The organism is Aquimarina pacifica (genome assembly GCF_000520955.1).
GTDB classification, from domain to species: domain Bacteria; phylum Bacteroidota; class Bacteroidia; order Flavobacteriales; family Flavobacteriaceae; genus Aquimarina; species Aquimarina pacifica.
This window is the reverse complement of sequence record NZ_JACC01000044.1, coordinates 1-55051: the sequence shown is the minus strand read 5'-3', so window position 1 is coordinate 55051 and position 55051 is coordinate 1. Positions and strand designations below refer to the sequence as shown.

The 55051-nt window shown below is 33.9% G+C and carries 44 protein-coding genes and 1 tRNA gene; 25 read left to right on the top strand and 20 right to left on the bottom strand.

Annotation, left to right across the window (positions count from 1 at the left end; all coding sequences use genetic code 11):
- Window positions 1-167: 167 nt before the first annotated feature.
- The 6 genes from DZ60_RS0118930 to DZ60_RS0118905 form a co-directional block, all read right to left on the bottom strand.
- Window positions 168-839 (bottom strand): hypothetical protein, encoded by a 672-nt coding sequence (locus tag DZ60_RS0118930; protein WP_025743591.1) that lies wholly within the window; start codon window positions 837-839, stop codon window positions 168-170.
- Window positions 829-1590 carry an AHH domain-containing protein gene (locus tag DZ60_RS0118925; RefSeq protein WP_025743590.1) on the bottom strand — a complete coding sequence of 254 codons (762 nt, stop codon included), beginning with the start codon at window positions 1588-1590 and terminating at the stop codon, window positions 829-831. Before DZ60_RS0118925 ends, DZ60_RS0118930 begins: the two co-directional genes overlap by 11 nt.
- A gap of 135 nt (window positions 1591-1725) precedes the next feature.
- Window positions 1726-1962: a hypothetical protein gene (locus DZ60_RS23455; RefSeq protein WP_034230165.1), complete on the bottom strand. Its 237-nt coding sequence runs from the start codon at window positions 1960-1962 to the stop codon at window positions 1726-1728.
- A gap of 198 nt (window positions 1963-2160) precedes the next feature.
- Window positions 2161-2511, bottom strand: coding sequence for a hypothetical protein (locus DZ60_RS0118915; RefSeq protein ID WP_025743588.1), 351 nt, complete (start codon window positions 2509-2511; stop codon window positions 2161-2163).
- Between the two features lie 24 nt (window positions 2512-2535).
- Window positions 2536-5205, bottom strand: a complete 2670-nt coding sequence (locus DZ60_RS0118910) for a hypothetical protein (RefSeq protein WP_152537473.1) — start codon at window positions 5203-5205, stop codon at window positions 2536-2538.
- A 25-nt stretch (window positions 5206-5230) separates the two neighbouring features.
- Window positions 5231-6970, bottom strand: a complete 1740-nt coding sequence (locus DZ60_RS0118905; protein WP_081740536.1) for a T9SS type A sorting domain-containing protein — start codon at window positions 6968-6970, stop codon at window positions 5231-5233.
- 301 nt (window positions 6971-7271) lie between these two features.
- Here DZ60_RS0118905 and DZ60_RS0118900 point away from each other — a divergent pair, with 301 nt between their 5' ends.
- Window positions 7272-7763, top strand: a complete 492-nt coding sequence (locus DZ60_RS0118900; protein WP_025743585.1) for a hypothetical protein — start codon at window positions 7272-7274, stop codon at window positions 7761-7763.
- A 710-nt stretch (window positions 7764-8473) separates the two neighbouring features.
- Here DZ60_RS0118900 and DZ60_RS0118895 read toward each other — a convergent pair.
- Complete coding sequence (locus tag DZ60_RS0118895) at window positions 8474-13996, bottom strand: alpha-2-macroglobulin family protein (RefSeq protein WP_025743584.1); 5523 nt, start codon at window positions 13994-13996, stop codon at window positions 8474-8476.
- Window positions 13997-14781: 785 nt separating this feature from the next.
- Here DZ60_RS0118895 and DZ60_RS0118890 point away from each other — a divergent pair.
- The 17 genes from DZ60_RS0118890 to DZ60_RS0118810 all read left to right on the top strand — a co-directional run bounded on the left by DZ60_RS0118890 (window position 14782) and on the right by DZ60_RS0118810 (window position 34905).
- On the top strand, window positions 14782-15363 hold the full coding sequence (locus DZ60_RS0118890; RefSeq protein WP_025743583.1) for a hypothetical protein: 582 nt from the start codon (window positions 14782-14784) through the stop codon (window positions 15361-15363).
- A gap of 12 nt (window positions 15364-15375) precedes the next feature.
- Entirely contained in the window at window positions 15376-15963 is a 588-nt protein-coding gene (locus tag DZ60_RS0118885) for an acyltransferase (RefSeq protein ID WP_025743582.1), read from the top strand.
- A gap of 88 nt (window positions 15964-16051) precedes the next feature.
- On the top strand, window positions 16052-17017 hold the full coding sequence (locus tag DZ60_RS0118880; RefSeq protein ID WP_025743581.1) for a Gfo/Idh/MocA family oxidoreductase: 966 nt from the start codon (window positions 16052-16054) through the stop codon (window positions 17015-17017).
- Between the two features lie 52 nt (window positions 17018-17069).
- A complete protein-coding gene (locus DZ60_RS0118875) occupies window positions 17070-18512 on the top strand; it encodes a lipopolysaccharide biosynthesis protein (RefSeq protein ID WP_025743580.1) in 1443 nt (480 codons plus the stop codon).
- 23 nt (window positions 18513-18535) lie between these two features.
- Entirely contained in the window at window positions 18536-19369 is an 834-nt protein-coding gene (locus tag DZ60_RS0118870; protein WP_025743579.1) for an FkbM family methyltransferase, read from the top strand.
- The gene (locus DZ60_RS0118865; protein ID WP_025743578.1) at window positions 19366-20463 is read left to right on the top strand and encodes a glycosyltransferase family 4 protein; all 1098 of its coding nucleotides are present in this window, start codon (window positions 19366-19368) and stop codon (window positions 20461-20463) included. Before DZ60_RS0118870 ends, DZ60_RS0118865 begins: the two co-directional genes overlap by 4 nt.
- Window positions 20463-21872 (top strand): glycosyltransferase family 39 protein, encoded by a 1410-nt coding sequence (locus DZ60_RS0118860; protein WP_025743577.1) that lies wholly within the window; start codon window positions 20463-20465, stop codon window positions 21870-21872. Before DZ60_RS0118865 ends, DZ60_RS0118860 begins: the two co-directional genes overlap by 1 nt.
- Window positions 21873-21888: 16 nt before the next feature.
- Window positions 21889-23658, top strand: a complete 1770-nt coding sequence (locus DZ60_RS0118855; protein ID WP_025743576.1) for an asparagine synthase-related protein — start codon at window positions 21889-21891, stop codon at window positions 23656-23658.
- 55 nt (window positions 23659-23713) lie between these two features.
- Complete coding sequence (locus DZ60_RS0118850; protein ID WP_025743575.1) at window positions 23714-24772, top strand: ATP-grasp domain-containing protein; 1059 nt, start codon at window positions 23714-23716, stop codon at window positions 24770-24772.
- A 14-nt stretch (window positions 24773-24786) separates the two neighbouring features.
- On the top strand, window positions 24787-25707 hold the full coding sequence (locus DZ60_RS0118845; protein ID WP_025743574.1) for a glycosyltransferase family 4 protein: 921 nt from the start codon (window positions 24787-24789) through the stop codon (window positions 25705-25707).
- The gene (locus DZ60_RS0118840) at window positions 25704-26705 is read left to right on the top strand and encodes a lipid II:glycine glycyltransferase FemX (RefSeq protein ID WP_025743573.1); all 1002 of its coding nucleotides are present in this window, start codon (window positions 25704-25706) and stop codon (window positions 26703-26705) included. Before DZ60_RS0118845 ends, DZ60_RS0118840 begins: the two co-directional genes overlap by 4 nt.
- Before the next feature lie 21 nt (window positions 26706-26726).
- Window positions 26727-27797: a DUF354 domain-containing protein gene (locus DZ60_RS0118835; RefSeq protein WP_025743572.1), complete on the top strand. Its 1071-nt coding sequence runs from the start codon at window positions 26727-26729 to the stop codon at window positions 27795-27797.
- Window positions 27790-28554, top strand: a complete 765-nt coding sequence (locus tag DZ60_RS0118830; protein WP_034230162.1) for a polysaccharide deacetylase family protein — start codon at window positions 27790-27792, stop codon at window positions 28552-28554. Before DZ60_RS0118835 ends, DZ60_RS0118830 begins: the two co-directional genes overlap by 8 nt.
- Entirely contained in the window at window positions 28551-29987 is a 1437-nt protein-coding gene (locus DZ60_RS0118825; protein ID WP_025743570.1) for an MBOAT family O-acyltransferase, read from the top strand. Before DZ60_RS0118830 ends, DZ60_RS0118825 begins: the two co-directional genes overlap by 4 nt.
- Before the next feature lies 1 nt (window position 29988).
- Window positions 29989-30981, top strand: a complete 993-nt coding sequence (locus tag DZ60_RS0118820) for a hypothetical protein (protein WP_034230161.1) — start codon at window positions 29989-29991, stop codon at window positions 30979-30981.
- Between the two features lie 311 nt (window positions 30982-31292).
- On the top strand, window positions 31293-32390 hold the full coding sequence (locus tag DZ60_RS0118815) for a sugar transferase (RefSeq protein ID WP_025743568.1): 1098 nt from the start codon (window positions 31293-31295) through the stop codon (window positions 32388-32390).
- Between the two features lie 178 nt (window positions 32391-32568).
- A complete protein-coding gene (locus tag DZ60_RS0118810) occupies window positions 32569-34905 on the top strand; it encodes a GumC family protein (protein WP_025743567.1) in 2337 nt (778 codons plus the stop codon).
- A 66-nt stretch (window positions 34906-34971) separates the two neighbouring features.
- On the opposite strand, the gene DZ60_RS0118805 is transcribed toward DZ60_RS0118810, so the two are convergent.
- Both DZ60_RS0118805 and DZ60_RS0118800 read right to left on the bottom strand, forming a co-directional pair.
- Window positions 34972-36039: an isoaspartyl peptidase/L-asparaginase family protein gene (locus DZ60_RS0118805; RefSeq protein WP_025743566.1), complete on the bottom strand. Its 1068-nt coding sequence runs from the start codon at window positions 36037-36039 to the stop codon at window positions 34972-34974.
- Window positions 36040-36076: 37 nt separating this feature from the next.
- Window positions 36077-37051, bottom strand: coding sequence for a TIR domain-containing protein (locus DZ60_RS0118800; protein WP_025743565.1), 975 nt, complete (start codon window positions 37049-37051; stop codon window positions 36077-36079).
- Between the two features lie 282 nt (window positions 37052-37333).
- Between DZ60_RS0118800 and DZ60_RS0118795 the strand changes: the two genes are divergently transcribed.
- The gene (locus tag DZ60_RS0118795) at window positions 37334-38407 is read left to right on the top strand and encodes a PA0069 family radical SAM protein (protein ID WP_025743564.1); all 1074 of its coding nucleotides are present in this window, start codon (window positions 37334-37336) and stop codon (window positions 38405-38407) included.
- Window positions 38408-38440: 33 nt separating this feature from the next.
- Here DZ60_RS0118795 and DZ60_RS0118790 read toward each other — a convergent pair whose 3' ends face one another.
- The 4 genes from DZ60_RS0118790 to DZ60_RS0118775 form a co-directional block, all read right to left on the bottom strand.
- Window positions 38441-39094 carry an HD domain-containing protein gene (locus DZ60_RS0118790; RefSeq protein WP_025743563.1) on the bottom strand — a complete coding sequence of 218 codons (654 nt, stop codon included), beginning with the start codon at window positions 39092-39094 and terminating at the stop codon, window positions 38441-38443.
- An 11-nt stretch (window positions 39095-39105) separates the two neighbouring features.
- On the bottom strand, window positions 39106-40107 hold the full coding sequence (locus tag DZ60_RS0118785; protein ID WP_025743562.1) for an acyl-ACP desaturase: 1002 nt from the start codon (window positions 40105-40107) through the stop codon (window positions 39106-39108).
- Between the two features lie 11 nt (window positions 40108-40118).
- Window positions 40119-40859, bottom strand: coding sequence for a lysophospholipid acyltransferase family protein (locus tag DZ60_RS0118780; protein ID WP_025743561.1), 741 nt, complete (start codon window positions 40857-40859; stop codon window positions 40119-40121).
- A 158-nt stretch (window positions 40860-41017) separates the two neighbouring features.
- A complete protein-coding gene (locus DZ60_RS0118775) occupies window positions 41018-41428 on the bottom strand; it encodes a BrxA/BrxB family bacilliredoxin (RefSeq protein ID WP_025743560.1) in 411 nt (136 codons plus the stop codon).
- Between the two features lie 363 nt (window positions 41429-41791).
- Here DZ60_RS0118775 and DZ60_RS0118770 point away from each other — a divergent pair, with 363 nt between their 5' ends.
- Complete coding sequence (locus DZ60_RS0118770; protein ID WP_025743559.1) at window positions 41792-42526, top strand: tellurite resistance TerB family protein; 735 nt, start codon at window positions 41792-41794, stop codon at window positions 42524-42526.
- Here the strand turns inward: DZ60_RS0118770 and DZ60_RS0118765 are convergent.
- The 3 genes from DZ60_RS0118765 to crtD are packed head-to-tail and all read right to left on the bottom strand — an operon-like array spanning window position 42523 to window position 45782.
- A complete protein-coding gene (locus DZ60_RS0118765) occupies window positions 42523-43668 on the bottom strand; it encodes a lycopene cyclase family protein (RefSeq protein ID WP_025743558.1) in 1146 nt (381 codons plus the stop codon). The two genes, DZ60_RS0118770 and DZ60_RS0118765, sit on opposite strands and share 4 nt — an antisense overlap.
- A complete protein-coding gene (locus DZ60_RS0118760; protein ID WP_025743557.1) occupies window positions 43669-44304 on the bottom strand; it encodes a carotenoid biosynthesis protein in 636 nt (211 codons plus the stop codon).
- Complete coding sequence (gene crtD, locus DZ60_RS0118755; protein WP_025743556.1) at window positions 44301-45782, bottom strand: 1-hydroxycarotenoid 3,4-desaturase CrtD; 1482 nt, start codon at window positions 45780-45782, stop codon at window positions 44301-44303. The genes DZ60_RS0118760 and crtD overlap by 4 nt, the downstream gene beginning before the upstream one ends.
- A gap of 373 nt (window positions 45783-46155) precedes the next feature.
- Between crtD and DZ60_RS0118750 the strand changes: the two genes are divergently transcribed.
- On the top strand, window positions 46156-46422 hold the full coding sequence (locus DZ60_RS0118750; protein WP_025743555.1) for a hypothetical protein: 267 nt from the start codon (window positions 46156-46158) through the stop codon (window positions 46420-46422).
- 194 nt (window positions 46423-46616) lie between these two features.
- The gene (locus DZ60_RS0118745; RefSeq protein ID WP_034230159.1) at window positions 46617-47534 is read left to right on the top strand and encodes a DMT family transporter; all 918 of its coding nucleotides are present in this window, start codon (window positions 46617-46619) and stop codon (window positions 47532-47534) included.
- A 215-nt stretch (window positions 47535-47749) separates the two neighbouring features.
- On the opposite strand, the gene DZ60_RS24980 is transcribed toward DZ60_RS0118745, so the two are convergent.
- The 3 genes from DZ60_RS24980 to DZ60_RS0118730 are packed head-to-tail and all read right to left on the bottom strand — an operon-like array spanning window position 47750 to window position 50284.
- Complete coding sequence (locus tag DZ60_RS24980) at window positions 47750-47920, bottom strand: FeoB-associated Cys-rich membrane protein (protein WP_152537472.1); 171 nt, start codon at window positions 47918-47920, stop codon at window positions 47750-47752.
- A 25-nt stretch (window positions 47921-47945) separates the two neighbouring features.
- Window positions 47946-50042, bottom strand: a complete 2097-nt coding sequence (gene feoB / locus DZ60_RS0118735; protein WP_025743552.1) for a ferrous iron transport protein B — start codon at window positions 50040-50042, stop codon at window positions 47946-47948.
- 14 nt (window positions 50043-50056) lie between these two features.
- Window positions 50057-50284, bottom strand: a complete 228-nt coding sequence (locus tag DZ60_RS0118730) for a FeoA family protein (protein ID WP_025743551.1) — start codon at window positions 50282-50284, stop codon at window positions 50057-50059.
- Window positions 50285-50615: 331 nt separating this feature from the next.
- Between DZ60_RS0118730 and DZ60_RS0118725 the strand changes: the two genes are divergently transcribed.
- On the top strand, window positions 50616-52274 hold the full coding sequence (locus DZ60_RS0118725) for a hypothetical protein (RefSeq protein ID WP_025743550.1): 1659 nt from the start codon (window positions 50616-50618) through the stop codon (window positions 52272-52274).
- Between the two features lie 88 nt (window positions 52275-52362).
- On the opposite strand, the gene DZ60_RS0118720 is transcribed toward DZ60_RS0118725, so the two are convergent.
- A complete protein-coding gene (locus DZ60_RS0118720) occupies window positions 52363-53031 on the bottom strand; it encodes an SCO family protein (protein ID WP_025743549.1) in 669 nt (222 codons plus the stop codon).
- 157 nt (window positions 53032-53188) lie between these two features.
- Between DZ60_RS0118720 and rseP the strand changes: the two genes are divergently transcribed.
- Both rseP and DZ60_RS0118705 read left to right on the top strand, forming a co-directional pair.
- Window positions 53189-54508, top strand: a complete 1320-nt coding sequence (rseP, locus tag DZ60_RS0118715) for an RIP metalloprotease RseP (protein WP_025743548.1) — start codon at window positions 53189-53191, stop codon at window positions 54506-54508.
- 320 nt (window positions 54509-54828) lie between these two features.
- Window positions 54829-54902: transfer RNA gene (locus tag DZ60_RS0118705), tRNA-Asn, on the top strand.
- The last annotated feature ends 149 nt before the right edge of the window (window positions 54903-55051 follow it).

Genomic DNA, 55051 nt, shown 5'->3' with positions numbered 1-55051 from the left:
TAAAGAACAGGGTTGTATCCTTTTGCAATGGATGTTTGTGGATAATATCCTATTTCCTTCAAATTATGACTTCTACTTATTGTATAGTACATTTTTATAAAATCCTTTATCTTAAACAAAAACAAAGAAAACTACCTTACAGAAAAGCAGTTTTCTAGTATTCATATTTACTCTTCTACCCTAAACTTAGGAAAAGGTTTTAACTCAAATCCAGTTAAGCCTTCTTCTAGCAAAGCATTTTTTAGGTTTTCACTGATTATAGTATTATAACTGATCGTTTGCAGTTGATATAAATCATACTTTACAAAGTTCTGTTTCATAATTATTTTTCCTAAACTTAAAACTTTAGGAACTCGATACTTCTTACCTTCAAAAATAATTTGTTCTCTTGATTGGATAGGTACTTTTTTTTCTACAGTAAGCTCTGTAATGTTTAAAGAAATTACTTCTCCGTAAGACTTTTCTTTATCTAAATATTCCCAAAAATCATCAACAATAAAATGTAACCAATAATACTCATAGATATTATTTCTGTGATACACCTTTGTTTTATAGAAATGATGCTTGGGCAATATATGCTTATCCAATACCACTTTCATTTTTTTGCTTACAACCATTCCAAAAGGAAGTACCAAAAAGTTTATGTAGTCTGTAAGAAACGCTTTATCATGTATTTGCAATTCTAGATTAGGTACAAAATCAGGAAACTCATGCCCCCTAAAACTAAAACTTCCGTTTCTTCTAGGGTTATACCCCTTTTTGTATTCTGCTTGTGGATAAAATCCTATCGTCTTTAATTCACTACTCCCTGCTATAGAATAAAACTTATTATAGTCCATATATTGGTTTTACAAATTGTTTAAAATACTCGTTTAAGGTCAAACCTGAAACTTTTGCCGCCTCAATATAATAATCCAAATCTGGAATCAATTCAACTTCTAGAAAATCCTTCGCCATTTCTGAGGAGAAATTAGGAGTTTCTAATCTAAATTTTTGCGTTAAGAATTCTACTACTTCCGTGTACGCCGGATGATTAGCATGGATCCCATCAGGGGTCAGAGATGAATATTTGGTCAGTACCTTGCCATTAATCACATCATTCATATGGAATCCTGCATAGGCAGCTTCCTGAACTACAGGGTTTTCTCTTAATGCCCATGGGATCATATGATGGGCTTCTTCTCCGGTGTTTTTGATCAGCAGTTGCCCTAATTTGCTACGACTCCCAAAATCCACTACATCATTAACGATCTTATATGCTAGGTGCACCGTTTTATCTCCTACCTTAATCACCTTACCCCAAGCTGCTGTACCTTTGACAATTTTGGAGATAGGTTTTACAAATTTACCTCCAGGAATCAAACCAATCACAAGCATACCGCCTGCAAAATATTCATTAGCAGCCACATTATCAAAATCTCTACCACCAACAAGAATAATAGCATCTTCTAATGGTATTAGATACCTTCCTACAAACCTAGCTCCATCCCAAAATTTGTCTATCACAAAATCAAAGGGTTGAGCATCAGTAGAAATTCTTGCTGGTACAATAATATCAAACCATTCCATAGAGGTAGAAGGTCTATACATAGTTCTTAATGCAGATTCAGAGCAATATGTACAGTTGGCATAATCTCCTCTGGCAATAAAATCCCCATTATCAAGCCTAAACTCAGTTACTTGTCGTCCGTCTAAATTGGTATGTGTTCTGGAGGCATTATAAACTTATTCAAAAAGTGCTCTGTAGATATCAATTCCATTCATTATCAATAAAATAAAGACAAATAAAGGAATTGTAATATTTAATAAGAGTGAAAAAAGACCTTTAATAATTTTATTGCTTTTGAATTCCTTAAAACTAAAAATTAAACCAAAAATTGAAACAATAACTCCGCAAATCAAAAACAATCCAGACACCAAAGTAATAATATCATTATATGCAGTATTAAGTGTTGAAATCATTACAAATATTAAAATAAAAAGAATCGAAAAACCCCCTAAATATATGGATTTGTTGTTGTTATAATTCAAGTTCATTACAATTTAATTTTCTTTAGTTTCATTGGTTACTTCTTAATATCATTTTGTTTCTTTAACTTAAATTTTTCCGTGAGGTTTGATAAACTCACGGAAAAATTCATAAAACATCTAATATTCACACTACAAAAAGGTAATAGGTTGCTTTGTCCATTCACAGTACATAATTCTGGCATTAGAGGAACAATGAGCAACACCTTTTTTACTAATGTCATCTAATACTTTTAATGCTATATCTTCATAAATCGGAAGTAATAATTTAGCAGTCCAAATTTGTACTTTAGGATGATTATAGTCTAGTAAATCTTTTAAATCCTTTAAATCAAAATTATTTTTTATGTAATCATTAATTTTAAAAGCTCTTAAAATATTTTTTTCTTGAAGTTTATCATCTCCATTAATAGTCGCTTCATACTCTGCTAAAACAGATTTAACCAATTCTTTTTTAGCATCTTCTATATTTTCAAATTTCATAATATAATTATTTTGTACCTACTTTCAATCAATTACTCCTGTAATTCCGTCCCATCCATATTGCCTTAATACATCTAAACCAATTTCATATTGTTCTTTAAATGTTTTATCCTTTATCCATTCTCTAAACCTTTTGCCGTCTGTAAAATCATGTATTCGACCATAATATCTAGTAACGTTATCATGTAAAGTACCATTTCCAGTAGGTATATCCAAAATATTTTTAGTATTATGAATATTTACTTTTCCAAATTTTTGCGGATTAAGCCCTTGAAAACCGTTTTGCTCAACTATATGATGTAAGGCATTTCCAGACGACGCATTTCCTTCTGCTTTCTTAAAAGCATCAAATGTTCTATAACCTCTACCGCCAGCTAAGGTAGTTTCTGCGATATTTTTTAATCGTAGTAAATAATTCCTCAGCGCTATTGCTGTTATTCTATTACCTCCATTTACAGCTAAATATGCACCTGCACCCCTAGATGGTGAAAGTATGGTTACTACATCTAAAGTTGAAAAACCTAAGTCAATAAGGTTAGTCACAAAACCTGTTTCATACTCTACCACAATATTACGGTCTCTTTTTTTGATTTGGTATAGTTCTCCAAGAGTTTGATCATCTACATCCGCTTCTATTTCTACTCCCATTTTCTCTATGAGTTTTCTGATAATCTCCCCCTCCAATGTATCACTGATACCATAAGTAAAAAAAGCAATCATTAAATTACCAAATCCATCTACTGCATTATTAATCATATCTATCCCTAATTCGCTGCCATACAAAGGATCAGCCATTATAAACTCATCACTTAAGCAACATGAACCATCTATTATATATCCAGTTTCGATAAAATTTTCATTTTTTATGTATTGGCTAATGTCAAAAGATGTATTGTTGTTTAAAGTCGTAAGAATATCATTTGTTATATTATTCGCTAAATCATTAGAAGTGTTTGCCAAACCAAACTCGATAATTTCTCCTGCAAGCGTTTTTACATCCTCTGGTATCTGATTGTTGGTTGTCTGATTCTGGATAAAAGTATTAAGCATTCTCCCCTGCTCCTCATGCGCAATCAACCAATTCTCTTGAGTACCATCGAGGTCTAGCGTGTTCACCAAATCATACACCATCCCTCTAAACTCAAAATCAAACTCCTCTTCGTTACTTAATGCTATGGCGCCTTCTACAGCATAGGGAATAGCTAACCAGTCTGGAAATGTTAGACCATGTCCCCATAATGTTTGACCAATATCTCCTGCAAAATGTACTCTTATTACCTCATCAGATACCCATGTATAGGGTGCTACATATTGCAGTTCAAATAATGCATTGATCTGATCAATGGTAAAATAATCATAGAGATCAAACTCATCTGTACTATCTCTAAGCATATTACGAATATGAACTGCCGTTACCTCTGGGGCTGCATCATCTAGATGAGACAATTGGTACAATAGATTACCGATTCCCTGTTGTCTATTTTCTATATCTTCTCCTGATCCATAACGCATCTGAAAAGCCCTATCTTGATTCGTAGCAACCTGGTATCTCATATAAGAATTGGGAGTATCACTTAGATGAAACGTAACTCGCTCCCATTCTTGATCTAATCCTCCTGCGTATGAATCTAATGCCCCCTCTATCATATCAAAAGCAGGAGCACTATAGTTTTGTCGTTCTAAGACATTACGCAACTCTGTTTCTACCTCTGCGATTGCAGTAAATGATTGAGATGTTGCTTTTACCATATCAAGTCCTGCATCAAACATTGCATCCTCTACACTCGCATTATAAGGTGTGATCTCTGAAATAGCACTAGTAGGAATAGATGTGATTCTATCCGTAAATGTCTCTGTAAAATCATAGGCTCCCGGATCATATGCCTCAGGGAGACCCGATAATGCGGCATGATCTATAACCGAAGATCCACCATTTTCGATAATCAAATATTTAGTCATTAACTTGATTTCGTCTTTATAACCATGTGCATAATAATGATCCAGAAGATGATCGGTAATGATGTTTTCAAAAATTTCATTCTCTTCTGCGTATGCTATCTTTCCTAAATAGGTAAATAAGGCTTTTCTGTTCTGAAATTGATTAGATACAATAGTAGACAATTCATCTATATTGTGATCTAAATCCGAATTTAGAGATTCTCCGTTGAGTCTAAGAGTCCCAAAATCATACAATGCTTCTTCTCCATTTCCCAAACGTTCTTTATCTTCTTTGTATGCTTCGAGAAGCGTTAGGTCTTTTACGTTTTCTTTATACCCATCATCATCATGTGGTATTTCATTTTCCCAATAGTTTTCCAAGTTGTTATAATAACCATTGGCAGGGCCTCGAACTAATACATTAATAGTGTTAAAAAAGGATTCTTGTGCCTCTCTATAGTTACTAAACTCTTCATTGAGTCGACTCTCGATTTCTTCTGTAAAAATGTCTCTTTTAGTATCTAAGTACTCTCTTTCTGCTATTTCTGATAAACTTAGCTGTTGTTCAAAAACAAGAAACTCGACAGGAGACCAACAATCACATGTGATTTCGAAACCTCCTCCTTCTACTTCTGTACTCTTACCATCCATAAAGGTCTGGGTACCATCATCAGAATATTGTACAATCTGGGCATGGGTTTGATTTGATAGTAGGCAGAACATACCTATCATCATGATTTTATATATAAATTTCATTTGTTTTTGATTTTGATATGATGAATTATTCTTTAACAATGATAGTAGCATAAGGTTCGTCCATGGTATTGATCCGAACTATATACATTCCACTAGGCCAGCCGTCAGTCTCAATGGTTATTCTATCATCAACCGCATACATAAACAAATCTGGGGTATAGTAGTATTCATTGCCATAAAAATCATACACTCCGAGGTCTGAATGGGGTATATCATAGATTCCTGATCTTAAACGAACGTAAAAATGACTGCTAAAAGGGTTGGGAGAAATCCTGATATATGCTTCTGTTGTTTCAGAATCTTCTAATGTTTCTTTGACAATAGTTTTGGTATATGCCGCTCCATGAATCTGAGTACGCACCATATAAGTACCGTTTGGCCAGTCTTCGGTATTTATTCGCAGCTCATCTTCATTCTCTATATAATACATGTGCAAATCTGAGGTATAAAAGTATTCACTGCCATTGGCATCATAGACTCCAATATCTGCATCGAGATCCAAATCAACCCCAAATAGCACAAAGAAATAACTATCAAAAGGGTTGGGAGTGATCGTAAAATATTCCTCGGGTATTTCGGGATCTTCTTCATCCCAAGTATCATCGGCAGTTTTGTCGAATACCATTTTTAGATTTCTTACAGGTTCGCCCCATTCCTCGGCTATACAATTCTCTGTTTTGGCAATAAACATAGATTCTCCCTCTATCATTGCCTCTTTAAAACGGAATTCGTCTATAGTATATGTTATCGTAGGTGTATCGGGATGATCCTGATACAATCTTGGTAGCGCAATAGACAGATTATCAAAGCGCAGAGTATTTAAGGCAACCTCACCTATACCCGTATAGCTATTACCATCAATGATCAACTCATAATTCATAGGCTTTATTACAGGGGTTACATCTTCTAATGCGACAATCAGGGTGAAAGGGATATCTCTTCTCACCCCTGTCAATGCCCAATCATATTCAATCAAATGGCCTTGATAGGTTCCTGTTAATTTATCATAATCGGGAGTGTATGATGGGGTATCACTGGTATAGGCACGTAGTGCCTGATCTACACCATCGGATATTGAGATCCAATCTGTGGGTTGATTGGGTAGAAATTCTAATAAGCTTTGGCTATTAAAAATAGCATTCTCCTCTAGTAGTGTCAATGCTTGCTCTTGATCTTTTTCGCCACCAATCCCATAATAATAAAGAATCGCTAACCAATGCTTTGCCATGGGGTGGCTACTGGCAGAAAAATAGCTTCTTGCTACCTCATCATTATTATCATAGTCTACATACCAAAGATTCTTGAGCTTGATATACCCCATGGCATAATTGGCAATAGCATTATCGGCATCAGTATATAAGGCTCTACTAAAATAAAGTTGTGCCTTGTACCAGTTTGTGTATTGATCATACAACCCAGTAGCATATATGGTCCCAAGTAGTAAATTAGTCTCTAGGTGGTAGTCACTAGAGGATAGTTCTAGGTACTGAATCCCAGTATATACCCCTGCATTGTTATCTAACTCTAGATATAAAAGCCCCAGTACATATCGAACTAAGCTTCTATCCGTCGAATCTGTTATACAAGATTCTATAGATTCGATAATAGCCTCTAATACATCATCGGGATAGTGCTTAAAATCTGCTTGATACTTAAGTATTGCTGATGCCTCATTATAGCAGGTAGGTGGTGTGCTTTGTGCATGACCTATATACATACACAAAAAAATGGGTAGTAGTACGCCCCATAAAGTGGATTGTTTCATTTGTTTTCTTTTTAAAAGGTTAAAATATGTGTGTGATTACTCTGCTTTACTTCAATTTATTTTTTTATGTGTAGCCAAGAATACCCTTTTCTTCACAGCATAGTAAACAACATGATACGACATAGAATATCTTTTGATGCTACAAACATACAAGCGAGACCTCTGATCCCCATACAGATATCTGTATAGGAGCGTCTTTTTTTTAGAAAATTATCTTTTTTATAATTCGGTGGTAACAATTAAACTGCTCAAGACACTTACGTATTAGAAAAGAATGTATAATCCATAAAAACAAAGACATATGGCATTAGAAAACCTAATTAGTGTAACCTTTACAAAAGAAGAATTAGACAAACTAACCCAAGGAATGCAACTGATCAAAGAAGTATTATCGGGTAAAACGGTAAATCTTACACCAGACCAACGCGGACAATATGGTCGTATCGCCAATCAAAATAAACTGATCGTAGATAAAGCAAAAAATTATATGGAGCAACATCCTGATTGGATTCCACGATTTTTGGATAAAGAGGAGTTTGATCGTGATTATACCACCAGACAGCAAATAGAAACACATGTACAATTATTAGAAAACCTGGCGCAACAACTTGTTGATACCAAAACCTTGCTGGATTATGATAATTATACTAATTCTTTGAGCTTTTATAGAATGATGCGATACCTAGCTGGGGAAAACGAACCCGGTGCAAAAACAGTATACAACGACATGAAAGTGCTTTTTAAGAAAAGTGGTGCCTCACCTGAGCCGATAACAGAGGATACGTCGGCATAAATATATCCTAAGTATATTGATGACCCCTTCTCTATAGTACAACATGATACACAGAGATAAAACCACTTCTGTCTTGAAGTGGTTTTTTTGATACTAAGACATTTTGAAGCGTTCATATCCCCTTTCGAATCACCAAAAGCATCCTACAAAGGATCGCAAAAGTACTTCGAGCTGATCCCGAAAGGGTTCGAGCTGATCCCAAGGTCCTTCGAAGTGATCGTAAGGTGGTTCGAAGGGATATATTTAGGGTCATGACCCCAAAACGGATCGGTTTGTTGGGTCTTTGTATCGGATCTAAGCGATATATTATCAATTATTAAGGTCTTATGATCTTCTCGAAGTGATACAGGATCACTTCGAGGTTATATAATATCAACTCGAACCATGATCGTATAGGCTACCCCCCTTATCGGTATGGGGGTACCCCTTACCAATGATGGGTTTCTGGTTTTCTACGGGGTGTACTTATTATCCAGATTATGCCCTTTCTGTCTCAAAAAAAATCAAACATGTGGTAGAGAAAATTTTTGTTGATAGGCTCAACCCTTAGCGTTAGGGATAGTAATGAAAATCCCACAGCCCGAGGCACGAGGTGCGAGGAATTGTAATGTATAGCCCGCTCGAACGCCCAAATTAAATTAACTTTATGCAATAGAACTTCGTAATGAGACTCAGGACTACTGTATAAAGTGGATTAAACTAATACCCAACTACTTTACTACCTCAACCCATTTCCCTTTGCTGCGAACTACATAATCATTATCGTACATTGCTTCACATTGTATCCCTGGTAGATAATATTTACCTAAATAGGATGCATTAAGTAAGATCGTCATGGTTTTACTTTCATTTGGTTTTAAATCAAAATAAAAATGCACTCGATCATCTCGAATATCGGTATGGGTAACCGAATTGGCTCTAAAAGATCCAAAATCAGTAAAACGGGTATTTACTACCTCCCATCCCGATGGAAAAATTTCGGTTAATGCAATGTCCTTGACTTTTGATCCTGTACTATTGGTAATGGTTACTTCTGCAACAAAATCTGTGCCTTGAGTAAGCAATATTGGATTAATAATCGCTCCATCTCGACTCTTGTAATCGATAATAGCCTTAAAATTATTCTGTAGTACTTTTTCTGACCCTACGGGTAAAACTCCGCTGGTAGCTAGTTGTACAAAAATGGTATTGTCTTTATTATTTTTGAGAACTAATGTGTTATTTTTCTGTATACTGATTTCTCCGGATGTAGCTAATGTCTTGCTCGAATTAGCATTCATTGATTTGCCATTGATTGCATAGTCTACCTGTACCCCTTTGCCTCCTACGTACTTAGCGTACTTGGCCATCGCCATCAGTGAATATGCGGTTGTTTGAGTACTCATCCATGTTTTTGATGATAACCCTTTGGCCAAATCTACTGCTACTTTTTGTGCCTTAATCTTTTGATCTAATGACACTAATGTTTCTAATGCCATTGCTCGATTACGTGCTACAGAACCATATGTATATTTGTTATTCTTATTTGATTGAACCTCTATATTTGCTGTAGCAAGCAACTGATTCGCTGCAGTTTTCTGACCAATTAATCCATAGGCCGCTGCCAATCTTATTTTGGCATTATTAGAGAGGTTTGAGGTTTCTCTTAATCGATTCATAGAAGACACATCGGGGCTTCCTGCTAGTGCTAATGTATACAATCTGTATGCTTGTGCCAAATCATTATTACCACTACGCCAACGCTTGGATTGTTGTCGTTGATAGCTTATCCAATTACTTTTAAAACCAATTGGCAGTACATATCCTTGAGCATTTGCTTCTAACAAAAAATGACCTGCATAGGTGGTTCCCCAATCATTGGGACTGCCGCCAGGCCAATAAGACATAGCACCACTTGGTTGTATAAAACGTTTTAACCTAGATACAGCAGCTTCTATATTTTTTTGAATTTTCTGCTTTTTCTGCGATGATAGATTACATATTTCTCCCAAGTATAATTGCGGAAATGCAGCAGAAGTGGTTTGCTCTACACATCCATGCGGATAGCGAATCAAGTAACTCAATCTGCTCTCAAAATTCATTGGTGGTAATGATGACAGCTCTATTGTCGCTGTATTACTACCATCAATCCCGAATGCTTCAAAACTCAGCTCTTGTTGACTATTAGGCTCTAAAACAATAGCTGTTATTTCTGTTGTTAAAGGATTTGGATTCACAATATTTATGGGAACATTATAGGAAGCTTTTTCTCCTCCTCCACTGGCAACTACTTCTATATTCGTTAATGAAGCACCTTCTAGCACCTCGATATCAAAATATGCCATTTTCTCGTCTGGCTGAGCAAAATATAGTTTTTGTTCTGTCGCACCAATAACTCTAAACCCTTTATTAGGTTTGAGTGTAACTGCTACATTTTTTACTTTATTTTCCATCGCAAAAATAGTAACCGGAATAGTGACTTTTTCTCCTGGAGTAATTTTGCGAGGCACAGATGTTAGCACCATCAATGGTTTACGAACTGGTGTTGTTTTATCTGCACTACCATAGGCTGCATTTTCTGCATCAGAAGCGATGATCATAGTACGTACAGATCCTACGTATTTTGGTATTTTTATCTGATGTGCACGCGTTTCTCCTTTTTTTAGTTCAAAAGGTCCTTCGTAAATCACCATGGGTTTAAACCTATTTGCCTTCTTTGATTTACTCCCACCAGCTTCGGCATCACCTCCGATACTAAATATCTGATTAATACTGCCGCCATAAGCACCAATAACATCATCATATACATCCCATGTTTTTACACCTAAGGCTTCTCTGGCATAAAAACTACTCCATGGATTAGGAGTTTTGAATCGGGTAAGGTCTAATAACCCCTCGTCGACAATCGCAATAGAATATGTCATCGGTTTCCCGTTGTTTTCGCCAACTTTTACTGTAATAGTTTCTTCTGGTTTCAATACATCTGGCATTGTCAATTTAGGCTGAACCTTAGTATTCGGATTTTCGACAGAAATTGGTAATACCCCATACAATCGTATAGGTAAATCATTCTTCATTGATGCATGCGGCTGTAATAATGTAATGTGTATATATACATTGGGGGTATGTAACTCTTCTATAGGTAATTCGAACTTAGTTTCTCCTTTTTGCGGGATTATCCATTGAGAAGACAGCACTTCTGTTCCATTTTCTACAGTTACCAATGCTCTTCCTCCTTCGCTTGAAGGAAAAGTTACGATGGCTTTTTCGCCAACAGTATACGTATTCTTATCAGTTGAAAATAATAACATCGTAGCTGCCGACGGATCATTTTTCTTTGATTTTCCTGCCCAACCAGGCCAATCGATATACATTATTTTTCCGGTAGCGTGACCGCCATTAGGGTCAACTACCCGCACGAGGTAACGCCCCCACTCCGGATACTTTAATTCGAATTGAAAATTCGCCTTACCTTTGCTATTAGTAGTTACTTTTGTCTTAAACACTTCATTGCGATAGGAACTTCTATTGTATGAAGACAAATTATCTTCTGAGGTATCCCACCACCATCTCCAACTTACTTTGTAAATAAATACTTCAAGGTCTTTTACCGATTTTGGGTTTCCTTTTTCGTCTACCGATACAACATCAAAAGTATGTTTGACATCGGTAAGTAACATCCCCCGAGCTTTATCTCCTTTGGGGGTACTTACTCCTACATAAGTGCTGTATGGAGAAAAGTCTTTGCTTATAACGTCTGTACTAAAGTCTCCCCCATTTTCGTATACTTTGGTTATAAAAGAAGCTTTTAGCATTCCTGCGGCCTTGGTATCAAGGGTTGGTTTTAGGTTAAAACTTGCTTTTCCTTCTCCTGAAATAGTGCCGTTAAAAACTTCTTTTTCTTCGGTACCAAAACGTCGCGTGGGATCATCAAAAATGTAACCAGGAAAGGTTTTGAATTTTGTTTTTCCGGGATTAAATCTTACATTAATATCTGCTTGTAGATTTTTGGCTACAGCACCATGAAGCCATAAAACCTCTAGATTCCCCTTGATATTCTGATCGGCACCTAATACCTCTGAATCAAAAGTTGTTTTTATTTTGAGGCGGTTGGGTTTAATCGTTTCTATTTTTATGGTTTTACTAAAACTGGCTCCACCCACATGAACTTTTGCCAGCCAGTTTCCTGTAGGAGCCTCTTCTTCTGTATTGACAATGAATTTATAGAAGTTATTGACTCCCTTTGTGGCTGTTTTTTGATAGGTTACTTTGCCATAAGGGTCTCGAAGTTCAAATTTTACGGGATGCCCTAGTGGTAATTTATTTACATTATCATTAAGCATAAAAGATAAAAATAATGTATCTCCGGGGCGCCACACGCCTCTTTCACCATAGATAAATCCCTTTATTCCTTTCTGTAATCGAACACCAGACACATCAAATTTACTTACTGACAATGCATTTCCGTCATTTAGTTTTACATAAGTCTGCTGTTTTCCGGATTGTACAACAGCAAAATATGCAGGTTTATCTGCATCAAAACCTGTGATCCCCTCGGCATCTGTGGTTGTTTTTCCAATTTCTTGTTGCTGATAATTGTAAAAAGTTACATTGGCACCAGAAACGGGATTGGTAGTTAAAATATCATTCACCGCTATCATATATGAATGATTCAACCCTTTTTTGACAACAACCCCCAAATTAGAGGCCAAAATATTTGCGCCTATTTTCTTTTCTCTATAGTAAGAAGTGCTACAAGGGTTTTCTCTTTCTTGCCAATTATAATCATAGTAATCATCATAATAATATTGTGAGCTATCCCAAAAGCTACTTTCCTCTTCTTCGTCATAGGTATCAACTAACTCATCAATAGTATTATCTTCGATAGTTTGTCCTTCGCATTTGTAGAGTGAATATGCTTTGCGATAATTGAGTTCTACTCTATAAATCGCCCCAGGATCCGGAGTAATTAAACTACCTAAATCAATAGCAAAAGCATTCCATTTGCTTAGGTTAAGAGATGCATTTTCTTGAAGATTAATTAATTTTTTGGCAACGGGTCTTGCCACACTTCTTAAATTACTCGAACCTGCCAGATTATTGTTCTGTAAAAACTGCAATACATTGTTTTCGAATACTTTTACCACTTGCACCTCAACGGCACGAAGATTAATAGCTTCAAAATTAAATTTGAGATGATCAGATGTTGGCAAAATAACACCACTTTGCAACAACCTTATTTCTGGATTAGGCTGTTGAAATGATACATTTTCTGTGTACGTATTCTTCAGTTTATAATTATCTATACTCCGCATGCCTTCAAAAATCGTAACTTCTAAGGTCCCTTTTAATTCTTTCTTTGGATAAACCTTTAGTACATTTCCGTTAACGGTATACTTTAAATTTTTAGCCCCAGAGATAGTAACTAAACCATCAAAATTCTGATTTTTCTTAAGGGGATCAGAAAAATTAATCTCTACAAATTGAGTATCCATGTTTGCAACAGATACACTTATTACCGAGAAATTATTTTTACCAGGTATTAGTACCGTAGCCGCTCCTTCTGTTTCTATATTAAAAGATTTTCCAGACCACATAATTTCAACTTCAGAATCGTTTTCGAAACGCTGAATACTATCAATTCTATAACTAAACTGACGATTCATATTCATCGATTCATCAAAGGTAACTGACACCTTCTTTCCTTTTTGCTTGGCAGTGATCAATTGTTTTGCTGTTTCAAAATTCATTAGATCACTAGTACTTAATGTACCATCTAGGTATTGCCAATCTTTACTGTAGGATTGTAAATTCTCGGTCAGTACAGAAAATTGCTGTTTGAGCGTCTTTATAGTAAAAACAAATTCATCATCAAGATCATCTCTTAGATCTTTGACCAGATCATCGAGTTCTAATGTAAATTTGTATACTGTATCTTCTTCAAAACTTTCTTCTGGCTGAAATGATATGGTGCGATTATTTATCGCAATTACTTTTCCCTTTACGCTTGGAGACACCGAAAGTATATTTTTAGATAACTCCTGATTATCACTCCACCCTTCTACCGGTGTTTGTAAAATCACATAGACAGGATCCATAACCGATATTACACCAGAGGAGACATCCGAAATATATTCTTGATATTTTTCTAATTCAGAAGCATTTGCCGCTGCAATTGATTGGGCATCTTTTTTTTTGCAAGAAAACACAAGAGTCACCAAAAACATCAAAGAGAAAATTCGTAATAATCGCATAGGAAGGTTGTTTTATACCCTTTATATATCAATTTACTTTAAGAAGTTTTTCTTGCTCCTAAGCGCTTATGAAGCGCAAAAAACACTTCAATTGATCAAAAAATCTACATTTTCGCCAGAATCAAAAAAGTTTAAACCACTTCTAATAAATCAAAATACAATTGGTATTGGTTGATGTTATAAATGTAGCATTTTTTTGAATGTACTCATCTATCGATATCGGTAATATAATTCAAGAACAAGTAAGTATGGCGTTATTTCTTAGAAAAGCAAACAAGATCAATGATATGTTTAAGAATTAGTTCTTTATAAAAACAGCAACTAATTAATACATTCTACTAGTAATTAATCTTGTTTTTTTGATGTGCAAGAAAGCATGACACCTATAATTCACATACATTTAACATATTGAACATGAAAGAAATACCCTTCAAAAACATCAAAAAAACGACCAAACAACATGATTCAACTCTATTTTTTGAGGGATTACCGTATTCGGATCACAGGAATTTCTTCTAACTTTATAACTGTCATTAATTACAAAACCCATGTGTTACATCTGTACTATGTATGTAACCTAAATTTCACTTGTCAAAATTGCTGTATACACTCAAACAAAGTGTTTAAAACCATTTTTATTTAAAAAAAATTGGTCCATACAGCCCTCTAATTACCCCTAATAATTTTATTACTATAGTTTATATCTATGGCAGTCATTTTACGACTGATTATATGGTATTATCAATCTATAGAGTGAACTTAAAAATAATGAAGGCACCCAAAATATGAAGTTGAGAAAATGGTTGGTTATAGTATTTTTTATCACCAAAATTTTCATGGTACATGCTCAAGAAAATAACCCATTAGTATTAGGCATAGGAGTAAATATAGTCGATAACTCAGGGAGTCGTTTTGATGAATTACTGGATATTGAAAATAACTGGAATCTCTCTAGACTTCTAAAAGTAACATTAGAAAAGAGGTTTGATTATGATTATGGTGCTGAACTTTCTCTGTCGATTAATCGATTTACAGAAGGGAAGGTTATTAACGGAATCGTTGTGGATCAGAAAACAAATTATTTTGCTATAGATATAATGGCAAAAAACTATACCTCAAACTATTGGCAAGATCCCAGACATGCTTGGTATAATGGATATGTCATTGGTGGTTGGGGAGGTAATTTTTTTGATACTAGAATAAATAACACACTTAATATTGGATTTGGTATTAATTTCCAATTAAAGAAAAATCAATATTTATGGATAAATTTTCAAACATTGGGTAAATTCTCAATTGATGCAAATACACCTGGAAATGCAAATCATTTACAGCATTCAATCTCCATAATTTTTTGGTTATTATAAGCATTTGACCCTATGAACAAAGACTTTTTTGCACATAAAACAGCAGTAATTGATGAGGGATGTAGTATCGGAAACGGAACTAAAATCTGGCACTTTTCTCACATTATGCCAAATAGCACTATAGGTAATCAATGTAATATTGGACAAAATGTAGTGATATCCCCCGAAGTCGTTTTGGGAAATAATGTTAAGATCCAAAATAACGTCTCTGTGTATACAGGTGTTATCTGTGATGATGATGTTTTTCTCGGTCCTTCTTGCGTATTTACTAATGTTACAAACCCAAGAAGCGGTGTTAATAGACGAGCAGAATACAGTAGAACACATGTAGGAAAAGGCGCAACAATAGGAGCCAATGCAACAATTGTATGTGGTCATGATATTGGCACCTTTGCTTTTATTGGCGCGGGAGCTGTCGTCACCAAAAATATACCGCCATATGCATTGGTAGTAGGTAATCCCGCCAAGCAGATCGGATGGATGAGCGAATATGGGCATCGATTAGAATTTGATCAGAAAGATATAGCCGTATGCCCCGAAAGTAATGAAACATATATATTAAAAGAGCAACAAGTTTATAAAACACATCTTGTCAAATGAGGGAATATTTATTCCCCAAGTACTACCCCTTTCTACACACGTGTAGATAAATACTTAGTAATGCTAATAACTATTAAAAAGAAAGATGATGAAAAAAAACTTTGCATTGATTGGCGCAGCAGGTTATGTGGCTCCAAAACACCTTAAAGCCATTAAGGAGACCGACAATAATCTCTTGGCAGCATTAGACAAATTCGACAGTGTAGGTGTCTTGGATAGTTATTTCCCGAATACCGATTTTTTTGTCGAATTTGAACGATTTGACAGACATCTAGAAAAATTAAAACGGAGAAAAGGAATATCCTTAGATTATGTTAGTATATGTACACCGAACTACCTTCACGATGCTCATATAAGAATGGCATTAAGAAGAGGTGCTAATGCAATCTGCGAAAAGCCTTTGGTCTTAAATCCTTGGAATATAAAACCACTAATAGAAATACAAAAAGAATCAAATCGAAACGTAAATACGATTTTACAATTGAGACTGCATAAAAGTATTGTTGCTCTCAAAAAAATGGTAGATGAGGGACCAAAAGACAAAATATACGATATTGACCTTACCTATCTAACCTCTCGAGGCAGTTGGTATAATAGTTCTTGGAAAGGAGAGATTAATAAATCCGGAGGAATTGCTACTAATATTGGTGTACATTTTTTTGATATGCTCCTGTGGATATTTGGTGGAGTTACAGAAAATATTGTACATAAACATGATATGTATAGTGCTGCAGGGTATCTAGAATTAGAAAAAGCCAGAGTGCGATGGTTTCTCTCTATTGATTATGACAACATCCCGATATCCGTCAAACTTAAAAACCAAAGAACCTACAGATCTATTCAGGTAGACGGAAGAGAAATTGAATTTAGTTCAGGGTTTACAGAATTGCATACAAAAAGCTATCAGGAAATTCTTAAAGGTAACGGTTTTGGACTTATTGATGCCCAGCCATCAATACAGCTTGTTCACGACATACGAAATGCAGAAATAAGCTCTCTTAGAGAGGATTACCACCCATTACTGCTAAAATCGAAAAAAGTGCAGTACATATAATAACCAAACAATCTCTGAATTTGATCAAATTAGATAATAAAAACAATGGTGAGTGAGTGTTTTAAAAAGAAAGACAACTACAGGATTAATTTGGAGTAGTATAGATAAATTTTCAACCTTACTGATGCAATTCATTTTCGGAATTGTATTAGCAAGAATTCTTATGCCAGAAGACTACGGACTCATTGGGATGATCGCTATTTTTATAGCGATCTCGCAATCCCTTGTAGATAGCGGATTCTACACTGCTCTGGTACAGAAAAAAAATGCTTCTATAAAAGACTATTCGACTATATTCTTTTTTAACCTATTTGTAAGCCTACTCTTGTACATAATTCTTTTTTTATGTGCCAACCCGATAGCTAATTTTTATGATGAGCCCATACTTACAGACCTCATCAAAGTAGTTGCAATTAATATTATTATTGTTTCTACCACCATTGTTCATAGAGCCATTCTGGCCACCAAACTTAACTTAAGAATTGTGGCCATTATTAATATAACCTCAACATTGATTAGTGGTTTTGTAGGAATCTATTTGGCCATGAATGGATATGGAGTTTGGTCACTTGTATACCAACAATTAACCCGAAGTGTCCTTTCTGCACTTCTTTTCTGGATTTTGCATCCTTGGCAATTAAAAGTTCTTTTTGATGTTGCAGCATTCAAAACCCTTTTTGGGTTTGGTTCTAATCTTATGATTTCTGAGTTGCTCAAGATTTTTTTTAAAAACCTGTATCTAATCGTGATAGGAAAAATATATAAAGCCGAAGAACTTGGGTTTTATACGCGAGCAACACTTTTTAAACAAGTACCAGGAGCCCTTGTGCACACCATACTGCAAAGTGTAACTTTTCCTGTCTTAATTAAAGTGATAGATGATGATAACAAGGTGAAACTATTATTAGTACGAAGCATAAAACTTACCGGATTTATTCTATGCCCCATTATTGTTACATTATTGTTTTTCTCTAAACCATTGATCCTATCACTATTGACCGAAAAATGGTTACCAACAGTAGTATTGCTTCAGATTCTTTCTATCGATATTATTTTCATACCCATTAATTATATAAATCTAAATTTTCTGAATGCAAAAGGCAGATCAGATTTATTTCTAAAACTCGAACTGGCAAAAAATATAATAACCATCATTGTTATACTGGCTACATTTAATTTTGGATTAGTCGCTATGACCATAGGATATGTAGTATCATCGATACTTGGTTTTCTTCTTAATACACACTATACAAAAAAATACATTTCTTATTCTGCTTACAGTCAATTAAGAGATTTAATCCCTTATATGATAACAAGCCTGCTCATTGGTTTGATCAGTTTTTACATAAGTAGTCATTTTGAAAATGTAAGCATACAGCTTGTACTCGGATCACTCTTAATTGGAGGTATGTATTTGGTGATTTCTGAAGTACTTAAATTCAAAGAATGGATAGAAATAAAAGGGATTCTTTCTAATCGTCTAAAATTCTTTTAACAACAAAATTAAAAAATATGATCATGAGGAATTTTATAAAAAAAGTTGCAATGGGGTTGATAAATACCCTAACGCTATTCATCCCAGGCAAGAAATACAAAGCAAAATTTCTTGGGCGCATCAGTACCTGGATTATGGGTGGAGAAAATGACATAGAGTACGATCCAAAATTAGACATGTATTGGCTAAAGAGTGAACAACAATATTTATATATGGTAGAAAAACCTTATTACAATTTTAGTAAAAAGAAATTATACAAATTCATAGAGCGAATGGCATGCAGGATGTATGTCCCAAAAAAAGGAGATGTTATCGTAGATATTGGAGCCGGAATTGGCACTGAAGCACTATTCTTTAACGAGAAAACCGAAAATGAAGGAAAAATATATGCCATCGAGGCTAGTAAGAATAGCTGTCAAAAACTAACCCAATTGTGCGAGAAAAACAATCTCAAAAACTTTAAAAATTTCAATCTGGCAATTACCAATAGTAATCAAAAAGTCTGGATAGAGGAGACCGAAGATTATCAAAAAGATTTTATTAATACTTCTAAAAAAGGACTCCCCGTAGATGGGGTTACCATAGATCATTTTGTTGAACAAAATGGCATCAATCATATTGATTTTATAAAAGTGAATATTGAGGGTGCCGAACTACAAATGATAGAAGGAATGAAAAACACAATAAAAATTACCAAAAATATTGCAATCTCTTGTCATGATTTTCTTTTTGATAACAAAACACAAATAAAAGAAAATGTGGTTCAGTTTTTAGAAGAACATAATTTTGATGTTTCTCTAAATAATACAGGGCGAGAGGTAGTTGATAGTTGGGTATACGGAAAAATGACACAATGAAAATTATTCACGTAATACCATCCCTTAATATTGGTGGAGCAGAAAATTTTGTGGTGCAACTAGCCAGTGAGCAAGTCAAACACAATTCTGTATCCATTATACTCTTAGGGTATACTGATCCAGAAAGAAATTTTAAGGGGTCTGTGCATCCGGCAGTCAAAATTTTTGATCTAAACTGGGAAAAAAAATATACGAGTAATCAATTCTGGGAACTGTATCGTCTAATTAGTCATATAGAGCCTGATGTACTTCATTTTCATCTTACCCAGGCCATGATTTATATGCACGGCATTGCTCTTATCAAAACCAAAGTAAAATACGTACACACGGTACATAATAGCTATAGTAACTGGAAACGTAGATTGACCTGGCTCAATAGACTACAACATTTCATGAGAACCAAAGTACTGCATGTTTGTATTTCTCCTTCTATTCACAGAGATGTGCAAAAAGGGTTTCCAAAACTAAGGAGTACGATGATTAGAAACGGAATCAAAAGTTATACAATACAACGGACTACACACAAAATTGAAGATATCTGGAATAAATATTCGGTTACACCAGAAAAGGGAAAGCGATTTGTCACCATTGGTAACATATCAAAATATAAAAACCATAAACTGTTGGCCTTAAGTTTTGCTGTTATTGCCAAAAAATATCCGAATGCCATGTGTATTCATTTTGGAAGACCTAGTCACACTGAATTGGTCAAGGAAGTAAAAAAAATTAATGCTCCCAACTTATTTTTTGCAGGACCCCATCAAAATGCTCCTGATTTTTTATCAAAAGCTGATGCCATGATTATTAGCTCTATTCAAGAAGGTATGCCTATTGTTGCTCTAGAAGCGCTATCTATGGGAATACCAATAATTACAACTCCTGCCGGCGGAATGGTTGATGTTGTAATTGACAATTACAATGGATTTATAACTCCGGATTTTGAGGTAAACTCCTTAATAAATACGATAACCAAATATATTGAGCTTAGCGACCATCAAAAAAAAGAATTATCCCGAAATGCCAAAGAAAGCTTTTCGCAATATTATGAGATTAATCAAATAGAACAAACCTATCAATATCATTATATGAGCTAATGTATTGGACACAAACAAATACAAATTTGGGCATCCTGTTTTCTACAGGTGTACTCCTGTTTCATATCATTATATTTCCTAATTATATAATGCCGTTACCTATACTTTTGATTGGGGTGGCTATTATATTATTCTTTTATACTACGTTACGAGGATATACGGTGCTCTGGAGAAATACAAACAACATCAAAACAAAGTTATTTTTTCATAGTCTTCTATATCGTATCCTTGGGATTCTGGGCATGTATTTTATAACTCTTAATTATGACCCAAACAGTCTTCCTTTTGAGTTATCCGCTGCAGATTCTTGGAACTATCATTATTCTGGGGTGATCGTTGCCGATGCCATTCGTGATAATAAAAATATATTCATGTCATTGTCTACCTTCTGGAAAAGTGAATCTGATTACGGGTTCTCGATTATTATAGGAGCTATATATAGCATATTCGGAAAAATACCCTACGTCATAAAGCTATTTAATGCTATTGTAGGGAGCTTTACTGTCCTTAGAATTTATCAAATAACTAAAATTATATATCAAGGGGAGCAAGCAAAAATAGCAGGGATTCTAGCAATGATTATGCCTCCTCTTTTATGGTTCGGAGGCATGTTTCTAAAAGAAACCATACTCATATTTCTTTTGGTCAATGCTACTTATTTTGCCATGAAAATAACGAAATCTCTTAATTATCGTCCCTATTACATAACATTGATCCTCTTACATTTTGGACTTATTTTTTACTTTAGGGTTGTACTAGCTCCTATTTTACTGATTGCTATCTTATTGCAAATGTCCCTGTTTAAGCTCAAAAAAAGAAGTGATTACTTGTTTTCCTTTTTGATCGTCGCAGGTATAATGATAGGATCTATCTACGTAATGAAAGCTTTGCATATGGATATCTATGTCGAGGAAGCGATCGCTGCTAGTTCTGATCAATTCGGAAACGAATTAGAAGGTGCATCAAAAAGTCGAGGAGTTAATTATGCAGCGGCATTAGTTGCTCCTTTATTAGTCGCAGGAGCAATTTTAACTCCCTTCCCATCGGTACTTGATTTTGAAGCTTCTCAATTAGCTATTTATGCGCATTTTCAGAATGAGGTGATCAGAAATGGGATGTATTTCTTTGTCTTTTTTGGGCTTATTAGAGCTATCAAATTAAAACAGAAGAAAACAATTCTGGTAGGCTCACTTGCCATTATTTATATACTAGTTCTTGCTGCTTCAGGAATATCCCATCAAGATCGATTTCAGATTATTTCTTTACCCTTTCTTATCATATTTATGTCTGATGGAATCGTATCAAAATATAAACAGCAACAAAGACACTGGACGCTATATCTCATATTAATTTTTGCAATCATTCTCATGTGGAATGTTTTTAAACTATCTATAAGACAATTGATTTAAAATAAAAAGACAACATATGATTGATGATTTTATAATACGTAACCAACTAGAAAAAACGGATGTTATTTTTGACAATTTCAAAAGTCGTATCGAGTTAAGTAAGGACCTCATTCTATATACAAATAGTGTATATTCTAAGTGCCAGAAAAACGATACCCAAATCATCATTATTGGAGACTATATTGGAGATCAAGAAACATTACTAAACTCGAAAAGCGAAGATATTCCTAAATTAAGAGGAAACTTTTATGCCATAGTAAGTCAAAATAAGTCCGTAACATTATATTCTAGTTTTTTTAGTATTCTACCTATTTATTATAAAGTTGACCAATCTATTGTTTCTTCTTCTATAAATTTAATTAGAAAGTATAGCCCTCAAAAATATAGACTAGACAAAAAATTCATTCTCGAAAATCTCTTATTTAATTATGGTTTTTTTGACCGGACCCTTTATCAAGAGATTAAACTTTTACCATGTCACTCTTCAATTCAATTTGCTAAAAATAAACAGCATGATGTCCTCATCAATAAACATTTGAGGATAGATGAACTTTTCTCCTCTTCCCCAAGAAAAGGAAAAACGGCAAATGAATTGAGTGACATGTTTATCGAGACTACACAACATTATTTCCCAGAGGAACCCTTTGATATTGCTTTTACTAGTGGATTTGATGGAAGAACCCTTGTGAGCTGCGCAATGTACCATGACAAAAAATTCGCTACATTTTCTTTTGGACGTGAAGAAATTGATGATGTTCGAGTTCCAAAAACAAATGCAAAACAGCTAAACATACCATATCAATCCTATGATATTAGTTCTGAAAAATATCTAGAAAACGAATACTACAACAATGCTCATGAATATAGTACCAATGGATATATGGGCAACGGCTTTTTACAGGCTCATTACATTTATAGCACCAAAAAAATAAGTGAGCGATCAAAATATATGCTCTCTGGTTATGTAGGAAGCGAATTGTTCAGAGCACTTCATGCAACAGGAACAGTAACTTCTGTCGCCCTCAAAAATCTATTTACTATCTCTGATGAAAACACCATACGAACAAAACTAAAAACATCTATAGCTCTAAATGTCCTCAATAAAAAAGAGTTTGTAAATGAGCTTAATGAATTAGTTGAAGAGATACTAGCATACAAAAGAAATTTGTCACAAAAGAATACGCTCAATCAGCAATTCTACACTTTTGTATTTGAAGAAACCGTCCGAAAATTCTTTGGTCAAAAAATTACCACACAACAACGATACATCAATGTTAGGACTCCTTTTCTTGATTACCAATTTGTCAAAACACTATTGCAGACAAAATACGCAGGGACAAACAATGACTTTTTTACGCAAAACCCGCTAAAAAGAACTAAGGGTCAGTATATCTATTCTGATATCATAAGAAAAACGAACGCAGTTATCTATCGCCAAATGACTGGTAAAGGATATCGCCCTATAGATGTACGAAACATGTTTTATATGATCAATATTGTGTATCCATTTTTTAAAAAACGATTTGTCAAGAAAGTCAAAAAAACATACATGGATAATTTTGGAATCGTTACCGGAGTCTTAAAACATAAAGAAAAACTTCGCCCTTACATTACTAAGAGTATCTATTTTGATCACAAAAAATTGAACCAAATGTTAGATGCGCTTACCGTTTATAGCCCAGAAAAAGAACGAGACACCTTATTATTGTCTTTATCTATTCTTAAAAACATAGACAGTACTCCAGAAAAAAAACAGCAAGTGAATAAAATGGTTGGCAGCACATAATTGTATGCTCAAATTAACATACTACAATGAATGTCTCCCAAGAAAACATAAACAAATGAAACGTATACTAGCATTAAAAGACTATAAATCCGTATTTGGATCTAAGAAATTTAATTTCCCATATCGAAGTGGTATGGACAAAGAGAAATTAGTTCATTATTTTAAAGAAGCTGGATATACACTTGAATACAAATTCTTTAATGAAATCGATTTCCGAAGTAAACAATACAAAGATTTGCACATCATCTATACTTCATCAGAAGATGTTGGATATCATTACAAATCATATATAGAGGATATTATATATGGGTTAGAGCAAATGGGAGCAAATGTTATGCCAGCTTACACTCACTTACGTGCAAATAACAATAAAGTATTTATGGAGTTTATGAGAGATTATTTGGGATACACCAACAATCTTAAATCAAATGCATTTGGCTGCCTAAAAGATCTGAAGATGCATTTGAACAACATACAATATCCCGTAGTTTTTAAAACATCTGAAGGAGCAGTGGGTAGAGGAGTAAAACTGGTGAATTCAGAAAAAGAATTAATAGCAACCGTAAAAAAAACTACACCTCGTAACTATTTTATGGATTTATGGGATCATGCCAGATCCATAAGACATAAAGGGTATATTAAAGAAAGTGTATATCGCAAAAAATTCATTATTCAGGAATTCATTCCGGATCTAAAAAATGATTGGAAAATACTCTTTTATGGACAAAAACTCTACATCTTCAAAAGGCCCATACAAAAGGGAAGAGATATTAGAGCAAGTGGTGGAGGTACTGTAAATTATAAGTATGGATTGCAGGCAGAAGCACCAGAAGGGATCCTTGATTTTGCATTAGATATTTATAGAAAAATGAATGTCCCTCATGCCTCAATTGATATTGCATATGATGGTAAAGCATTTTATTTAATAGAATACCAATCTCTATATTTCGGAACCTCAGCGCTCGTAAATTCTGAAGGATATTTTATAAAGAAATATCAAAAATGGGAATTTATAGAAGGTAAAGTAGCGCTAGAAAAAGCCTATGTAGATGGTGTTGTCGAGTATTTAGAAAAGAAGGAAGTAAAACGAAAAGAAGCTATTAGTTATTCATAAAAATATTGTAGCCCATGAAAGTTCTTTTTGTAAGTAGCGGAAACACTATAAACGGGATCTCTCCCCTGGTACTTAATCAGGGAAACTCTCTAAAGTCTATTGGGCATAACGTTTCTTTTTTTACTATTAAAGAAAAAGGAATTCGAGGGTATGTAAAACATATCTTTTTGCTTAAAAAATTTCTAAAAGAACAAACACATGATGTAGTACACGCACACTATTCTCTAAGTGCTATTGTAGCTGGACTTGCGGGAGCAAAGCCATTAGTAGTTTCTTTAATGGGAAGTGATGTAAAGGCTTCTCCTCTATTAAAATTCCTTATCAAATTTTGTAACCTTCTTTTTTGGGAAAAAATCATCGTAAAATCAAAAGACATGAAAAAATCATGTGGAATTGCGAATGTTGCCATTATTCCTAATGGCGTTGATTTTACAAAATTCCGGCAACTTTCTAAAACTACTGCATTAGACGTCACTAAATGGAGCCAAGATAAAAAGCATATTCTTTTTGCTGCCAACCCAAAAAGAAAAGAAAAAAACTATCAACTGGCACAAAAAGCAGTTTCATTACTTGATACAGCCGATACAGAACTGCACGTCTTAGTAGATATCCCTAATGAGCTTATGCCTTATTATTTTAACGCATCTGATGTAATTCTATTGACCAGTCTTTGGGAGGGTTCTCCTAATGTCATTAAAGAAGCAATGGCATGTAACTGTAAAATTGTAGCTGTAGATGTAGGGGACATAAAAAACACTATAGGAAAAACCTCAGGATGCTTTATTACAGATTTTGATGCACATGAAATCGCTAATAGCTTACAACATGCTTTGCATGATGACCCAAAGTACACTAGCGGCAGAAATCAAATAGCGCACTTAGATGCCAATATTATTGCAAAAAAATTAACCAACCTATATACCGAAGCACTATGATTCAAAATTTTACAATACACCCAAGTGTTAACCTAATTGCTTCAGAACAATGGGCATCACTTTTTGAGAATACGACAGCAAACTTTTTTCAAACCCCAAAAGCACTTCATTTTTTTAAGACTATTGGTTATGAAACCTTTTTTTTTGCTCTTGAAAGTGAAAAAAAAATAACCGCGTATGTATCGGGTATCATTCAGAAAGAAAGCGGAATCAAAGCGTCTTTTACAAGTCGCGCTATTATTTTTGGTGGCCCCGTAATATCTCCTGATGCTCAACCAGAACAAATAAGTCACTTATTTAAAAAGGTGATTAAACATTTAAAGAGTAAGGTAATCTATATCGAAACCCGCAACTTCAACTCTTATAACCAATATAAAAGTATTCTTGAAGAAACAGGTTTTGAATATCATCCTCATTTAAATTTTCAAGTGAACTGTGATACCGAAGAAAATGTTAAAAAAAGAATGAGCAACAGTAAGCTCAGACAAATTAAAAAAAGTCTTAAAGAGGGGGCAGAAGTACATGAAGCAAATCAACAGTCTGATATAGAAGCCTTCTATACAATCTTACATACGCTGTATAAGAAAAAAGTAAAAACACCACTCCCTGATCTTGCTTTTTTCTTAACGCTATGGAGCCAGAAAGTAGCTAAATTTTTATTGGTTTTTTACAAGGAAGAAGTCATTGGAGGCATTGTTTTTCCTGTTTTCGAGAACAAAGTAATTTATGAGTGGTATGTCTGTGGTAAAGATGGTGTTTTCAAAAACGTTTACCCAAGTATCCTTGCAACATGGTCTGCGATTCAATATGCATGTAATAATGATATTCAGCGATTTGATTTTATGGGAGCCGGGAGACCCGATGAAGACTATGGAGTAAGAGAATTCAAATCAAAATTCGGAGGAGAACAAGTAGAACACGGGCGCTTTATATATATAGCTAACCCCATATTATACAGCATAGGAAAAAGAGCCGTAAAAGCACTAAAAAAATGGTAGTAACCACAAAATCAAAAGACAATGAGAATCCTTATTGATATCGGCCATCCTGGTCATGTTCATTTATTCAAGAATTTTGCAAAAGAAATGCAAAAAAAGGGGCATGAATTCTTGTTTACATGTAGAGAAAAAGAATTCGAAATTGAATTACTCAAAGCAGAAAACCTTAACTACGTTTCTTTCGGCAAAAAATACAATACCACCTTCGGAAAGCTATTTGGCTTACTAAAATTTGATATTATGGCCTGTATTCAAGGACTCAAATTCAAGCCTGATATTTTCATGAGTCATGGTTCGCCCTATGCTGCACATGCATCTGCAATTCTCAATACCCCACACATCTCTATGGAAGATACTGGAAACATGGAGCAAGTTCGATTATACCTGCCTTTTACAGAAAGTGTATTAACCTCTAACTCATTTCACAAAAATCTGGGGAACAAACAAATTCAGTATAAAGGTTATCATGAATTAGCCTATTTACACCCGAATCGATTTACCCCGAACGCAAAGATTTATGATCTTCTAAAAATAACAAGAGAAACAAAATACGTGATACTACGATTTGTTTCATGGAACGCAAGTCATGACATCAATCAAACAGGATTATCTATATCCGAAAAAAGAGAAATAATCACCTATTTAGAAAAAAAGTACACCGTTTTTATCTCCTCAGAAGGGCAATTGCCTGAGGAGTTCAGTAGGTATCAAATCAAAATCCCTCCCGAAGAAATGCACAATGCACTTGCTTTTGCCAGTATGTTTATTGGCGAAGGAGCCACTATGGCATCAGAATCTGCTGTATTAGGAACACCTGCTATCTATATAAACAGTATAATGGCCGGAACTATTAATGACCAAGCTGCCCACGGACTCCTTTTTAACTTCGAAAATGGTACGGGTGTCTTATCTAAAATAAAGGAACTTGATAAAATCCCTGATCTAAAAGAGGTGTTCAGAAAAAAACGTGAACAATTATTAGAAGATAAAATTGACGTCACCTCCTTCATGATATGGTTTGTAGAAAACTACCCAAAAAGCAAAACAATGACCCCGAATCTAATAAACTATAATATCCCTTCTCATGATTGATTTCACTTTACAACAATACAGAGCACTGTTACATGCTTTGATTAATAACAAGTACGAATTTCAGACTTTTGATCAATTCATTAGACAACCTAAAAAAAAGGTCATCATATTAAGGCATGATGTTGACTTGCTGCCCTATAATTCTTTAGATTTTGCAAAAATTCAGTCAGAATACGGTATAAAAGGCACCTATTATTTTAGAGCAGTTCCCGAAAGCTGGGATACAAACGTTATTCTTGAGATTGCAGATTTGGGTCACGAAATAGGGTATCACTACGAATGCCTTACTACCACAAATGGTGATATGTCGGCTGGTATTTCTGATTTTGAATCTAATTTATCTGCTCTCAGAGCCCTTACACCTGTTTCTACCATATGCATGCATGGATCACCTTTATCAAAATATGATTCAAAAAAACTATGGAGTACCTATAAGTATCAGGACTATGACATTATTGGTGAGCCCTATTTTGATATCGATTTTAATGACGTGTTTTATCTAACCGATACTGGCAGAAAATGGGATGGTCAAGGAACTAGTGTACGCGACAAGGTTAAAACCAAATTCACAAGAAGATATCGTCATACCCCAGAGATTATTGAAGTAATTAATGCGGCTGTTTTTCCTGATCGCGTAATGTTTACCTTTCACCCTCAAAGATGGAATGACAATATTGTAAAATGGGGTAAAGAATTAGTGTTTCAAAATGTAAAAAACGTTGTTAAAAAACATTTTTTTGTAAAAGCTGATGTATGATTTTTAATTCAATAGATTTTGCAATTTTCATCCCAATTGTATTCTTGTTGTATTGGTTTGTGCTTCAAAAACATCTAAGACTACAAAACGTTCTGATTCTTGTTGCAAGTTATGTTTTTTATGGCTGGTGGGATTGGCGTTTTTTATCATTGATAATCTGTAGTAGTGTTGTTGATTATTCTATGGCATTACTTTTACAAAAACATGAAAACAAAAACATACGAAAGCTTGCTTTATGGAGCAGTATTTTTTTTAATTTAGGACTTTTAGGGTTTTTTAAATATTATAATTTCTTCATAGAAAATTTTAGTTCGGCATTCACTTTTTTTGGAGGTCAGATTACTACGCATACCTTACACATTATTCTTCCGGTAGGGATTAGCTTTTATACGTTTCAGACATTAAGTTATACCATTGATGTTTATAATAAAAAGCTAGAGCCTACAAAAGATTTTATTGCATTTTCTGCTTTCGTGGCATTCTTCCCGCAACTAGTGGCTGGCCCGATAGAGAGAGCTAAGAATCTCTTACCTCAATTCTACACCAAAAGGAACTTTGATTATACCCAAGCAACAGATGGTTTACGTCAAATTTTATGGGGGTTATTCAAAAAAGTAGTGATTGCAGATACTTGTGCCAAATATGCCAATTTGGTATTTAATAATTCAGATCAGTTTTCTGGAAGCACCTTAGTCATGGGAGCACTATTTTTTACTTTTCAGATCTATGGTGATTTTTCAGGTTATTCAGATATTGCGATAGGAACCTCTCGGTTATTTGGTTTTAACCTTCATAGAAACTTTGCCTTTCCCTATTTTTCTCGGGATATTTCAGAATTTTGGAGACGATGGCATATTTCATTATCCACGTGGTTCAGAGATTATTTATATATCCCCTTGGGAGGCAGTAGAGGTGGCACATGGATGAAGGTAAGAAACACCCTTATTATCTTTATAGTAAGTGGTTTTTGGCATGGCGCTAATTGGACTTTTATAATCTGGGGAGCATTAAATGCATTGTATTTTTTACCACTACTTCTTCTTGGTAAAAATCGAAAAAACATAACCATTGTAGCTCAAAACAACCTCTTTCCTTCGATTTCAGAATTTGTTCAAATAGTAAGCACTTTTGGACTAACGGTTTTTGCATGGATTTTTTTTAGAGCAAATGATCTACAGCATGCATTTCAGTATATAGGAGAAATATTCTCGCCATCCATATTTAGCATCCCCGAAAAATTTCCAAAAAAAACGGCATTGCTAATACTCTTGTTTGTAGGTATAGAATGGCTGGGGCGTAGAAATGAATTCGCCATTGAAGACATGAACCCAAGGTTTCCTATTATGATAAGATGGGTTAGCTATTTACTAATTATTGGTGCTATATTTTATTACTCTGGTAGTGAGCAACAATTTATTTATTTTCAATTTTAGTATGAAAAAATTTTTAGGTAAGTCCATACTGTTTTTTGTAATTGTGATAATGCTTTCATTATCCATTGTATTCTTAAAAGAAGATTTCGAAAATTCTCAGGAGTATTTGTTAGCAATGCAGGATAAACATAAAAGAGCTCAAAATATTAAAGGAACAAAAATAATATTAGCCGGTGGGTCCAACCTTGTTTTTGGGATTGATAGCGAACAGATCCAAAAGGAACTACACACCCCTGTAGTTAATTTTGGATTACATGCGCAATTAGGACTGTCCTTCATTCTTAATGAAGTACAGGATATCGCAAAACCAAATGATATCGTAATATTATCTATAGAACATTTGATGCCAACAGAGGGAGACCCCGAATTACAAAAAATAACCTCATATTATAATCCTAGTGCTTATAGCTATTCCTCTCAAAAAAAAACTGGTTGGTTAGAAAAGTTCAAGAAGATATCGGGTAACCACCAAATGCTTTTTAAGAAAACGATTTCTAATTTTATAGAAAAAAAGGAACCAGATCAAGTGTATCGTCGTGATGCTTTTAACAGATTTGGGGATGGTATAAACCATTTAGAGTTGCCTTCAAAAACACTAGGTAGCAGGTCAATACTAAAAGAAAGAAGCTATAAACAAATCGAATTATTTAATCGTTTCTACAAATTTGCTTTAGACAGAGGGATTAGAGTTGTTTTTACTTACGGGGCCTACGAGCAATCGGAGTATCAAAAAAATAAAAAAGTACTCCAAGAGAATCATAAAATACTAAAACAACACCTAAAAATAGAAATGATTATGGATATTGATGATTTTGTATATCCAACGCCATATTTCTATGATAGTGTGTATCATTTAAACAAAATAGGAAGAGTGGAACATACTAAGAATTTAATTCAAAAAATTCAAAACTGTGCTACATTGGCCCACCTTAACAATGAAAGAAAAAACACTCACAACAGAAATATCGAATCCACGTCCCAAAAAAACCAATAATCCTGATTTTATATTTCTTTATCGATACTTTTATTTCTTATGCAAAAAAATGTAAGTTTTTTTTTGTTAAATATCTAAAAAGTCGTGATTCATTGTATTTTTTAGGTTTTTATGCTTGTAAAAACCGACAAAAGAACCATTTAACCTAACTATTTTGCGGTAAAACCATCGATAAATAATAATGTAATGCACTATATTTAAGATAGTTAAAAAAAACATAAATGTTCTTAAACCTAAAGACCTATTTTGAGAAATATATACCCCTTACATCTTCTCAATATTCAACTACTAACCATTTTATCCTACTATAAATGATCGGTAAAAAATTAAATGTAAGAGTGCAACCTATAAAGGCGAAAAGCACAGTCTCTATTAGAAAAATAATTACTCGCAGATTAGGTAATAATGTTTGTGATTTTATAACCAATCATCTTCAGGGTTATAAATTATTCGATGTATTATTATCTGATACAAGAGAAAAAGAAGAAATCCTGCATAATCGCAAAAATTTCTACCAGGTTATTGTTAACCTAAAAACAGTAAACGATTACAGGCGTATTAATAAATTCTTCGAAGTAGTTAACGTAAAGTTACCTGTAGGCGGTTTATTTATTAATATCGCAGAAACCTACGAAAGTCGTAAAGAAAGAATTCTATCTAACTACCCTAAACCTATTAATCATATTATCCATGTGATTGATTTTATATGCCATAGGGTTTTTCCTAAATTAAGACTGACAAAAGGTTTATATTTTTCTATTACCAAAGGATATGGTAGAGTGCTAACAAAAGCAGAAACACTTGGCCGTTTATATTCTTGTGGTTTTGAGGTTATTGAAGAAAAAACAATTGACAATAAATTATTTTTTGTAGCTAGAAAAGTCAAGGACCCATCGTATGATATGAATCCTACATACGGTCCTCTAATAGGCTTAAAAAGAATGGGGAAAAACAAAAAACTTATCATGGTATATAAGCTTCGTACTATGTATCCATTTTCTGAATATTTACAACATTATGTTTTCGAAAAAAACAATCTTAAGAAAGGCGGAAAATTGAATAATGATTTTAGGATTTCTAATCTTGGTAAGTTGCTTAGAAAATATTGGATCGATGAACTCCCTATGTTTATTAACTTCATTAAAGGAGAAATGAAACTTATAGGTGTGCGTCCTCTAAGCAGTCACTATTTTAGCTTGTATACTGAGGAAGTACAAGAAAAAAGAAGTCAATTTAAGCCCGGACTGATTCCTCCGTTTTATGCAGACATGCCTGAAACCTTAGATGAAATAATGGAGTCAGAAATGAGATATCTCAAAAAATACGAAAAAAGACCGCTTCAAACTGATCTTTCGTATCTATTAAAGATTGCCAAAAATATTGTTTTTAGAGGGAAAAGAAGTTTCTAAAAATATTAATAGGATTTCATCTACAAAATACACTAGAAAACGAGAAATTATTTCTATTTTTAAGTATTATTTTTTCATACACCCTACGGCAATTACAATATAATTTACCCCTCTTGTTTATATTGTGCTAGGAATTAAACAATTCTTACATGCCTCTGAAACCGAAATAATTCCTTAAATGAATTACGAAATTGATGATGATCAAGAAAATCTATTTGTAAAAGAACTATTAGACAGGTATCTCGCCTACTGGAAACTTTTTGTAGTTGCTTTTTGCGCTTCTTTTACTATTGGTTTTTTTTATATGCGATATACTCCAAAACTCTATCGTGTTACCTCTACTATTCTTATAAAAGCAGAAAAAGATGGGTCTATGTCAGAGCTTTCTGCTTTTGAAGATCTTTCAATTTTTAAAAATGCAAATAGAGAAATCGAAAATGAAGTAGAAATACTGCATTCTCGTCCACTTATAGAAAATGTAATTAAAAAATTGCACCTTAATGTTCAGTACTTCAGCAAGACAAAATACTCTAAACGGCTTGTAGAACTTACGAATGAAATCCCAATTAGAGTACATTTTTTAGACAGTTCATACTATGATAATTCATTTAAATTTGTAATAAATGTTCTTCCTGACAGAACACTACTACTCAAAAATGGAGAAGAAAAAATACTGAAAAAATTTTCATTTGATCAATGTATTTCATCTCCGTTTGGTGATATCCTGATTACTCCTAATCATGCCGTTCTATCAAAATATATTGAAAAAGACATCTATATAAATTCTACATCGTTATTAGACGTAACCGAAAGATATAAGTCTGCTATAAAGGTAGGATTAACCAACCCTAACACAAGTGTTGTTACTCTTAGTATGACAACCATTGCCCAAGAAAAAGCAGCAAAAATTCTTAATCAGCTTATACAAGAGTACAACAGAGATGTTATTAATGATAAAAACCAAATCTCTACCAATACAGCCAAGTTTATAAAAGACCGTCTTAATATTATCAATGCAGAACTTGATAGCTTAGAAAAAAATGTAGAATCCTATAAATCTTCTAATAATTTAACCGATATAAGCTCTGAGGCATCGCTCATGTTATCGGACGCTGCAAACAATGATCGAAAAATAGTAGAAATAACTACACAGCTTGAATTATCTAATTTTCTGCTAGAGCATCTTAAAAATACTGAAAATGAGCTTTTGCCGGTTAATCTAGGGTTTGCAGATTTATCTGCAGGACAAGCAATAGATAATTATAATATGCTTGCTCTTGAAAGAAATCGATTACGCAAAAGTTCTGGTCAAGAAAACCCATTACTCCTTCTTCTCAATGAAAAACTGGCAGACATGCGTTTGAGTCTTCAAAAAAGCTTGGAGAATCTTAGAAAATCACTTCAACTAAAAAATAAAAATCTTCGGCAAAGAGATGATCTGGTTGACTCAAACATTGCGTCTTTACCCCAAAAAGAAAGAAAATTAAGAGATATACAACGCCAACAACAAATAAAAGAAACGCTTTTCTTGTACCTGCTCGAAAAAAGAGAAGAAACTGCTATTTCTCTTGCCACAACAGTATCCCAAGTCAAGGTAATAGAAAAAGCATATGCCACCAGAAGTCCTGTAAAACCAAAGAAAAACATGGTGCTTCTAACTTGCTTTTTGGGTGGACTTATAATTCCTGTGGTGTTTGTATTCTTTATTGATCTAATGGATACAAAAATTAGAAATGCAAAAGAACTAAAAAAGTATCTAAAACTGCCTCTAATAGGATCTATACCGGCATCAGAAGACAAAGAGCTTGTTACCCATAAAGCAGACAGATCTATACTGGCAGAAGCTTTTAGACTTATAGAAACCAATCTTGATTTTCTTTTGGCATACTCTAGAAAAAAGGGTAAAACCATTCTTATAACCTCGAGTATAAAAGGAGAAGGCAAATCATTTGTAGCAAGTAATCTGGGTGTTACCTTAGGAAGATCAGGAAAAAAAGTAGCACTCCTAGAGATGGATTTACGTTCTGCTCAGCTCAAAAAAAGAATGGCTATAAGGGGACAAAAAGGGATTACTGATTTTATTACTGATGAGCACGTAACTATTGGTGAAATTGCCTCAAATATGGATGGTTTCAAAAACCTAGATGTTTTTACCTCTGGACCAAAACCTCCTAATCCTGCAGAGCTTCTTAAGCATCCTAGAGTAGAAATATTATTTGAAACCCTAAAAAAAGAATATGACTTCATTATCATCGATACGCCACCAATAACAGTAGTTGCCGACACTTTATTATTAAGTTCATATTCAGATTTATGTATTTATGTAATTAGGCAAAAGTATACAGATAAAAGAATGTTAGACATCCCAAGAAGTCTGGTACAGGAGAAAAGATTTGCGGCATTTTCAATACTACTCAATGCGGTAAGTTTTAGTAAGGGATATGGGTATGGGTATGGTGAAAGTAAAAACAATACTAGCATTTTAAGAAAACTCTCTCATAAAATTACTATCTAGCAATGTATTTGTTGTATCCAGTGCTTACTATTGAAGATTTTTAGATAAAAAATACAGTTGGCATAATTACTCTTTATATATGCCAATTGTAAGTTCTTCTTGAGCGTTCATCGCTGCTCGGTACATGCCTGCTGTGTTAAATTCCATCACCATATTGCCCTGATTATCTATTCCTATTATGCCACCAGTACCTCCAAGATTTTTTAATTTATTCTGGATTACTTCATAAGCTGCTTCTTTAAGGGATTCTCCCTTATATTCTACCCTTGCAGAAATATCATGAGCCACCACCGCTCTAATAAAATATTCACCCCAACCAGTACTTGATATAGCGCAGGTTGCATTATTTGCATAGGTTCCTGCACCAATAATGGGAGAATCACCAACGCGGTTCCACTTTTTATTCGTCATCCCTCCTGTAGAAGTTCCTGCTGCCAAGTTCCCAGACTTATCAAGTGCCACACAACCTACTGTACCATACTTTGCTTCTCTTATAAATGGATCATAGAAAGCCGCAAGGGTATCCATTTGTGCGGTTTTTACGCTCTCTTTTACCTTTTCTAAGGATTTCATTCTCTTTTCGGTATAGAAATAGGATGGATCAACAATCTCGATATTTTTCTCTTTTGCAAAAAATTCTGCTCCTTTTCCTGATAATAGCACATGCGGAGATGCAACCATTACCTCACGAGCCAGACAAATAGGATTTTTGATGGTTGTTACACCTGCAACTGCTCCTGCATTTAATGTGGCACCATCCATTATAGAAGCATCTAATTCGTTTACCCCCTCACTTGTAAAAACAGCCCCTTTACCAGCATTAAATAATGGAGAATTTTCAAGAACATTTATTGTTTTTTCTACCGCCTCTAGGCTTGATCCTCCATGTTTCAGAATCTCATGCCCCACTCGAATCGCTTCTTCAAGTTTAGCTGTATATGCGGCTTCTAGCTCTGGAGTGCTATTTTTCTTTAAAATAGTACCAGCACCACCGTGTATTACAATTCCAAAAGCATCTTCAGGCTTTTTAATTTCTGCTTCGGGTGATGAATCCTCTAGATTCCTTTTTGTTTCCTGATACTTGTTACATGAAAAAAATAAAACAAAACTTAAGAAAAAGTATATGAATCTCATATCACTACAGTTTTAATAATTAGTAAGTAATAAAATACTAGGGCCGACTATAATCTATTAGTGCAATTCTTCCTTGAAAGAATATAAAAACTAAATTTATAATATTCCCTGCATTATCCTCTAAGCTAATAGATTTATTTAACTCAAAATTATAAGGTTGTGGTACACCTCCTTCGATAGCAACATTATCTGCGGATAGCCACAGGGCATCTCCTGATCTTGATACAGGTTCAATCTTTCCAGAAATTCCGGGGATTTCACCGGTCCCATTAATTATAATAGAACCGGATTCTCCCTTTTTTTCTATGGTAACCTGAATATCATCCTTTGGGTTTATATTCTTAAATAGTATCGCAGGGTATTCTGGGTGTGCAATCAAAATTGTATATAATTTGCGGGTCCGAATTACAAAATGCGCCAATCCATTTTCATCAGAAAAACCCTCTAAATACGTAGAATTATTGGCCATCAGTACAACCTTGGCATTATGTACAACTTCTTCTTTCTCATTTAATACCTTGATTGTAAAAATAAAAGGCTTGGGATTTACCAGAGTAGATATTTTGGACAATCTTCCTTTTAAGAAGTTCTGTTCTTTTTTTAACTTTTTTTCTATTAAACCTGCAAACTCTGACGGAGTTCTCTTATTAAGATCAATGTATCCCACCGTTCGCAATATCCCAGGTATTTCTGTATCATCAAATCTTGCAGGTAAAATATACTCACTACTCTCCTGAAATGCTCTTGCCTGCATTGACATTCTCTCATGATTTGTCCATACCTTCTGGTTATAAAAACCAGAGATAAATAATACGGTATATCTAGCTCTATTCTGATAAATTTCTGACAAGTATTCGTACAGGTTTTTACCCCATAAATTGGTTTCCTCAAAAAGATCATAAAACACCTTAACACCTCTAAGTCTTAGGCTATTCGCCACTTCCTCTACATATGCTCTATTCTCTCCTGCAAAAGAAAGCGCAACATCATATTCATAATTCTTATTTTGCATCACTGACTTCTTTATATTTTTTAACCTGATTTGTATTAAAACTTCTTCATAAAGATTTTGATCACTATATAAAGAAGGCCTTCATGAATTTAGCATAGTACCGTCTTTTCTAGTCCCCAAAAACCATAATAGATGTTTCATACATGCCTTGGTTTAATATCAATTTAACTTACATATTCTGACTATTACAAAATTACTCTCTTTTGTTGGAATAATTCCATTTTTTATAGGAATTATTCCAACAAAAGTTTTACTTTTAAACCATAAAAAAGAGTAAAAAACATGAAGGCAAATCAACATATTAAAGGTAGAGGAGCTCAGGAAAAAATAACTAGTAGATTTCTAGAAAACCATCACGAAACAAGAAATGATTTTCTAAATTATTGTCTTTCTAGTGGAGAAATAGTAGATAACACAGCAACTACTTTTATAGAAACATTTCCAAAAACTATCATAAACAAGGTTACCAGTCCAGATGTAGGAATGTTATATTCCCTTAATCCTTACCAAGGTTGTGAGCACGGATGCGTATATTGTTACGCCAGAAACTCCCATGAATATTGGGGATATGGTGCTGGGTTAGATTTTGAACGCAAAATTTTAGTCAAAAAAAATGCTCCGTACCTTCTTGAAAAAAAGTTGAAAAGCAAATCATGGAAAGCCTGCCCTATTTCTCTATCTGGTAATACAGATTGTTATCAACCTATTGAAAAAAAACTAAAAATCACAAGACAGCTTTTAGAAGTTTTCTTAAAATATAGACACCCCGTAGGTATCATCACCAAAAATGCATTGATACAAAGGGATATTGATATTCTTAGTGAATTATCTAAAAACAATCTAATATCTGTATTTTTATCTATTACCACATTACAAGAAGAAACACGAAGAGTTCTCGAACCGAGAACTGCCAGTATCAAAAAACGTCTTGAAACAATAGAAAAACTGACCTCAGCGGGTATTCCTACCAATGTAATGATGGCTCCCATAATACCTTCGATTAACAGTCATGAGATTTTACCGCTAGTAAATGAAGTTTCTAAACGTGGCGCAAAAAATATAGGCTATACAGTTGTTCGTCTAAACGGGGCTATTGGTCAAATATTTACAACTTGGCTAGAGCACGCCTTACCCAACCAGAAGGACAAAATTCTTAGTCAAATTAGAGATTGCCATGGCGGAAAAGTAAACGACACTGTTTATGGGAGAAGGATGAAAGGCTCAGGAAACATTGCCGATCAAATTCAACAACTATTTCGTATCGCAAAGAAAAAATATCTCCCTGAAATACAAAAAACGACACTAAATTGCGATATCCATCAGGATTTTAAAGATGATCAATTAAAACTTTTCTAACAGAAATAAATAAGAAAATGTACGATTAGTATCTTATAATTTCCCTTCCCATTCCTTATAAAATTGTTTTAAGAATGTTTCCATATAGCGATGACGTTCTAATGCTATTTTTTTTCCCGTTTTAGTATTCATTCGGTCTTTTAGCAACAATAACTTTTCATAGAAATGATTAATTGTAGGTGCTGTAGAAGATTTATATTCTTCTTTTGTCATCCTAAGATTTGGCTGAATATTAGGATCATACAATGGTCTATTTTTGAAACCTCCGTAATTAAAACATCTCGCAATCCCAACTGCTCCTATTGCATCGAGTCTATCTGCATCCTGCACAACATCTAGCTCCTTGGATTTAAATTTTTGCGTCTCATTCCCTCCTTTAAAAGAGATATTCTCAATAATATTAATTACATGTTTAATCGAAGATTTTTCTACAGAGACTTCTTCTAGAAATTTTTGCGCAACTTTGGGTCCTATTGTTTCATCTCCATTATGAAATTTTGAATCCGCAATATCGTGAAGCAATGCCCCTAATGAGACAATAAACAAATCTACCTCCTCGGTACTAGCAATTAATTTTGATGTGTTATACACTCTAAGAATATGAAACCAATCATGCCCTCCTTCTGCTTCGCTAAGCGTTTCTTTTACAAAATCAATAGTCTTAGCTATAATTTCTTTCTGGGTCACAATAAAACGTCTTACTTAATCAACGCTGGTTGTACCCACTTAAATTCGAAAATCTCTTCAGGAATTACCAAACGCTCACTTATTCGCTGCATTCTTGCCGGTAGCTTCATAACAAAATCTCTAGCCTTTTCTGCCTCTTCGGTTAAATCTACAAGCTTATCTATTTCCCATTTATCAATAAGACGCTGCATAATATTTATATAATCTTGAGATGTATAGACTCCTAAGCGCTGTGCCGCGTTAGAAAATTCTTCGAATGCACTACCTATCGTATCTCCTGATTCTCTCAAAAAATGAGCAGGCATTACAATTTTGTGCTTCATCATATGACTAAAAGCAAGCATCATCTGACTAGGATCTACTTCAAAAATATCTTTTACAAACTCACTGTAAGCATTAAAATGACGCATCTCATCTCCAGCAATAATTTTACACATTTTTGCTAACGATTTATTCGAATATTCTCGTGCCATTTTAGCGACGCGACTATGAGAAATATTTGTAGCTAATTCCTGAAAACTTGTATATACAAAATTCTTATACGGATCTCTATCGGTACCGATATCAAAACCATCATTAATCAAATGCTGAGTCGTTCTTTCTACCTCGATCATATTTACACGTCCAGATAGATATAAATATTTATTTAATGTATCCCCATGACGATTCTCTTCACTTGTCCAATAGCGTACCCACTTAGACCATCCATTACCGTTTCCATCAGCATGCTGATTCACCCCTTCTACATCCATCAACCAAGATTCATATGTTGGCAATGCTTCTTCTGTGACCGTATCTCCAACAAGGACCACCCAAAAATCATAAGGAAGTTCTTTTGCTAATTCTCTTAGCTCTTTTACCTCATCAAAAAAAGTATCTTCATTTTGAGAATCAGGCAAAAAATCTGTGGGCTGCCATACTTTATCAATCGGAATCAAAAATTTATCAATATAAGATTCAATCTTTTTTTCTAGTAATTGCATTACCTCTAATCGTATATTATCTAAGGCCATTATCGTGTGTGTTACGTTCTTACCGCTAAAGTAATCCTTTCTTGTATTTTTTCTATTAAAATATCTGGTTCTTTGTCAATTAAGATTGGTTCTAGGACTTCTAGACTCAAATGTATTCCTATCCCCATAGGAAAATTACCAAATCTTACTAATTTCCAACCATTATTAATTGCCACCGGAACTATTAAAGCATTCTCTGCATTTTTAAATAAAATTTTTAACCCTGTTGGTGCAAACTCCTTTGGCACGCCATTTTTACTTCTAGTTCCCTCAGGAAAAATAACTCCAGAAAAATTATTTTGAACAATAAATTTTCCGAATTTTGATAATGCAGGAATGGATTGTCTTGGATTTTTTCTATCAATCAAAACATGTCCCCCATGCCTAAGATTAAAAGAAATACTCGGTATTCCTTTTCCTAATTCAATTTTTGAAATAAACTTTGGTTTACACCTTCGCAAAAACCAAGATATAAGCGGGATATCAAACATACTCTGATGATTAGAAACAATAATCAAAGGTTGATTCTTCGGAAGGTTATAATTGTTTTTGAAACTAAATGTCACCCCCAAAACGTGCAAGCACCTCAGTATACATAGATTCATTATATCGACAACTCGACGATGTCCTCTGGATCCTCCCAATACCTTTCCCAACCATTGTAGCGGATGAAAAATGCATAATGTTAATCCAAAAAGCAAATAAAAAACTATAGAAAGCGGATAACTAAGTAGACTTTTTAATGTCTCCATTCTCTTATTTGATTAATAAGATGTCTATGTAAAAAACATCTAATAAGCTTATTTTCTTTGATTGTAAAACCCATTACTCATCTAATAAGTCAAAACAAAAACCGCCTGTAATAACAAACGGTTTAAACTCTTACGTATTATCGAGAACAGTTGTTTTCTTAACAATATTCGTTATAAGCATCTTTAAGGTTTTCAGCAATCATTTCTGCTGGTCTTCCTTCTATATGATGACGCTCTAACATATGAACCAATTCTCCGTTTCTAAATAAGGCCATCGAAGGTGAAGAGGGAGGAAATGGAATCATATAACCTCTGGCTTTATCTGTAGCCTCTTTATCAACCCCTGCAAAAACGGTAACCAAATTATCTGGTTTTTTATCATTATCCAAAGAAGCTTTTGCTCCCGGACGTGCATTTGCCGCAGCACAACCACATACCGAATTAACCACTACAAGCGTAGTCCCTTCTTTTGTCATCGCACTTTCTACAGCTGCTCCTGAATGTAATTCTTCAAAACCAATTGCAGTAAGATCTTCTCTCATTGGCTTTACTAAATCTGCTGGATACATATTACTTTTATTTTTCTTATTACAATTTCATACAAAGATACAAATTATGTACCATAATCTACTACCTGACAACTAGTCTTAAGAATATTAATATCACCTTAAAATCCAGTTAAAATTAGATTTTTCTTCTTATTTATAGTAACAAATCTAAAATCAGGAGTACTAACAAAAGTAAAGCGCATTAATTCCAAAAAATCAAAACTTAGGAGAAGTATAGTACTGTTAGCAAAAAAACCTGCTGTTAACCTATATAACCTTATCTAAGTAATTTCTGAAGAAAGGAATTAATTATACAATAGATTTTAATGCATAAAACGGGTTTAATTATTAGCGTATCTTTACCACCCAAAATAGTTATAAAGAATGATTAAATGGTTTCTTGCCATATTAGGATCTGTTTTTTTCAGAGTTCCTGGGGCAATTATAGGTTTTATTCTCGGAAGTATACTCGACTCTAAAATGAGTAACTCTAGCAGAGGTTTTAAAAATGTATTTTCTCAAGAACAACAGGTAACGCCTGCAGATTTTGAACTGAATCTACTATCACTCTCCTCTATTGTAATTAAAGCCGACGGAAAAGTAAATCAAACCGAACTCGACTACGTGCGACAGTATTTTGTTCGTGCTTATGGTAAAGAAAGAGCAAATGCTACTTTTAGGACATTTAATGAGATCATAAAAAATCGACAAGTATCAGCTCAACACATATGTGCATATATAAACAGACATACTAGATACCCTTCGCGATTACAGATTTTGCATTTTTTATTTGGTATTGCAAATGCTGATGGATTAGTAAGTCAATCTGAAGCAGATGAAATAAGGAAAATTGCCGAGTTTTTAAGAATCAACTTTAAGGATTTTGAAAGTATTAAAGCTATGTTTTTCAAAAATGGAGATCATGCTTATAAAATCCTTGAAATTGAAAAGACAGCTACAGAAGCCGAAATAAAAAAAGCATTTAGAACCATGGCAAAAAAATATCACCCAGACAAAATCCAACATATGGATGAGATTCATATCAAAGGTGCCGAAGAAAAGTTTAGAGAGGTCCAAAATGCTTATGACCAAATTAAAAAGGAAAGGGGAATTACTTAACTCCTATACAGTCTATGCCAAAGAGTCTTCAAAAATTTTGGAGAAGGAAGACTCGTTGTAATCTTTACTTCTTCTAAAAACGTAGTTTCTTCATCCAGAAATTTAAGTATCTGCTGGGGTTTATTTTTCTGAAATAATTTCGAAAACAATAAAGATCCAATGCGATTTTCTTTATATAACAGATCTATAAAAAGTAAATCATAGTACCAAAATCTAGTTCTTTTCTTGAACCCCGAAAGATCTTTGCCATTCTTGAGATACGTATATAATTTTTTTGCATTTTTTGATGACATAGCAAACGTATACCCTGTACTTGGTTTTGTCCACCCGCCCGCAGTACCAATATGAAGTATGTTTTTGGAATTGTACTTACCAAAATCATAACATGTCATTGGGATACAACCTTTTTCTTTTTCAGTAATCTCATACCCAATGATTTGTTTTTCTTCTAAATATTTCTGGATTTCACTTTCATATTCCTCTTCTTCTAACAGATGTTCAGAAAACAAGGTGTATTCTATCAAGGCTTCTGTATCAGAAATTGGCAACACATACATAAAACGTGTATTCCCTTTTTGGGCTACTGTAAAATCCATAAATGTTACTACCGAAGAATCAAAACACGGTTTTGGTGTCTTTACAAACCACCCAACAAAATGTTGATTAAGGATAGGATAGGTGTTCTGGCTTTCTAATTCTGGGGGACGCAAAGCACTATTAAAAACCTTTTGAGCTTTATACAATTGAAAGTCCGTTTGTACTTCTACACCACTTTCTTTCTCTGTAAAAGAAATTACAGATTCCTGTTTACTTTCAATATTGGTTTTTTTATGTAATACATCAAGAACAAAATCATAAAAATCTTTGCTCCTAATCATTTTATATTGATACGGGCTTATTGTCATTTTTTTCGAAAACACTGTACTTCCAAAAAAAATAGAACCCCACTTTTTAAGCACAACTTCGTCCCAAATCCCTTCGCCTTTTTCCCAAAAGCACCAAGTTCGATCATTATTGTTCTTTACTTCTTTATCAAGTAATAGAATTTTTTTTTGATCAAAAAAGGAGTCTTGGGCCAAATGATACGCAAGCATCAAACCTGACGCTCCTGAACCCAAAATTATGTAATCATATCTTTGCATCTAAATAAATAGAAATACGGTAAAAAAGACTAATATAGCGATAAAAATATGTAGAGAAATTGTCAAACAAAAAGCTTTTATTTTTTTTTGGAAAAATATTTGGGCAATATACCCAGTTCCTAACCATCCTATATAGTTTTGTAAAGGTGCGTTTCCGCCTTCAAACTCCCAAAAATCAAGTCTTGGTGCTGATATTTCGATTATAAAATCTAATCCTACCATTAAAAGAGCAGCTATACATGAAGAAATCCATATGTTGTCACAAAATTTTTGGGATATTGCAGCAGTACAATACACTAATAGCGCCCAGTTGACTCCAATAATCCAAGGAACTCCCCAAACTTTATAACCGAGATTTTCCCCGTAGTCATAACTTCCAAAAATCAAATTATATTGCACCCCCAAAAGTTCTGTAATCATACCAATACAAAAAGGAATCATTAAAAAAAACAGCAAACGTATCATATCCTGGCTATTCCAGATTATCAACACCAAGTATATCAAAAGATTCAGAGGAGTAAGGGGTAAAAACCAATCTTCGTAGCCCATCAATATCCCTACAATACCAGAGATATTAAACAACCAGATGATCGTTACTGAGATTATAAGTCTTACTTTTGATTTAATTGAATTCATAAGGGATTGCTTTTCTTAATTAGTTCTGAAACTATTTTCCCAGATAAAAGACACAACGGAATTCCGCCTCCGGGATGAACACTACCCCCGCAGAAATATAAATTCTGAATATTTCTAGAAAAATTAGGATGTCTTAAAAAAGCAGCATACTTATTATTACTGGATGCTCCGTATAATGACCCTTGATATGATTGTGTGGTATTTTCAATTCTAATAGGATCGAGTATATCCTCGGTTTCTATCAAACTTTCGATATTAGTTTTCAGAATACGAGATAATTTACCAAGTATTTTTTTTCGTGATTTTTCAATGATTAGTTCCCAATCTTGTCCTTGATTGGCAGGAACATTAATCATTACAAACCAGTTTTCACATCCATCAGGAGCATCATCAAACTTGTTTTTTGAGCTTATATTGATATAGACTGTGGGATCATCAGAAACATTTTTTTTCTTGAATATAAAATCAAACTCTTTTTGATAATCTTTTGCAAAAAAAATATTGTGTAAGTCTAATTGTGGAAATCTCTTTTTGATCCCCCAATAAAAAATCAATGCAGAGCTAGATCGAGGTTGTTTCAGTATTTTTTCTGGGGATTTTTGGTTAGGCATTAATTTACGATAAGTTGGTACGATATCCATATTAGAAATTACAATATCCGCCTCGACAAATTCTGTACTTGTCTTAATACCCGCTACTATTTTTTCTTTTACAACAATTTCATCAACAGTAGTATTAAAATTAAAATTGACTCCCAAATCTTTGGCCAAATGATACAAACTCTTGGCAATACTATACATCCCGCCTTTGGGAAAAAATGTCCCGAAGTATTGTTCTAAATGAGGAATCATTGACATAATTCCTGGAGTATTGTAAGGAGAAGACCCATTATAGGTAGCAAACCGATCAAAAAACTGAATAAGTTTTGGATCTTGATACATTCGACTATTAACTTTATGTAATGTATCATGAATATCTAGAGCATGCATATTCGCCAATGCCTTTAATGTATCCCCTGATAGGAATGTAGACAGTTTATGCAAAGATTGTTCTAAAAAAAGAGAAGATGTAAGATCATACTTCTTCTTACTACTTGCAAAATAATCCAAAATAGTGGTTGGTTTAACATCAAAAACTTTGGATGCTTCTATCGCAAACTTTTTCTGGTCACCATACGCGGTAAATTCTGTACCATCTTCATAAAAGTAATTACAAACTACCCCTTTTCTTTCATACTCAAAATAATCAGAAACTTCTTTCCCTGATATTTTGAATAACTCTGTGATGAACTGTGGCATTGTAAACAGAGAAGGTCCCCGATCAAAGCGATATCCTTTCTGATAAAACTCACTTATTTTTCCACCAGCATCACTACTAGACTCATATACATGAACATTAAAATTTTGATTTTGAAGACGTATAGCTGTTGCAAGAGCAGCAACTCCTGAACCTATCAAAATTACTTTTTTTTCAGCCATAAAACACTTTCTAGAATCGTAGTAAAATTCAACATTATAGTGATACATTGCATATTTTAGTCTTACTTTTTATATTTATTTAACACCTGTTAAACCATCACAGTACCAGTACCTACTCTATTCGTTAACTCTATAATTAGATTCAATTCTGTATTTAACGTCAAGACGTACGACAACTTAAAAACAAGGAACTATCTAATCAAAAATTAATCATACTTATTCTCTGCCAAATTTGTTTAAACAACAGATTACAGATCAAAAGAACATCAAAAAAGTGAAGACAAAACTGGAATGAAAATTCTTCAATATGATTATATTATACTATATTTAAAAGAACAATTTTATATACACCCCGCACAATCTCTTTACTGTAATGACAAAAAAAAACCCTAGCTTAATTTTTCGAATATTTAAGAGTCATACTTTTTCATTAATTGTTGGGATTCTTTTAATTCTTGTAGGAATCATAGAAATCTGCGAAACAGTTATCCCAGAATTCGAATCATTTTTAGAAGTACATCACGGCATACTTCTGATAGGAGTAACGCATGTCGTAAAAGCCCTTATTTATATTCTTGAAGGCACAGAAGGGGCTTTAATTACAGAAATTGCAGAAGAAATTGAAGAAATAATCGATTAAACATTTTTGTATACATTTTTTAAAACACACATAGCTTGACGCTGACTCTAATTCTACAATTTCAATAATAGTTAAATACTTAAACAGGCTTAAAAACTAGTACTGAGATAGCTTTGATTTATTGGCCGGATCACATTGACAAAGAACCCCTGATAGTAAAATTTTATCTCACTAATTTTATCGTTCTTTGTTTGATGATTTCAAGTACCTCTAAATCTCACCTAGCTTTATTAAGTGTCAATATTATTTATGGTGCAAATTACCTTATTGCCAAAGGCTTAATGCCGAACAAAATAGAAGCATCTGCATTGGTACTTGTAAGAATTACTGGAGCTTGTTTGTTATTTCTTTTTCTTAAAATGTTCGTCAATGAAAAAATAGAAAGAAAAGACATGCCAAGATTGGCTGTATGCGGCTTGCTGGGAGTAGCAATAAATCAAATCTTTTCGATGAATGGCCTTAGCCTTACCTCTCCTGTAGATGCATCTATCATTGTAACGGGAATGCCTATTTTTACTATCATTATTAGTTTTTTTATACTCAAAGAACCGTTAACGCTTCAACGAATTATTGGCATATGTATCGGTGGTTTAGGAGCAACATTACTTATCTACTTCGGTAATGCCGAGTTGGGAACAGGATCAATACTAGGAAACTTATTTATATTCATTAACTCTTTAGCATTTTCTTTTTACCTAGTCATTGTTAAACCTCTAATGCTAAAATACAAACCCATAACCGTAATAGTCTGGACATTCTTCTTTGGATTTATATGCGCATTTCCTTTTTGTCTAGGAAAGTTACTAACTACCAATTTTGATGCATTTACCACTTCTAATTGGTTTTCATTACTCTATGTTGTTGTAGGCCCTACTTTTCTGGCATATTTGCTTAATATGTTTGCTCTACAATATTTAAAACCAACAGTTACCAGCAGCTATGTATATGTTCAGCCTGCAGTCGCAATGATACTTGTTGCAATACTATCATACTATGTCCTAAATAGTCAATACAAAGGGGATATAACATTGATTAAACTTCTTTGTTGCGTACTGATTTTTATAGGAGTATACTTAATTAGCCACAAGCCATTAAACTGGATTAAAAAATAGTTGTTATTTTTTACCGAAGTGTCTAAGAAGTAAACTGAATGGAATAAAAATTCCAACCCCTAAAATAGCATAAAGACTATTGAAATTAAGAATATAAACAATAGTTAAAAAAATAATACTTAAAATAATTAAGAATAGAAACCCTCCTTTTAGGTCAGAAACAAATTGTTTTTTTTGATGTTTATAATCTAGATAGTAGGCTATCAAAATTACGATTAATGACATCCACAACCAGAATTACTGCATGAACCAGATGACTTCATAGACTGTACCGTTTTTTTAGAAGTCGCAGTTATTTTGCGTTTCCCAAAGAATTTTTTAAACAAAAACACTGCTGCTCCCGCAAAAATCAATAAAACTAGTATGTTTTGAATTAAAATGCTCATTGAATAAATATACTTATTTTATATATCATTTTAAAACCTGATAGACAACTAAGGCAATACTATAAGCCAGAATACTCATGAATACCAATTGAATAGTAGGCCATTTCCAACTATTGGTCTCTCTTTTTACGATGGCAAGCGTACTCATGCATTGCATAGCAAATGCATAAAACAATAATAATGATAATCCGCTCGCCAAATTAAACAATGGACCTCCAGTCTGAGGATTGATTTCTGCGGCCATTCTATTTTTTATAGTTTCTTCCTCATCACTTTCTACACTATAGATGGTTGCTAGAGTTCCTACAAATACTTCTCTTGCGGCAAAAGAGCATAAGATTCCAATTCCGACTTTCCAATCATACCCTAATGGTGCTACGATTGGTTCAATTCCTTTGCCCGCATATCCTATAAAGGAATATTCTAATTGGTGAGATGCTATTTTCTGGTCTAAATCATCTTGAGATAAATCGGTATATTCTTTTGTTACTATTTCTTTTGCGTTGCTAAATTTTTCATTAGGTCCAAAACTTGCTAATACCCATAGAATTATTGAAATAGCTAGAATTATCTTTCCTGCACCAAAGATGAATGCCTTTGTTTTTTCAATCACATTAATAATTACATTCTTGAATAGAGGTACTTTATATCCGGGCATTTCTACTATAAAGTAAGATTTACTCTCCATTTTAAGTAGCTTATTAAGCAACCAAGCAGACCCAACAGCTGAGGCAAAACCTAAAAAATATAAAAGCATTAATGTCATACTTTGGTAACCAAATACCCAACCAAACTTTTCATCAGGAATTACTAAAGCAATAATAATTAGATAAACAGGTAGTCTTGCAGAACATGTTGTAAACGGTACGACAAGAATGGTAATTAATCTTTCTTTCCAATTCTCTATATTTCTCGTTGCCATAACTGCTGGGATAGCGCATGCTGTTCCAGAAACAAGTGGCACGACACTCTTACCACTTAAACCAAAACGCCTCATAATTCTATCCATTAGAAATACAACACGACTCATATATCCACTTTCCTCTAAAATAGAGATGAAGAAAAACAAAAATGCAATCTGGGGAATAAAAATCACAATTCCTCCCAAACCTGGTATAATACCCTCTGTAATGAGATCTACCAATGGTCCTTGGGGTAGCGCATTTTTTGCAGCCTCACTAAGCCAAGCAAAACCTTCATCAATTAAGTCCATTGGATAAGATGACCAATCATAAATCGCCTGAAAAATTAATAGGAGTATCGCAAAGAAAATAAAATATCCCCAAAATTTATGTGTTAATACCCTGTCGAAGCGAGCTCTCATTCCAGTCGCCACTTTTTCATCTACAACCAGGCATTTTTTTAACACATTATTTATAAATTGGTATCGCTTGATCGTCTCTTTTTGCTGTAATCTTTTAAGCTCACTTTCAGACTTGATCTTAAAATCTGGAGCTATATCTACTTGTTGCTTATCAAACTTCCTAAAATTAACATCTTGAGTGATTACCAACCAAAGTTTATATAGAGATTGATTAGGAAAAGCCTTTTGTAGTCTATCAAAATAATCCGGAGCAAAAGATAAAGCATCCAAACAAGTTTTTTTTGACAATAACGTATAAGATTCTATAAGTTTTTTGAGTGCATCAATGCCCTCTCCTTTTCGTGCACTTATAAGCGCTATTTTTGTGTTCAATTCTTTTTCTAACCCAGGAATATCTAGCGAAATTCCTTTGCGCTGCATACGATCAGCCATATTAATAACCAATATGGTTGGTATCTCTAAATCCTTGATTTGGGTATAAAGTAATAAGTTTCTTTTGAGGTTTTCTACATCACTAACTACTACAGCTACATCAGGAAAATCCTTATCTTTTTTATTAAGCAACAACTCAATAACTACATTTTCGTCTAATGAAGATGCATTAAGACTATAGGTCCCGGGTAAATCAAGAATATGTGCTTTGACCCCTCTTGACAACTTACAGATTCCTTCCTTTTTTTCTACAGTGATTCCGGGATAATTACCGACCTGTTGATTAAGCCCGGTAAGCAAATTAAAAACAGAGGTTTTACCCGTATTAGGGTTTCCGATAAGTGAAACTTTAATTTGCTTGGCCATAAAAAGAAATGCTACTAAATAATTTGAACTTCTATTTGAGCTGCAATTTCTTTGCGGATCGCAAGATGACTACCATTGATATTGAGGTACATCGGACACTGAAAAGGAGCTGTTTGAATCAACACGACTTCATTACCCGGCAAACATCCCATCTCTAATAATTTAAGCGGGATAATTTCTGAGGTAATTTCTTTTATCAAAGCACGCTGACCTCGCCGAAGTGTCGCAATTGTAGTCTTCAAACTTTATTTAGATTAATTTTAAACAACGCAAAAATAGTATAAATAATTCTATTGAGAAAACTAAACCTTCAAAATGATTTTTATTGCGATCTAAATCTGACAAACGCCCATAATTCTTTTAGCAACCCTTTTACTTTCTGGAAATCATACAGACGTACCATGTATTATTTAAGGGATAACACCCCTTTTTTCGTATTAAATCTTTGAAATTCAAAAATATCGGATATCGACTTATAGGCCTCACCATAATTTTGACCTCATAAAATCAAAAACAAGGTGGAAACAGAAAAACCTTAAATAGAGTATGTAAAATCTCATAAATCATTTTATTATGTTTAATTCAAACATGTACCCGATCATTTTTTTTCTGGTACTCTCGCTAATTTCGTGCGAAAAAACAGAAGACATCACGATTGAGTCTACTAGTAGTAAAGAACACCAGACATTATTTAACAATCAAGCCACCATCGAACTGTCTAACGGAAACGTCTTACATTTTCGACAAATTAATGATGGACAACTCAATGGCACATTCCTTTTAGAAGAAAGCGATTGTGCAGAGTCTTCTGTATTAAACAATATTACAGAACTAGCCAAAAGAGAACTCTCTGATAAAGAAATTTTTTGGGCACTTTCTGAACAAGGAACCCCAATTCCATCTTTTTTGGAAGTAGAGGAAAACAACACGAATCTCAAAACCAGCAAACCCTTAGAGCAAGGTTGGGCACGAGAAATGGCAGTAACTTTTCCTTTGGGAAATGAAGGAATTTCTTCTAGAATAGTGGCCTGTAAGAACAGTAATTTTACAAGTAGTATTGCTGGTGGTTTTTTAGGAAATCCAGAATTCGTAGCACTTGACAAAACACCAAATAATTATTCAGGATTCATAGATGATTGCGCCAGCTTGTCTCCTTCTGCTTGTAATAAGGGAACACGATATAGGTTGCACGCTGTAATGCCAAAAATTAAGAAATGGAGAGGTAAAATTTGTAGTAAAGCAGTTCAAAGCAGTATTAATGACCACTATATTTCTAATACCACGTCTGGGAGCTACTGTCAGAGCCCTCCGTGCAGCGCTTATGTTGGGCCTGAGTTATATTTTGAATATTACTCAAACGGACAATGGAAATCTATGAAAAATCCATTAGGAAAAGTCTCTGAAGGGTTCGAAGTACCTGCAAATTCTACCAAAGTATATACCTATGCTTGGAATACCTCAGTAGAAACTTCATTTAGACTTCGCGTAAAAAACGCCATGGGATATGATCAATTCGATTTCATGATGGATCGAGAAGATATCATCATCGATGACGACGATGACAATGATGATGATGACAATGGTGGAGGTGGAACCCCAGATCCAGAAAATTTTCCGCAGGTACCTAATTATATCGAATTATCAGATGGAGATGATATCATTATTGATTTTAATACGATCATAGAGGATCAACCTAGAATCACACTGCCTGTTCAATTTTTACCGGCACTTCCTCAGTATGAAGGAGCGCTTATTTTTCCGAATAATTTTTGTGGTCTTCGTGTAGTACAGGCATCGCAATTTGTTTGGTTTGATATTCAAAACAATGTGGTTGATCAGATTCCTTTTAACTATGTTCATGAAGACTCTTCGGTAGTAGAATTATTTGGTAATGAATATTATCTCGAAGATGGTATTGGGATACGACTTACAGGAGCCATCGGACCTTGCGAAGAGGCAAACGAAAACTGGATGTTTCCTTTTCCTCTTACTACGACAGAAACTGTAGAATATGGGTCTAAGAAATTAGTGATTGATTTAGAAAGCGGTTCTAAAATCGAGTTCCTTAACTATGCCATCCATCCGGCCGAACCTCTAGAATACGATGAGCTTTTTGAAGAACATGATTTTGATGAACTTATTGAGTTTTTCAATGAAACTTTTTATGAAGGTTTTGAACCATGGATCAACGCCATGTGCGAGCAAAACCCGGGAGATTGCCCTCTTGATTAGTACAATGTTTTATAATTATCAAAAAAAGCGTATTGAGGAAATAACAATCTCATATCGAGATTATACATTAAAAACCTTGATACGCTTTTTACTTTTTCTTCTTTTGTAATATTTTGATGTCTTCAATCAACCGATCTATATCTTCTGGAAGCGTACCGTTATAAAAACCACGAATTCGTTTCTTCTTATCTACAAGGATAAAATTTTCGGTATGCACCATATCATAAGGACCTCCATCTCCATCTGATTTGGCCGCCAGATAAGACTTTCTTGCCAAATCATAGATTTGTTTTTTATCACCTGTAACCAAATTCCATTTATGATCATCAACTCCTTTTTTGATGGCATATTCTTTTAGTCTGGCAACATCATCTATTTGAGGTGTTACCGAATGCGAAAGTAATAATACATCGCCATCTTGTAGCCTATCTTGTATTTGTTTCATATGATCTGTCATAATGGGACAGATAGTCTGACAAGTTGTAAAGAAAAAGTCAGCTACATAAATCTTATCCTCATAATTTTTCTGAGTTACTTCCTCTCCATTTTGATTAATCAGTCTAAAATCTGCTATCTTATGGTACTTGCGTACATATTGTACCGTACTATCAACAAGTTCGGTGTTCACCATATCGGGCTCATATATAGGCAGCACCCGATTTGGTTTTAGAATAGAATAAATAATAGAAATAATTACAGCTGATACCACAAAAAGTACTACAGCAAAAAATTTATACTTTGCAAAAAATTGTAACATATTTACTTTGATTACTGCAAAACTACGAGCTTTAGAGTAGTATAAAAAAAACAATTATGCCAAAAAAAAATTAAAACATTGATCGCATACCGTTATTTCTTTTGTAAACCCTCAAGAAAGTTTACTTTTGCGTGATTAAAAATTTGAAAATAAGACCATGAGTCCATTCTTTATAAAAGCTATTCAATTATTATTGAGTTTATCCTTTCTTATTATTCTTCATGAATTAGGACATTTTATTCCAGCAAAAATTTTCAAAACGAGAGTCGAAAAATTCTATCTGTTTTTTGATGTTAAGTTTTCTTTATTTAAGAAAAAAATCGGGGAAACCGTATATGGCATCGGTTGGTTACCTCTAGGAGGTTATGTAAAAATCTCTGGGATGATTGACGAAAGTATGGATAAAGAGCAAATGGCTGGACCACCTCAACCATGGGAGTTTAGATCAAAACCCGCATGGCAGCGACTTATTATTATGCTAGGTGGTGTTACCGTTAATATTATTCTTGGCTTCTTGATCTACATGGCAATAATTTTTGCTTGGGGAACTGACAGTGTTGGAGTTAACGATATGCCTGATGGTTTTAAAGTACATGAATCATTTCAAAAATATGGTTTTCAGGACGGAGATAGAATAGAACAAGTCAACGGAAAACCTTTTGATAATATGATAGAAATTAACAAATATCTTTTTATGAGAGATGTTTCATCGGTTTCTGTAATACATCAAAATGGACAAAAAGAAACAATCAAGATCCCTGAAGAGATCGGCAAAACCATGTTTCAGGATGGTGTTATGCAACCTTTCTCTGCAATAGCATCAACAGTACTTGATAGTGTTATGGCAGGAACAGCTGCAGAAAAGTCTGGTTTGCTTAAAGGAGATAAAATCACTCAACTTAATGGTAAAGAAATTAAGTATTGGAATGATTTTATGGAACTAAAAGCATTAGATTCTTCTGCTACTAGTCACCGTATTACATATCTTAGAAATGGCGTAGAAAATGTAATTACAGTTACACCTGATGAAGAGGGCATTATCGGAATATATCCTAAGTCCAATTATACATCACAACATAAGGAGTATTCTATTGGAGAGAGTATTTCTGCTGGTTTTGATTACGGATATTGGACATTACATGACTACATAGCACAGTTTAAATATATTTTTACAAAAAAAGGTGCTAGTCAATTAGGAGGTTTTGGAGCCATAGGTAATCTATTTCCTGATGCCTGGAACTGGAGAGCATTTTGGGGAACGACTGCTTTTATTTCTATTATTCTGGCTTTTATGAATGTGCTTCCTATTCCTGCTCTCGACGGAGGGCATGTCATGTTTTTATTATATGAAATCATTACGGGTAGAAAGCCTAACGATAAATTTATGGAATACGCCCAATTGGTTGGGTTTGTAATTCTTATCGCTTTATTACTATTTGCAAACGGAAATGATATCTATAGAGCAATCTTTAAATAATCGATTTCTGTAAAACATATATAAATATATAGACTTAGCCTTCAAAAAAGTATTTGAAGGCTTTTTTATGATTAAAAAAAGAATCAAGGTTTGGGATACAAAATGAATCTATAACCATGACTACTTCAACATTTTCTTTCTTGTTATAAATTAACATATTTCTATTTCGTGTTTAGATAATTTCATACCAAAAATGGATTACAAAAAGAATATTTACATAATACTATAAAATAAATTAGAAAAAACTTTTTGAGATATAAAAAATAGTATATATTTGCACTCGCAAAACGAGAAAACAATTCTTTATTTGCAAAAAATATTCCTCTTTAGCTCAGTTGGTTAGAGCATCTGACTGTTAATCAGAGGGTCCTTGGTTCGAGCCCAAGAAGAGGAGCAAACAAAGCCTTAACTAACTGTAGTTAAGGCTTTTTTGTTTTTTATATCCACAACAATAGACTAAGAATAAGTTGACCTCTAGATTAGCAAAGAAAGGATACACAAAAAACATGGTCCTTTTACGGATCAAGGCCAATTGTTGTGTTT

Excerpts from the sequence above, each read along its gene's own strand:
- DZ60_RS0118895 (WP_025743584.1), bottom strand. The coding sequence starts at position 13,996 with ATGCGATTATTACGAATTTTCTCTTTGATGTTTTTGGTGACTCTTGTG.
- DZ60_RS0118815 (WP_025743568.1), top strand. The coding sequence starts at position 31,293 with ATGATCGGTAAAAAATTAAATGTAAGAGTGCAACCTATAAAGGCGAAA.
- DZ60_RS0118785 (WP_025743562.1), bottom strand. The coding sequence starts at position 40,107 with ATGGCCTTAGATAATATACGATTAGAGGTAATGCAATTACTAGAAAAA.
- DZ60_RS0118865 (WP_025743578.1), top strand. The coding sequence starts at position 19,366 with ATGAAAATTATTCACGTAATACCATCCCTTAATATTGGTGGAGCAGAA.
- DZ60_RS0118885 (WP_025743582.1), top strand. The coding sequence starts at position 15,376 with ATGAACAAAGACTTTTTTGCACATAAAACAGCAGTAATTGATGAGGGA.
- rseP (WP_025743548.1), top strand. The coding sequence starts at position 53,189 with ATGAGTCCATTCTTTATAAAAGCTATTCAATTATTATTGAGTTTATCC.
- DZ60_RS24980 (WP_152537472.1), bottom strand. The coding sequence starts at position 47,920 with ATGAGCATTTTAATTCAAAACATACTAGTTTTATTGATTTTTGCGGGA.
- feoB (WP_025743552.1), bottom strand. The coding sequence starts at position 50,042 with ATGGCCAAGCAAATTAAAGTTTCACTTATCGGAAACCCTAATACGGGT.
- DZ60_RS0118770 (WP_025743559.1), top strand. The coding sequence starts at position 41,792 with ATGATTAAATGGTTTCTTGCCATATTAGGATCTGTTTTTTTCAGAGTT.
- DZ60_RS0118855 (WP_025743576.1), top strand. The coding sequence starts at position 21,889 with ATGATTGATGATTTTATAATACGTAACCAACTAGAAAAAACGGATGTT.
- DZ60_RS0118780 (WP_025743561.1), bottom strand. The coding sequence starts at position 40,859 with ATGGAGACATTAAAAAGTCTACTTAGTTATCCGCTTTCTATAGTTTTT.
- DZ60_RS0118765 (WP_025743558.1), bottom strand. The coding sequence starts at position 43,668 with ATGCAAAGATATGATTACATAATTTTGGGTTCAGGAGCGTCAGGTTTG.
- DZ60_RS0118930 (WP_025743591.1), bottom strand. The coding sequence starts at position 839 with ATGGACTATAATAAGTTTTATTCTATAGCAGGGAGTAGTGAATTAAAG.
- DZ60_RS0118870 (WP_025743579.1), top strand. The coding sequence starts at position 18,536 with ATGAGGAATTTTATAAAAAAAGTTGCAATGGGGTTGATAAATACCCTA.
- crtD (WP_025743556.1), bottom strand. The coding sequence starts at position 45,782 with ATGGCTGAAAAAAAAGTAATTTTGATAGGTTCAGGAGTTGCTGCTCTT.
- DZ60_RS0118820 (WP_034230161.1), top strand. The coding sequence starts at position 29,989 with ATGAAAAAATTTTTAGGTAAGTCCATACTGTTTTTTGTAATTGTGATA.
- DZ60_RS0118800 (WP_025743565.1), bottom strand. The coding sequence starts at position 37,051 with ATGCAAAATAAGAATTATGAATATGATGTTGCGCTTTCTTTTGCAGGA.
- DZ60_RS0118725 (WP_025743550.1), top strand. The coding sequence starts at position 50,616 with ATGTTTAATTCAAACATGTACCCGATCATTTTTTTTCTGGTACTCTCG.
- DZ60_RS0118775 (WP_025743560.1), bottom strand. The coding sequence starts at position 41,428 with ATGTATCCAGCAGATTTAGTAAAGCCAATGAGAGAAGATCTTACTGCA.
- DZ60_RS0118750 (WP_025743555.1), top strand. The coding sequence starts at position 46,156 with ATGACAAAAAAAAACCCTAGCTTAATTTTTCGAATATTTAAGAGTCAT.
- DZ60_RS23455 (WP_034230165.1), bottom strand. The coding sequence starts at position 1,962 with ATGATTTCAACACTTAATACTGCATATAATGATATTATTACTTTGGTG.
- DZ60_RS0118805 (WP_025743566.1), bottom strand. The coding sequence starts at position 36,039 with ATGAGATTCATATACTTTTTCTTAAGTTTTGTTTTATTTTTTTCATGT.
- DZ60_RS0118890 (WP_025743583.1), top strand. The coding sequence starts at position 14,782 with ATGAAGTTGAGAAAATGGTTGGTTATAGTATTTTTTATCACCAAAATT.
- DZ60_RS0118830 (WP_034230162.1), top strand. The coding sequence starts at position 27,790 with ATGATTGATTTCACTTTACAACAATACAGAGCACTGTTACATGCTTTG.
- DZ60_RS0118860 (WP_025743577.1), top strand. The coding sequence starts at position 20,463 with ATGTATTGGACACAAACAAATACAAATTTGGGCATCCTGTTTTCTACA.
- DZ60_RS0118760 (WP_025743557.1), bottom strand. The coding sequence starts at position 44,304 with ATGAATTCAATTAAATCAAAAGTAAGACTTATAATCTCAGTAACGATC.
- DZ60_RS0118810 (WP_025743567.1), top strand. The coding sequence starts at position 32,569 with ATGAATTACGAAATTGATGATGATCAAGAAAATCTATTTGTAAAAGAA.
- DZ60_RS0118880 (WP_025743581.1), top strand. The coding sequence starts at position 16,052 with ATGAAAAAAAACTTTGCATTGATTGGCGCAGCAGGTTATGTGGCTCCA.
- DZ60_RS0118745 (WP_034230159.1), top strand. The coding sequence starts at position 46,617 with ATGATTTCAAGTACCTCTAAATCTCACCTAGCTTTATTAAGTGTCAAT.
- DZ60_RS0118845 (WP_025743574.1), top strand. The coding sequence starts at position 24,787 with ATGAAAGTTCTTTTTGTAAGTAGCGGAAACACTATAAACGGGATCTCT.
- DZ60_RS0118825 (WP_025743570.1), top strand. The coding sequence starts at position 28,551 with ATGATTTTTAATTCAATAGATTTTGCAATTTTCATCCCAATTGTATTC.
- DZ60_RS0118835 (WP_025743572.1), top strand. The coding sequence starts at position 26,727 with ATGAGAATCCTTATTGATATCGGCCATCCTGGTCATGTTCATTTATTC.
- DZ60_RS0118910 (WP_152537473.1), bottom strand. The coding sequence starts at position 5,205 with ATGAAATTTATATATAAAATCATGATGATAGGTATGTTCTGCCTACTA.
- DZ60_RS0118925 (WP_025743590.1), bottom strand. The coding sequence starts at position 1,590 with ATGTATAGACCTTCTACCTCTATGGAATGGTTTGATATTATTGTACCA.
- DZ60_RS0118840 (WP_025743573.1), top strand. The coding sequence starts at position 25,704 with ATGATTCAAAATTTTACAATACACCCAAGTGTTAACCTAATTGCTTCA.
- DZ60_RS0118915 (WP_025743588.1), bottom strand. The coding sequence starts at position 2,511 with ATGAAATTTGAAAATATAGAAGATGCTAAAAAAGAATTGGTTAAATCT.
- DZ60_RS0118795 (WP_025743564.1), top strand. The coding sequence starts at position 37,334 with ATGAAGGCAAATCAACATATTAAAGGTAGAGGAGCTCAGGAAAAAATA.
- DZ60_RS0118905 (WP_081740536.1), bottom strand. The coding sequence starts at position 6,970 with ATGAAACAATCCACTTTATGGGGCGTACTACTACCCATTTTTTTGTGT.
- DZ60_RS0118850 (WP_025743575.1), top strand. The coding sequence starts at position 23,714 with ATGAAACGTATACTAGCATTAAAAGACTATAAATCCGTATTTGGATCT.
- DZ60_RS0118720 (WP_025743549.1), bottom strand. The coding sequence starts at position 53,031 with ATGTTACAATTTTTTGCAAAGTATAAATTTTTTGCTGTAGTACTTTTT.
- DZ60_RS0118900 (WP_025743585.1), top strand. The coding sequence starts at position 7,272 with ATGGCATTAGAAAACCTAATTAGTGTAACCTTTACAAAAGAAGAATTA.